This is a genomic window from Streptomyces flavidovirens DSM 40150, assembly GCF_000429085.1.
In the GTDB taxonomy this organism is placed as follows: domain Bacteria; phylum Actinomycetota; class Actinomycetes; order Streptomycetales; family Streptomycetaceae; genus Streptomyces; species Streptomyces flavidovirens.
This window is the reverse complement of record NZ_AUBE01000013.1, coordinates 1-57,671: the sequence shown is the minus strand read 5'-3', so window position 1 is coordinate 57,671 and position 57,671 is coordinate 1. Positions and strand designations below refer to the sequence as shown.

The window sequence follows — 57,671 nt, the reverse complement described above, 5'->3', positions numbered from 1 at the left end:
GCGCTCGCCCTCGACCACGAGGGCCACGACCGGACCGGACGCCATGAACTCGACCAGCGGCTCGTAGAAGGGGCGGCCCTTGTGCTCGCCGTAATGCTGCTCCAGCGTCTCGTGGTCGAGCCCGCGCATCTCCAGCGCTGTGATCTTCCAGCCGGCCTTGCGCTCGATGCGGCTGATGATCTCACCCACGAGTGCGCGTCGGACCGCGTCCGGCTTGAGAAGGACGAGAGTGCGCTGAGTCATGTACGGCTCCTTGCGGGCATAGCGGATGCGATGTCCAGAGGCTACAAGGGCACGCCGGCGGGGCAGCACCCGGCACTGGCGGACAGCGGCCCCTACTGCGCCGGGGCCTGCGCCTGCGCCGCCTCCGCCTGCGCCGCCCACCGTGCCTTCGCCTCGTCGATCTTGCGGCCGTAGTGGATCGACGCCCACCACAGGCCCGCGAAGACCGCGCCGAGGAAGAACATCACCGGGACCACGAAGCCGCTCGCGATCAGGCCGATCTGGAGCGCCCAGCCGAGCTGCACCCCGCCCGGCCGGCCGAGCATCCCGCAGAGCAGCACGGACAGCAGCATCGCGACGCCGCACACCGTCCAGACCGCGGTCATCGACAGGTCGTCCGACTTCATCGCGACGAGGCCCGCGAAGGCCACCACGAAGAACTCGCTGATCAGAGTGGACGCGCAGAGCATACGCACAGGAATCAGCCCCTCCCCAGGAGCAGCCGGGCCTCGCCGACCGTGATCACGGAACCGGTTACCAGGACGCCACCGCCGGCGAACTCGCCCTCTTCCTCGGCGAGCGTGATGGCGGCCTCCAGCGCGTCGTCGAGGCGCGGCTCGACCTGCACGCGGTCGTCACCGAAGACCTCGACGGCGATCGCCGCCAGCTCGTCGACGTCCATCGCGCGGGGCGTGGAGTTACGGGTGACGACGACCTCGGCGAAGACCGGCTCGAAGGCTTCGAGGACACCCCGCACGTCCTTGTCGCCGCTCGTGCCGACGACGCCGATCAGGCGGCTGAAGCTGAACGCCTCGGTGACGGCCTCCGCCGCCGCCCGCGCGCCCGCCGGGTTGTGCGCCGCGTCCAGCACGACGGTCGGGCTGCGGCGTACGACCTCCAGCCGGCCCGGCGACGTGACCGAGGCGAAAGCCTTGCGGACCGTGTCGAGGTCGAGCGTGCGCGCGTGCTCCGCGCCGATGCCGAAGAACGCCTCGACGGCCGCCAGGGCCACCGCCGCGTTGTGCGCCTGGTGCGCGCCGTGCAGCGGCAGGAAGATCTCCTCGTACTCGCCGCCGAGTCCGCGCAGCGCGATCAACTGGCCGCCGACCGCGATCTCGCGGGAGCCGACGCCGAACTCCATGCCCTCACGGGCGACCGTGGCATCGACCTCGACGGCCTTCTTCAGCATCACCTGGGCGGCGTCGACCGGCTGCTGCGCCAGGATGACCGTGGCGCCCTGCTTGATGATCCCGGCCTTCTCGACCGCGATCTCGCCGGGCGTGGAGCCGAGCCGGTCGGTATGGTCCAGATCGATCGGCGTGACGACGGCTACGGACGCGTCGATCACGTTCGTCGCGTCCCAGCTGCCGCCCATGCCGACCTCGACGACCGCCACGTCGACGGGCGCGTCGGCGAACGCGGCGTACGCCATGCCCGTCAGCGTCTCGAAGAACGACAGGCGGTGCTCCTGCGCGGAGTCGGTCATCTCGACGTACGGCTGGATGTCCTTGTACGTCTCGATGAAGCGCTCGGGGTCGATCGGGGCGCCGTCCAGGCTGATGCGCTCGGTGATCGACTGCACGTGCGGGCTGGTGTACCGCCCGGTACGCAGCTCGAAGGCACCGAACAGCGCCTCGATCATGCGGGCCGTGCTGGTCTTGCCGTTGGTGCCGGTGATGTGGACCGAGGGGTACGCGCGCTGGGGCTCGCCCAGGACGTCCATCAGCGCCGCCATCCGGACCAGCGACGGGTCCAGCCTGGTCTCCGGCCAGCGGGCCAGGAGCTCCTGCTCGACCGCGCGCAGCGCCTTGTCCACCTCCGGGTCCTGCGGGCGCCCGGCGGCGCCGTCACCCTGCTGCGGGGCACCTTGGGTGCGCAGCGTACGGCTGCCTGCCTCGATCACCGCCAGGTCGGGGTCGCGGCCTGTCTCGGCCGAGACGATCTCTTCGAAGGCGTCGGGGGTGTCGCTGTCATCGTGCGGGGGGAGCTGGCTCACGAGACCAGTCTACGGAGCACCACCGACAGTGCCCCGCCAGGACCTGCGTGCCGCCTTCGGCCGCTCTGCGGCGGCGGATCCGGCGATGTCGTGCCAGCCTGAGGAAACCACGATCGGAGGTTTCTCCAGATGGGTGACACGGCCAAGGACATCGGTATAGACCTGGGAACGGCGAACACCATCGTCTACGCCCGGGGCAAGGGCATCGTCCTCAATGAGCCTTCCGTGGTGGCGGTGCAGGCCAGATCCGGCACCGCTCTCGCGGTCGGCCGTGAGGCCAGGGACACCATCGGCCGGACGCCGGGTTCGATCACGGCGATCCGCCCGCTCAAGGGCGGCGCGATCAGCGACTACGCGGCCGCCGAGGCGATGATCCGGCACTTCGTGCGCAAGGCCGTGCCCGGCCGCAAGGCGCGCCCCCGAATGGTCCTGTGCGTACCGAGCGGCATTACGCCGGTCGAGCAGCGCGCGATCGTCCAGGCGGCCGAACGGGTGGGTGCCCGCACGCTGCATCTCGTCGACGAGCCGATGGCGGCGGCGATGGGGGCCGGGCTGCCGGTGTCGAAGGCGCACGGTTCGATGGTGGTCGACATCGGGGGCGGCACCACCGAGGTCGCCGTGATCTCGCTGGGCGGGATCGTCGCCGCCTGGTCGCTGCGGGTGGGCGGTGACGGGCTGGACGCGGCCATCGCCGACCATGTGCGCAAGGAGCACGGGCTGCTCATAGGGGAGCGGACAGCCGAGGCAGTGAAGCTGGCGATCGGTTCGGCCTGGCCGGTGCCGGAGGACCCTGAGCTGGAGAACCGCACGTTCGACGTCGGCGGGCGGGAGAAGATACCCGGCGGGCTGCCGCACACCCTGGAGCTGTCCGCGGTCGAGGTACGGGCGGCGCTCGACGAGGCGTGCGAAGCGGTCGTCTCGGCGGTGAAGTCGACGCTGGAGGAGTGCCCGCCGGAGCTCGCGGACGATGTGATGGAACACGGCATCGTGCTGACGGGCGGCGGGGCGCTGCTGCCGGGGCTGGACCTGCGGATAGCGGCGGGGGCGGGCATCCCGGTGTTCGTGGCGGACGACCCGCTGGAATGTGTGGCGCTCGGAGCGGGCAAGTGCGTCGAGAACTTCGACGTCCTGGAGGATTTCCTGGCGGACTGATGTCCCGGCGGACCAGGTGTCGTACGCCGAGGGCCCCCGCGCGGCTCGCGCGGGGGCCCTCGGCGTACGTCGTCGTACTCGCCCTACTTCTCCGGCAGCGTGGCGAGCTGCGCGGTGATGCGCTCGATGTCCGCCTCGGCCTTCGAGAGCCGCCCGCGGATCTTGTCGACCACGTTGTCCGGGGCCTTGGCCAGGAACGCCTCGTTCCCGAGCTTGCCGAGCGCCTGGGCCTTCTCCTTCTCGGCCGCCGCGAGGTCCTTCGCGAGGCGCTTGCGCTCCGCTTCGACGTCGATCGTGCCCGACAGGTCGAGGGCGACCCGCGCGCCCGCGACCGGCAGGGAGGCGGTGGCGTGGAAGTCCTCGCCGGCCGGCGTCAGACGCAGCACCTGGCGGATGGCCGCTTCGTGCGGCGCCAGCGCCGTGCCGTCCAGGGTCAGCTCAGCGGGGACCTTCTGGCCCGACTGGAGGCCCTGGTCGGAGCGGAAGCGGCGGACCTCGGTGACGACCTGCTGGACGAACCCGATCTCCTTCTCGGCGTCGGCGTCGCGGAAGCCAGAGTCCTTGGGCCAGTCCGCGATGACGAGCGACTCCTTGCCGGTGAGCGTGGTCCACAGCGTCTCGGTGACGAAGGGGACGACCGGGTGGAGGAGGCGCAGCATGACGTCGAGGACCTCGCCCAGGACGCGCGCGGAGACCTTGGCCGGCTCGCCGCCCGCGAAGAAGGTGGTCTTGGACAGCTCGACGTACCAGTCGAAGACCTCGTCCCACGCGAAGTGGAAGAGCGAGTCCGAGAGCTTCGCGAACTGGTAGTCCTCGTAGTACGCGTCGACCTCGGCCACCGTCGCGTTCAGCCGGGACAGGATCCACCGGTCGGTCGCCGACATCTGCTCGACCGGCGGCAGTTCACCTTCGACCGTCGCGCCGTTCATCAGCGCGAAGCGGGTGGCGTTCCAGATCTTGTTGGCGAAGTTGCGGGAACCCTGGACCCAGTCCTCACCGATCGGGACGTCGACACCCGGATTGGCGCCGCGCGCGAGCGTGAAACGGACCGCGTCGGAGCCGTACTCGTCCATCCAGTCCAGCGGGTTGACCGCGTTGCCGAAGGACTTCGACATCTTCTTGCCGAACTGGTCGCGGACCATGCCGTGCAGGGCGATGGTGTGGAACGGCGGAACACCGTCCATCGCGTACAGGCCGAACATCATCATCCGGGCGACCCAGAAGAAGAGGATGTCGTAACCGGTGACGAGGACCGAGTTCGGGTAGAACTTCTCGACGCTCGGAGTCTGTTCGGGCCAGCCGAGCGTGGAGAACGGCCACAGGCCGGAGGAGAACCAGGTGTCCAGGACATCCGTGTCCTGGTGCCAGCCCTCGCCGGTCGGCGCCTCGTCGTCGGGTCCGACGCAGACGACTTCACCATTCGGCCCGTACCAGACCGGAATCCGGTGACCCCACCACAACTGACGCGAGATGCACCAGTCGTGGAGGTTGTCGACCCAGCCGAAGTAGCGGGGCTCCATCTCCTTGGGGTGGATCTTGACCCGCCCCTCGCGGACCGCGTCGCCGGCCTCCTTCGCCAGCGGGCCGACCTTGACCCACCACTGGAGGGACAGCCGCGGCTCGATGGTCGTCTTGCAGCGCGAGCAGTGCCCGACGGAGTGGACGTACGGACGCTTCTCGGCGACGATCCGGCCCTCGGCGCGCAGGGCGGCGACGATGGCGCTGCGGGCCTCAAGACGGTCGAGTCCCTGGAACGGGCCGTGCACGGTGATGACCGCGCGCTCGTCCATCACGGCCAGATTGGGCAGCCCGTGCCGCTGCCCGATCTCGAAGTCGTTCGGGTCGTGGGCGGGCGTGACCTTCACGGCGCCCGTGCCGAACTCGGGGTCGACGTGCTCGTCGGCGACGACCGGGATACGGCGGCCGGTGAGCGGCAGCTCGATCTCGGTGCCGACGAGGTGCGCGTACCGCTGGTCGTCGGGGTGGACGGCGACGGCGGTGTCACCGAGCATCGTCTCGGCGCGGGTCGTCGCGACGACGATCTCACTGTCCCCGGAGCCGTACCGGATGGAGACGAGCTCGCCGTCGTCCTCCTGGTACTCGACCTCGATGTCGGAGATGGCGGTCAGACAGCGCGGGCACCAGTTGATGATGCGCTCGGCGCGGTAGATCAGCTCGTCGTCGTACAGCTTCTTGAAGATGGTCTGGACGGCCCTGGACAGCCCCTCGTCCATGGTGAAGCGCTCACGCGACCACGCGACACCGTCACCGAGGCGCTTCATCTGCCCCGAGATCTGGCCGCCGGACTCGGCCTTCCACTGCCAGACGCGCTCGACGAACGCCTCGCGCCCCAGGTCGTGGCGGGACTTGCCCTCCTTGGCGAGCTCGCGCTCGACGACGTTCTGGGTGGCGATGCCGGCGTGGTCCATGCCGGGCTGCCACAGCGTCTCGTAGCCCTGCATGCGCTTGCGGCGGGTGAGGGCGTCGATCAGCGTGTGCTCGAAGGCGTGCCCGAGGTGGAGCGAACCCGTGACGTTCGGCGGCGGGATGACGATGGTGTACGGCTCTTTGTCGCTTTTCTCGTCCGCCTCGAAGTAACCGCGTTCCACCCAGCGCTCGTACAGCTTCCCCTCTACCTCGGCCGGCGCGTACTGGGTCGGCAGTTCGGGGGCAGGGGCTGCTGGCTGCTGCGATGAGTTCTCGGTCACGGGCTCAGTTTACGGGCGTCACAGCCCCGTACCGAAACCGGATTCTTGGTAACGGTGAGGGCCCCGCCGCCCCGGTATGCCGGTGGTTCCGTCAGGATGTTCGTAACGCATAAGTATCTGGAGGGGAACCCAGTCCATGAGCTACAACCAGCCGGGCCCGTACGGCGGGCAGCAGCCCGGTCCTTACGGCCAGCAGCCGCCGCAGGGCCAGCCGAACCCGTACGGACAGCAGCCCCCGCAGGGCCAGCCCGGCTACGGCTACCCCCAGCAGGCCCCGCCGCCCCAGGGTTACGGCTACCCCCAGCAGGGCCAGCAGCCGCCCCCGTACGGGCAGCAGCCCCCGTACGGCCAGCCCCAGCAGCCGGGCCCCTACGGCCAGCAGCCCCAGTACCCCGGCGGCATGGTCCCGCCGCCCCCGGGCGCGCCGAAGAAGAAGACGGGCCTGATCGTGGGCGTGATGGTGGTGGCGCTGGCGGTCATCGGCGGCGGGATCTACTTCGCCGCTCTTCGCGGCGGCGGCAGTGACATCGCCGACGACGGCAAGCGGTACAAGCTGGAGGCACCGGAGTCGGTCTTCGGCGGCGAGTACAAGAAGTCGGCCGCCGCGCCCGGCAGCGCCGGAGGCGGCATGACCTCCAGCGACCTCAAGAGGCTCGAGGGGCAGGGAATCAACAACCCCACGGAAGCCGGCGGCCAGTACGAGGCGGGCCAGGACATGGCCAAGAAGGCCCTGAGTTTCTCCGGTGTGTACGGCGAGATCGACGACCCCGCGAAGGTCATCGACGACATGTTCGCCGAGCTGAAGAGGAACTCCGAGCAGAGCGCGGGCAAGGGCGTTCAGCTCCTCGGCGAGGCCAAGGAGTTCACGCCCGCGGGCTTCGAGGGCGGCGTCATGAAGTGCCAGGAGGCCGAGTTCAAGCTGGGCGCGACGGTCTCGTCCGACGCGAGTTCCTCCAAGGGCTTCAAGACGCCGATGTGCGTCTGGGGTGACCACAGCACCGTCGCGTCGGTCACGTACACCGACACCGGTGCCGTCCTCGCGGGCGGCGGCATCCCGCTGGACGAGGTGGCGGACATGGCCGCCAAGCTGCGCACGGAGGTCCGCGTCGAGATCAACTGACGCGGCAGGAACGTGAAAAGAGGGACGTGAAAAGGGCGCCCGGCGGGATTCGCCGGGCGCCCTTTCGCTGCCTGTGCCGCTACGCGGACTTCTCGTGGCGGCCGTCGTTCTTGACGATGCGGGGCTCGCGCGGCACCAGGGTCGGGTTGACGTTGCTGTGGACCACGTCCGCCGTGATGACGACGCGGGCCACGTCCTTGCGGGACGGGACCTCGTACATCACCGACATCAGGACCTCCTCCATGATGGCGCGCAGACCGCGCGCGCCCGTCTGGCGGAGGATCGCCTGGTCCGCGATCGCCTCCAGCGCCTCGCGCTCGAACTCCAGCTCCACGCCGTCGAGTTCGAAGAGCCGCTCGTACTGCTTCACCAGCGCGTTGCGCGGCTCCACCAGGATCTGGAGGAGCGCCTCACGGTCCAGGTTGTGGACGGAGGTCAGGACGGGCAGGCGGCCGATGAACTCCGGGATCATCCCGAACTTCACCAGGTCCTCCGGCATGACCTCCTGGAACTGGTCGCTCGCCTCGATCTCCCGCTTCGAGCGGATCGTCGCACCGAAGCCGATGCCCTTGGCGCCCGCCCGCGACTCGATGATCTTCTCCAGGCCGGCGAACGCGCCGCCCACGATGAACAGCACGTTCGTCGTGTCGATCTGGATGAACTCCTGGTGCGGGTGCTTGCGGCCGCCCTGCGGCGGGACCGAGGCCGTCGTGCCCTCAAGGATCTTGAGGAGGGCCTGCTGGACGCCCTCACCCGATACGTCGCGCGTGATCGACGGGTTCTCGCTCTTGCGGGCGACCTTGTCGATCTCGTCGATGTAGATGATCCCGGTTTCGGCCTTCTTGACGTCGTAGTCGGCCGCCTGGATCAGCTTGAGCAGGATGTTCTCGACGTCCTCGCCGACATACCCCGCCTCCGTCAGCGCCGTCGCGTCGGCGATGGCGAACGGCACGTTCAGCATGCGCGCGAGGGTCTGGGCCAGCAGCGTCTTGCCGGAACCCGTGGGGCCCAGCAGGAGGATGTTGGACTTGGCCAGTTCGATCGCGTCGTCGCGGCCCGATCCGGCGCCCGCGTTCTCGCCGGCCTGCACCCGCTTGTAGTGGTTGTAGACCGCCACTGAGAGCGCCTTCTTCGCGGGCTCCTGGCCGACTACGTAACCCTCGAGGAACTCGTAGATCTCCCGCGGCTTGGGGAGTTCCTCCCACCGCACCTCGGAGGTCTCGGCGAGCTCCTCCTCGATGATCTCGTTGCAGAGGTCGATGCACTCGTCGCAGATGTACACACCGGGACCTGCGATGAGCTTCTTCACCTGCTTCTGGCTCTTGCCACAGAACGAGCACTTGAGCAGGTCGCCGCCATCACCGATGCGTGCCACGAGGTGCTTCCCCTTCGCCTGGGAGACGCCACGTTCAGCGTCTCCTGGTGCCTCATATCCGACGGTACCTTGCCCGGCCCCTCGTTCGGGCCCCCCTTGGCGCGGTTCACATGGACGCGCGCCGCGCCAAGGGGTGGGCTGTCACACGTCAGGCGCCCACCGGCGCGTTCTTGCGGGTGGACACGATCTGGTCGATCAGGCCGTACGCGAGGGAGTCCTCGGCGGTCAGGATCTTGTCGCGCTCGATGTCGTCGCGGATCTTCTCGATCGGCGTGGTGGAGTGCTTCGCGAGCATCTCCTCGAGCTGCGAGCGCATCCGCAGGATCTCCTGCGCCGCGATCTCCAGGTCGGAGAGCTGCTCACGGCCCGTCTGCGAGGACGGCTGGTGGATCAGCACACGCGCGTTCGGCAGTGCCATGCGCTTGCCCGGCGTACCGGCGGCGAGCAGCACGGCCGCGGCGGAGGCCGCCTGGCCCATGCAGACCGTCTGGATGTCCGGCTTCACGAACTGCATCGTGTCGTAGATGGCCGTGAGGGCCGTGAACGAGCCGCCGGGGCTGTTGATGTAGATGGAGATGTCGCGGTCCGGGTCCATCGACTCCAGGCACAGCAGCTGCGCCATGACGTCGTTGGCCGAGGCGTCGTCGATCTGCACGCCGAGGAAGATCACGCGCTCCTCGAAGAGCTTCGCGTACGGGTCGTACTCACGCACGCCCTGCGAGGTGCGCTCGACGAAGCGCGGCACGATGTAGCGATTGTCCACCTGCGGGCCCGTGTAGAGGCCGCTCGCGGAGTAGTTGTTCATGTCGGTGTTCACCATCCTGGGGCGTTCGGTGGGCTGGGGAGACGCGGTGCGGGGATCAGGCCCCGGTACCGCCGCCGCCCGGAACGCCCGAAGCAGAGCTGATGATCTCGTCGATGAGGCCGTACTCCTTGGCCTCCTCCGCGGTGTACCAGCGGTCGCGGTCACCGTCACGGATGATCGTCTCGACGGTCTGGCCGGAGTGCCGGGCGGTGATCTCCGCCATGCGCTTCTTCGTACGCAGCAACTGCTCGGCCTGGATCTTGATGTCCGAGGCGGTGCCGCCGAGGCCGGCCGAGCCCTGGTGCATCAGGATGTCGGTGTTGGGGAGCGCGAAGCGCTTGCCCGCCGCGCCGCCGGTCAGCAGGAACTGGCCCATGGAGGCCGCGAGACCCATGCCGATCGTGACGACGTCGTTCGGGATGTACTGCATGGTGTCGTAGACCGCCATGCCCGCCGTCACCGAGCCACCGGGGCTGTTGATGTAGAGGTAGATGTCCTTGTCGGGGTCGGCGGCAAGGAGGAGCAACTGCGCTGTGATCTTGTTGGCGATGTCATCGTCGACCTGCTGGCCGAGGAAGATGATCCGCTCGCCGAGCAGCCGGTTGTAGACCTGGTCGCCGAGGCCTCCACCGATGGACGGCTCACCCGCGGCGTGCGGCATCAGATTCGTCACGTTTACACCTGCTCGTCTCTGACGGCATCGGCCGTCTCAGCGTCTTCGTACCGGAGGGCGGGGACTCCCCACTCTCCTCTTCATGGACCCTAACGCGCAGGTAGGGCAACGCCATCCCGCTTCCCGAACTGTTCGCTGGGAGCGCAAGGTACGGGCCCGCTCCCCCGTACGACGACGGGCCCGGACGCGCGATGCGTCCGGGCCCGTCCCCGCGGATCAGATCGGAGCGAACGAAGCTCAGGCCTCGGTCGTCTTCTTCTCGTCGGAAGCCTCGTCCGAAGCCTCGGCGGCCTCGTCGGCCGCAGGGGCCTCGGCGGTCTCGTCTTCCTCGTCCTCGAGCTCGACGGCCTCACCGTTGGTGTCGGTGACCTTGGCGGCCTCGACGACAACGGCGAGCGCCTTGCCGCGGGCGACCTCGCCGACGAGCATCGGCACCTGGCCACCCTCGACGACGGCCTGGGCGAACTGGTCGGGGCTCATGCCGGAGGACTGCGCACGCCGCATGAGGTGCTCGGTGAGCTCCTCCTGGTTGACGTTCAGCTTCTCCTTGTTGACGAGCTCGTCGAGGACGAACTGCGTCTTGATGCCCTTGACCGCCTGCTCGCGCAGCTCGGCGTCGAACTCCTCGGCCGTCTTGCCCTGGATCTCGAGGTACTTCTCGATGTCCAGGCCCATCTGGGCGAGCTGGTGGTTCTCCAGGTTGTGCTTGCGGGTCCTGACCTCGTCCTCGAGCAGCTTCTCGGGGATCGGGACCTCGACCAGCTCCAGCAGCTTCTCCAGGACGCGCTCCTGGGCCTGCGTGGCCTGCTCGTACTGCTTCATGTTCTCGAGGCGCTTGCGGCTGTCGGCCTTGAGCTCGTCAAGAGTGTCGAACTCGCTGGCCATCTGCGCGAAGTCGTCGTCCAGCTCGGGCAGCTCGCGGGCGGCGACCTGGGTGACCTTGACGGTGACCTCGGCCTCCTTGCCCTCGGCGCTGCCGCCCTTGAGCGAGGAGGTGAAGGTGGCCTCGCCACCGGCCTCCAGGCCGGTGGCGGCCTCGTCGATGCCGTCGAGGAGCTCGCCGGAACCGATGGTGTACGAGACACCCTCGGCGACGCCGTCCTCCAGGACCTCGCCGTCGACCTTGGCCTCGAGGTCGATCGTCACGACGTCACCTTCGGCGGCGGAGCGCTCGACCGGGTTGGTGGAGGCGAAGCGCGCGCGCAGCTCCTCCACGGCCTTGTCGACGTCCTCGTCGGTGACCTCGACCGCGTCGACCTCGACCTCGATGCCGGAGTAGTCCGGGATCTCGATCGTCGGGCGGATGTCGACCTCGGCGGTGAAGGAGAGCAGTTCGCCGTCCTTCAGCTCGGTGATGTCGACCTCGGGCTGGCCGAGAACGTTCAGCTCACCCTCGTTGACAGCCTCGGTGTAGAACTTCGGAAGGGCGTCGTTGACGGCCTCCTCCAGCACAGCACCACGGCCGAACCGCTGGTCGATGACTCGGTTCGGGATCTTGCCCTTACGGAAGCCCTTCACCGTGACCTGCTGGTTGATCTTCTTGTACGCCGCGTCGAGGCTGTCCTTGAGCTCCTCGAAGGGCACCTCGATGCTGAGCCGAACCCGGGTCGGGTTCAGGGTCTCCACGGCGCTCTTCACGGTTCGGTCTCCTTGGGGGCTGACTTCTGGGGTTCTGCTGGGCCGCGCGGGAGGCGGCTTCGCCGTTCGAGCCCGGCACATCAGACACACGGGCACGAGTTTGCATAGTAACGGCAAGCAGGAAGACTCCCACAACGCGATCTTGGTCGAGATCGCGCCGGGATCATGTCTGGTGATGGTCGGGGTGGCCGGATTCGAACCGACGACCTTCCGCTCCCAAAGCGGACGCGCTACCAAGCTGCGCCACACCCCGTCGGTGCGACACGTAGGGTACATGCCCACGAGCTGTACGGCCGCCGTTTATACGTGGGGCGTATCGGGTGTGCGCCGACCGCCGGGAACCCGCTACGATGCTCTTCGTGCCGCGGTCACGTGACCTGCGGTGCTCTGTGCGGGCGTAGCTCAATGGTAGAGCCCTAGTCTTCCAAACTAGCTACGCGGGTTCGATTCCCGTCGCCCGCTCCACGGCCCCGGCCCGGCTCGGTGATACGTCACCGGCCGGGCCGGTGGCGTTTGCGGAGCCGCGCCGCCCTCCTGCCGGTGCCCCTCAGAAGCTGATCTGGTTGATGGTCTCCGCTATCGAATTCAGGAAGCGGTTGATCGACGGCGCCATGCCGGTGGACGCGAGGAAGAAGCCGAAGAGAACGGCCACCACCGCCGGTCCCGCCTTGATCGAGCCCCCGCGGATCAACACCACCAGGACGATCGCCAACAGAAGCACCACAGACAGTGAAATGGCCACAACTGATCACACCCTCGGTCGGTCCGCCTTGCCGGCCCGGGAGCGCACGGCCCAGCGCACTCCCGCAGGCACCATCGTGCCACCAACTCACCACTGGTGGTTGACGGGTGACGGAACGTTGGTGGCCGGTTCACGCCGCCGGGAGGACCGGCGTACACCCCGGGGCGCGGGCGCCGCATATGCGCGCCGCTGAATTGAACTGCCCCGCGCGGGGGTTAGTAGACGTGATCATTTCGCCATCCACACATCATGTTCGCAGGAAATTCGAATTGCCTGGACGCCCACACATCGGCGGTCGACAAACGCGCAATGAACAGGACATATCACCAGAGTCACCCGCTGGCGGTATGCACCATTTAATCGGGATGAAGTAGCCCATACGGGCGCGAAGATGTGAGCCGCGCCATAAAGTTCCATCACCATGTCGACTTCTTTGTCCACGGGGTACTCACACCCATAGAAGAGAGCCGGGACCGAGGTTTTACGGAACCATTCGGCGGCGCTAGGGTGCCTCAGATGTTTCACGCTCCGCACGGATATCAGAGGGCCCCGCTCCCCCCGGCCCGGGAGCAGGAGCCCGAAACACCCCTCCAACGGACCGCCGCGACCACCACCCTCCGGTCCGGGGCCGCCGCAGTCCCCTCGCCCGCCGCCCCCGCCCGCGCCGCCACCCCGGCCCCCGCTGCCGCTCCCGCCACCAAGCAGCGCGACGCGTTCTTCGACAACGCGAAGTACCTGGCGATCGTCTTCGTCGCGGTGGCGCACATGTGGGAACCGGTGATGGACGGCAGCCGCGCCACGCGCGCGCTGTACCTCGTCGTCTACAGCTTTCACATGCCGGCGTTCATCATCATCTCCGGTTACTTCTCGCGCGGTTTCGACCTGAGCCGCAAGAAGATCCAGCGCCTGATCACGGGCGTCGCCGTACCGTATGTGATCTTCGAGACCGCCTATACGTTCTTCAAGCGGTGGGCGGACGATCCCGACCAGTCCATCAGTCTGCTCGACCCCTGGTACCTGACCTGGTTCCTGATCGCCCTGTTCGTCTGGCGGCTGACCACCCCCGTCTGGCAGTCGCTGCGTCATCCCCTGCCGGTCGCGCTGGCCATCGCCGTGCTCGCCTCCGCGACCCCCAACATCGGTGACGACCTCAACCTCCAGCGCGTGCTGCAGTTCCTGCCGTACTTCGTGCTGGGTCTGCTGCTGAAGCCGGAGCACTTCCGGATGGTGCGGCGCCGCGAGGTCCGGTTGCTGGCCCTTCCCGTCGTGCTGTGCACGCTGGTCTTCGCGTACTGGGTCGCCCCCCGCATCGAGCTCGGGTGGTTCTACCACAGCAGCGCGGCCCAGCAGATCGGCGCTCCGTGGTGGGCCGGGGTCGTCATGACCTTCGCCCTCTTCGGCTGCTCGCTGGTCCTGACGGCCTGCTTCCTGGCCTGGGTTCCGGGCCGCACGATGTGGTTCACGGTGCTCGGCGCCGGCACGCTGGGCGGCTACCTGCTGCACGGCTTCCTGGTGAAGGGCGCGGGCTACGCGGACCTGTTCGAGACGTACCCCTGGCTCTCCACCCCGCTCGGCGAGATCTTCGTGACCGTCGTGATCGCCGTCGCGGTCACGCTGCTCTGCACCCCGTTCGTGCGGCGGATGTTCCGCTGGGCGATGGAGCCCGAGATGAACTGGGCGTTCCGCCGCGACCCGCTCGGCAACGCCGCCCGGCGGCGGGAGCGCCGCCTCGCGGGCAAGGCCTCCTAGGAGGCAGCGGTTCCGGGCCCGGGTTCCAGCCCCAGGAGACGGTGTACCTCCGCGTATTTGAGCGTGAGCCGGACCCTGGTCGCCTCGTCGAGTACGGCGAGACGGCCGGGGTCCGCGTTGTGTGCGAGGTCCGCCTCCTTGACCAGGCGCGCGCCGGGGGTCGCCAGGATGCGGCGCGTGTACGTGCGGAGGTCCTCCCCCGGCCGCTTGGTCACCGCGAGCACCATGTCCTTGGCCGACTGCGGCAGTTCGGCCGCCGCCAGCCAGTCCGCCGACAGCACGCCGTCCTCCACCGCGTCGTGCAGCCAGGCGGCGGCGATCTGCTCCTCGGAGCCACCCCGCGCGCGTACGCCCTCGGCAACGGCGGCGAGGTGCTCGGCGTACGGCCGGCCCGCCTTGTCGGTCTGCGTGGCGTGCGCGGTCCGGGCGATCGCTTCCACCTCGGCGAGAGTCAGGTTCGGCATGGTCCGACTGTACGGAGGGACGTGGGGAACGCGTACGGACACCTTCGGATGTTTGCAGCGTAAAATCTTCGGTAAACTAATTACTGACGCATCCTTGACACTCCCTTGACCAACAGGAGGACGGGCCCATCGGACACGCAGACACCCTCATAGCCATGGGCGGCGCCTTTCTCGCCGCCGCCGTGCTCGCCCGCGTGGGCGGACGCATCGGCCTTCCGACCATTCCGCTGTTCATCCTGGCCGGGATCCTCCTCGGCCCCCACACTCCCGGTTTCGTACTCGTCGAAGACCCGCACGACCTGGAGATGCTCTCCGCGCTGGGGCTCGTACTGCTGCTCTTCTACCTCGGCCTCGAATTCCACCTCGACGACCTGAAGGCGGGCGGCCGCAAGATGGCCCTCGCGGGCGCGACGTACCTCGCGCTGAACGTCGGGGCGGGGCTCGGTTTCGGGCTCGCGCTCGGCTGGGGGACGTCCGAGGCGCTCGTACTGGCCGGAGTCCTCGGCATCTCGTCGTCCGCGATCGTGACGAAGGTCCTGGTCGATCTGGGCCGTATCGGCAACGACGAAACCAAGCCGATCCTCGGCATCATCGTCGTCGAGGACATCTTCCTGGCCCTCTACCTCGCGGCTCTGCAGCCGATCCTGTCCGGCGCGGACAGCCTCGCGGCGGCGGCCGTGGACGCCGGCAAGGCGTTCGGCTTCCTGCTGTTGCTGGCGCTCGCGGCCCGGTTCGGCACGAAGGCCGTCGGCCGGCTGATCGGGACGAAGGACGACGAGCTGCTCGTCATCTCCTTCCTGGGCGCCGCCGTCTTCGTCGCCGGGGTCTCGGAGTGGTTCGGGGTCGCGGACGCGATCGGCGCGTTCATGGTCGGCCTGATGCTCGGCAGTACGGGTTCGGGCGAGCGGATCATGAAGCTCGTCCACCCGCTGCGAGACGCGTTCGGCGCGATCTTCTTCTTCGCCTTCGGTCTTTCGATCGACCCCGGCGACCTGCCTGCCGTGCTCTGGCCCGTCCTGATCGCCGTCGCGGTGGCGCTGGCGATGAACGTGGTGGCGGGGCTGGCGGCTGCCCGTATCCACGGCTTCGGGGCGGGACCCGCGGCGAACATCTCGACGACGCTGCTGGCACGCGGCGAGTTCGCGCTGATCCTCGCCACGATGGCGGCGGGCGCGGGCCTCGACGAACGGCTGTCGCCCTTCATCGCCGGGTACGTACTGCTGCTCGCGGTACTGGGGCCACTGGCGGCGGGCCGGTCGCACTGGCTGGCGAAGGCGCTGCCGGGCGGGCGGCGCGCTCCGGCCGGGGAGCGGGAGAAAGTGGCCGCGTGAACCGTGGCTCGGCGTGCTGCCCGTTCCACGCGGCAGCGGCGAGCAACCGCGCACCGCCCGGACCGGGTCCGGGACTTCGGCCCGGCTGAGCCGCGGCCTTCGCCACGCGTTACGCGTTATGCGTCGTGGCAGATCAGGAGGAGCGCACGGTCGTCGTTGACGTCCTTCGCCACCGCTTCGATCAGGTGCCACGCCGCGCCCTGGAAACCGCAGGACACGTAGCGGTCGGCCTCGCCCGTCAGGCGGTCGATGCCCTCCGCGATGTCCCGGCCCGACGCCTCCACCAGGCCGTCCGTGAACAGCATCAGTACGTCGCCGGGCCCCAGCGAGCCCTTGCACGAGTCGAACTGGGCGCCGTCGTACACGCCGAGCAGCGGGCCCTCCCCGGACTTCTCCTCCCAGCGGCCGCTCCCCGCGTGCAGTTGGAGCGCGGGGAGGTGGCCCGCCGACAGGAGTTCGTAGTCGCCGGAGTCCAGGTCCAGGACCAGGTGGATGGAGGTCGCGAAGCCCTCGTCCCAGTCCTGGCGCAGGAGGTAGCCGTTGGCGGCGGGCAGGAAGCCATGGGGCGGGAGCGAGCCCAGCAGGCCACCGAACGCCCCGGACAGGAGCAGCGCACGCGACGCCGCGTCCATGCCCTTGCCCGATACGTCGGTGAGGACGACCTCCAGGGTGCGGCCGCCGTTCGTACGGGCCGCGACCACGAAGTCGCCGGAGAACGACTGGCCGCCCGCCGGCCGCAGCGCCATCTCGCTGTGCCAGTTCTTCGGCAGGCGGGGCAGCGCGCTCTGCACCCGGATCCGTTCGCGCAGGTCGAAGAGCATCGTGCCGCCGCGGCGCCAGGGGACGCCGACCCGGGCCCGGAACTGGGCGATGATCAGGCCGAAGAAGCCGCAGGCGGCGACCGTGAGGACCGTGCCGGGCGTGACCGTCGCCGCGCCCTGCGTATAGGGGCCGAGCGCGATCGACTCGACGATCAGACCGGTGGCCGCCGCGGCGTACAGACCGAGCAGGCTGGCCGGGCGCAGCAGCAGGCCGCCGGCCACGATCGGGAGGACCAGCATGGCCGGCGCGCACCAGACCGGCGACGCGATCGTGCCGCCGACGATCGCCGGAACGGTCAGCAGGAGGCCCGCCAGGGCGATCCAGTCCGAACCGTCGCCCCGGAAGTAGTCGACGCCGGATTTGCGCAGCGCGATCCGGGCCCGGAGCACGCTCTTGCGCGTCCGTGCCGAGAACGATTCGGTTCCCACTCCACCTGCCATTGCGGTGGACCCTATCCACCCCGACCCGTGCTCCGCAGGGGGACCCCTGTGACATTGTGTTCGAAATTGGGTCGCCCACATGCCGGAGGCCTGGTAGGCATGGCATATGACCACCGAATTACGCGTGTTGCGGGCAAGTGAGTGGAACGACTGGCTCGAGGCGTTCGAACTTGCCTTCGGGGGTGTCGCCCAGAGCGCGGAGGGACGGGAGCTCGACCGCGCGGTGACCGAGCCGGCCCGGAGCCTCGGTGTCTGGGACGGGGACCAGTGCGTCGGCACGGCGAGCGCGTTCTCCTTCCGGCTGGCCGTTCCGGGCGGCGCCCTGGTGCCGGCCGCCGGCGTGAGCCTGGTGAGCGTCGCCACGACGCACCGGCGGCGCGGGGTTCTGACCGGAATGATGCGGCGCCAGCTCCACGACGTGCGGGAATGGGGCGAACCGCTCGCCCTGCTCACCGCGTCGGAGCCCGCGATCTACGGCCGCTTCGGGTACGGCGCCGCGACGCAGCAGCTGTCGGCGGAGATCGACACGGCGCGGGTACGGCTGGACGTACCGGCGGGCACGGATGACGTACGGCTCCGGTTCGCGAAGCCCGCTGATGCGCGGGACGCGTGCGAGGCGGTGTACGCGCGGAACGTGCCGGGCCGGCCCGGAATGCTCGCGCGCAGACCGCACTGGGAGCGGATGCCGCTGATCGACCCGGAGAGCGATCGCGACGGCGCGTCACCGCTGCGGTGCGTGCTGGCGGAGCGGGGCGGGCAGGACGGGGAGCCGGCTGATGTCGTCGGGTACGCCCGGTTCCGGTTCAAACCGGAGTGGAAATGGGCCGGCTCCGACGGCACGGTCGTACTGCGTGACCTTGAGGCGCTCGACCCTGCGGCGTACGCGGCCCTGTGGCGCTTCTTCTTCGACATGGACCTGACGTCGAAGATCCGGATGCGCAACCGGCCCGTGGACGACGCCTGGCAGCACCTTGTCTCCGACATCCGGCGGTGCGACGTACGGCTGCGGGATTCGCTGTACGTGCGGCTGGTGGAGGTGGGAGCGGCGCTGGAGGCGCGTGCGTATCAGGCGCCGGTGGATGTGGTCTTCGAGGTGACGGACGCGTTCTGCCCCTGGAACGAGGGGCGTTGGCGGCTGACGGGCGACGCGAAGGGGGGTGCGTCGTGCAAGCGTACGGACGAGGCGGCGGAGCTCGCCCTGTCCGTACGGGAATTGGGCGCGGCGTACCTCGGCGGCGTCAGCCTGGCCTCGCTCGCTGCGGCGGGACGCGTGCGGGAGCTGCGGCCGGGGGCGCTGGCGGAGGCGTCGGTGGCGTTCGGAGCCGGGGCCGCGCCTTGGCTTCCACACGGGTTCTGATCACCGCGGGTCTCGCTTGAACGCGGGGCGGGCGCCCGACGACACGCCCGGCGCCGGTCAGGGGCTGCGGTGCGGTGGGGCGTTGGGGCACGCCCCGGCCCCGGCTCGCAATCCACGGTGCGTGAGGATGCCTTCCGGACGCGATGGACGCCGCCCAGCGCACCGCAGCGCGGGAGGGGCGTCTGGGCATGCCCGGTCCCGGCTCGCCTGCAACGCCGCCGGGGAGGGGACGTGTCGGGGCGCTCCCCGCAGGGCGTTGAACGCAACCACCGCGAACGGAACAACGCCGTGCCCGAACGTTCGACGCCCGAGGAGACGCCCCGGCGCGGCACCGACCCCGAAGCACGGGGTCTCTCGCGACCCCGGCCTCGGCCCGGCCCCGGCTGCGTACCGGAGCCCCGCCGACGCCTCCCCTAGAAGCGACGCCGGGTCAGCTTTGGCAGGGTGGGCACCAGAAGAGGTTGCGGGCGGCGAGACCGGCGGTGCGGATCTCGCCGCCACAGATGTGGCAGGGCAGGTTCGCCCGGCGGTAGACGTAGACCTCGCCGCCGTGGTCGTCGACGCGCGGCGGGCGGCCCATCGCTTCGGGCATGTGCTCAGGGCGGACCGTATCGATGCGGTTGTTCCGTACGCCCTCGCGCATGAGCACGGCCAGGTCGGCCCAGATCGCGTCCCACTCGCCGCGGGTGAGGTCCTTGCCCGCACGGTACGGGTCGATGCCGTGCCGGAAGAGGACTTCGGCGCGGTAGACGTTGCCGACGCCCGCTACGACCTTCTGGTCCATGAGAAGCGCGGCGATGGTCGTGCGGCTGCGGGAGATCCGCTGCCAGGCCCTGTCGGGGGCGGCGTCGGGACGCAGCGGGTCCGGGCCCAGGCGGTCGTGTATCGCCTGCTTCTCGCCGTCGGTGATCAGGGCGCAGGTGGTGGGGCCGCGGAGGTCGGCGTAGTGGTCGTCGTTGACGAGGCGCAGGCGGACCGTGTCGGTGGGGGGCGGCGGGGCGGGCGTCGCGGTGCCGAAGCCGAGCTTGCCGAAGAGGCCTAGGTGGATGTGGACCCAGCCGGTGTGCTCGAAGCCGAGGAAGAGGTGCTTGCCGTGGGCGTCGGCGGTGGTGAGGGGCGTGCCGTCCAGGAGGGACGCGCTGTCCGCGAACTTGCCTTGCGGGCTGGTGACGCGCACCGGGCCGCCGACGAAGCGGGCGCGGTGGTCGTCCGCGAGGCGGTGGATGGTGTGCCCCTCGGGCATGGTTTTGCGTCTCCTGGCGGGGTGGGGGCTGCTGGGGCGTTGCGGGCCCCGGGCTTCGGGCTCGGTGCCGGGGTGTGGGGAGGCCCCGCGCTTTGGGGGCGGTGCCGCCGGGCGCGGTTGCGGGGGCGTTGGGGTCGGTGCCGCGCCGGGGCGTCTCCTCGGGCGTCGAACGTTCGGGTACTGCGTTGGTTCGTTCGCGGTGGTTGCGTTCAACGCCCTGCGGGGAGCGCCCCGACACGTCCCCTCCCCGCGGCGTTGCAGGTGAGCCGGGGTCGGTGTGGCCCGGTGTGCCCCCCGGCAGCGTGTGGCATGCGAGGGCGGGGTGGGTTTAGGCCGGTGTATCCCCTCCCGGCACCGTGGGGTGCGAGGCCGTGGTGGGTAGGGCCGGTGTCTCTCCTCCCGCACTGGGGTGTGCCAGCCGGGGTGGGGCTAGGGGTGTTGGGGGTGGTGCGGGGGGATCGGGGGGAGGGCGCCGGTCTGCTCGTACTCCGCCAGCATGTCGATCCGGCGCTGGTGGCGCTCTTCGTTGGAGTACGGGGTGGAGAGGAAGATCTCCACGAACTTCGTGGCCTCCGCCTGGGTGTGCATGCGGCCGCCGATCGAGATGACGTTGGCGTCGTTGTGCTCGCGGCCGAGCGCCGCCGTCTGCTCGCTCCAGGCCAGCGCGGCGCGTACGCCCTTGACCTTGTTCGCGGCGATCTGCTCGCCGTTGCCGGAGCCGCCGATCACGATGCCCAGGCTCTCCGGGTCCGCGGCGGTCTTCTCCGCGGCACGCAGGCAGAACGGCGGGTAGTCGTCCAGGGCGTCGTAGATGTGGGGGCCGCAGTCGACGGGCTCGTGCCCATGGGCCTTCAGCCACTCGACGAGATGGTTCTTGAGTTCGTATCCGGCATGGTCGGAACCGAGGTACACGCGCATGGGACGAGTGTGGCACGGGTGACGCCGGGCAGGCTTCGCCGGGGGTGGAGTGGGACCTTGCCTCGGATTTCGTACAACGATACGGAATCGGGTCTTCCGTCCCGCGTAACTTCCGGTTTGAATGCGGGGGCTCGTAACCCGAGTGACCCGAGAAGCTAAGGATTGTGCATGAGCGCGCAGCCGACCCTTGCGAAGGCAGGCGGAAACCCCGTAGAACCAGGGAATCCGCAGCCTTCCGACGGTCTCCAGGCCGGTCTGAAAAACCGCCATTTGTCCATGATCGCCATTGGCGGCGTCATCGGCGCCGGTCTCTTCGTGGGATCGAGCGGCGGCATCGCTGCCGCCGGCCCGGCGATTCTTCTGTCGTACACACTCGTCGGCGCCCTCGTCGTCTTCGTCATGCGGATGCTCGGTGAGATGGCCGCGGCGAACCCGACATCCGGGTCCTTCTCGGCGTACGCGGACCGCGCGCTCGGGCGCTGGGCGGGCTTCTCCATCGGGTGGCTGTACTGGTTCTTCTGGGTGGTGGTGCTGGCGGTCGAGGCGACCGCGGGCGCGAAGATCCTCGAAGGGTGGATACCGGCCGTACCGCAGTGGGGCTGGGCGCTGATCGTGATGGTCGTGCTGACCGCCACGAACTTGGTCTCGGTGTCGTCGTACGGCGAGTTTGAATTCTGGTTCGCCGGGATCAAGGTCGTCGCGATCGGCGGGTTCGTTGTCATCGGTCTGCTGGCCGTCTTCGGCGTGCTGCCGGGGTCCGACAACCCGGGGGCCGGGTTCGCGCATCTCACGGACAGTGGCGGGTTCTTCCCGAACGGGCCCGGTGCGATTCTGACCGGTGTGCTGATGGTCGTCTTCTCGTTCATGGGCAGCGAGATCGTGACCCTGGCGGCCGGCGAGTCGGCCGATCCGCAGCGGGCCGTGACGAAGGCCACGAACAGCGTGATCTGGCGTATCGGCGTCTTCTACCTCGGTTCGATCTTTGTGGTGCTGACGCTGCTGCCGTGGAACGACAAGTCGATCCTCAAGGACGGGTCGTACGTGGCTGCTCTTAATTCCATCGGGATTCCGCACGCCGGGCAGATCATGAACGTCATCGTGCTGACGGCCGTGCTGTCGTGCCTGAACTCCGGGCTGTACACGGCCTCGCGGATGGCGTTCTCGCTCGGCCAGCGCGGTGACGCGCCGAAGTCGTTCGCCCGTACGAACAAGAAGGGCGTACCGACGGCGGCGATCCTGTCGTCCGTCGCCTTTGGGTTCGTCGCCGTCTTCTTCAACTACGAGTGGCCCCACACGGTATTCGCGTTCCTGCTGAACTCCTCGGGCGCGGTGGCGCTGTTCGTGTGGCTGGTCATCTGCTTCACGCAGTTGCGGATGCGCGGCATCATCCTGCGCGAGGCGCCGGAGAAGCTGATCGTGAAGATGTGGCTCTTCCCGTATCTGACGTGGGCGACCGCGGCGATGATCACGTTCGTCATTGTCTACATGGCGTTCGACGACGCGGCGCGCGTGCAGGTGCTGCTGTCGCTGCTGGTGGCGGCCGTCGTTGTCGGTATCGCGTTCATACTCGAGAAGCTGCGGCGTGGTCGCGGTGAGGCCGAGGAGCCGGTCGGCCAGGCGTAGTACGTACGGACAGGACACGTGGAAGGGCCCGCGCCTCGGGTACGAGGTGCGGGCCCTTCCACGTGTGGGTACGGGGAATCAGCCTCGGTCGCCCATCAGCTTCCACGCGGTGGGCAGGGCGCCCATCGCCAGCGCCGCCTTCAGCGCGTCGCCGAGCAGGAACGGGACCAGGCCCGCCGCCACGGCCGCGCCCAGCGACATGCCGGTGGAGAGGGCGAGGTACGGGACACCGATCGCGTAGATCACTGCCGAGCCCAGGACCATCGTGCCCGCCATGCGCAGCACCGAGCGGTCGCCGCCCCGGCGGGCCAGCGCGCCGACCACGGTGGCGGCCAGCAGCATGCCGAGTACGTAGCCGAAGGACGCGCCGCCCGCGCCCGAGGTGCCGCCCGCGAACCACGGCACGCCGGCCATGCCGACCAGGGCGTACAGGGCGAGGGAGAGGAAGCCGCGCCGGGCACCGACGGCCGTGCCGACGAGCAGCGCGGCGAAGGTCTGGCCGGTGACGGGGACCGGGGAGCCGGGGACCGGGACGGCTATCTGGGCCGCGATACCGGTGAGCGCGGCGCCGCCGAGCACCAGGGCCGCGTCGCGGGCGAAGGCCCGGACGGCGGTGGTGGTGGACGGCAGCAGGTCGGCGAGGACCGCTCCGGAACGGGCGGGGGCGGCAGCAGTGCTCATCGGGACTCCGCGAAGGGATAAGGGGTTGGGCAGAAAAGGACATCGTGACCGTAGCCCAGGGGTTAACGAGCGATCACCATCAGCCGCTGACAAAGGGGAGGTTGGTGGCTTGGTGGACTTCGTACAAAGAGTGGGCGGTAATCACTTGATTGCGTGATGCTCGTCACTGAGGTCGGGGGACCGGGGAAGCTTTTGCGGGGAACGGGCGGGCTTGGGGAGACTGTAGGTTCTTGCTAAACGACCGTTGAATGTTTTCTAGAGCTGCGAGCAACATGCACGACGATCAGGCCGAGCCGCTGGCACATGGGCTCAAACAGCGCCACTTGACCATGCTCGGCCTCGGCGGGGTGATCGGCGCCGGGCTGTTCGTGGGTTCGGGCGCCGGGATCGCCGTCGCCGGTCCTGGAATCGTCGTTTCGTATCTGATCGCCGGGGCGCTCGCGATGCTGGTCATGCGGATGCTCGGTGAGATGTCGGCGGCGATGCCCGCTTCCGGTTCGTTCTCGGTGCACGCCGAGCGGGCGCTGGGCCGCTGGGCCGGGTTCAGCGTGGGTTGGCTGTACTGGTTCCTGCTGGTCGTGGTGCTGGCGGTGGAGGCGACGGCCGCGGCGCAGATCGCGCACGGCTGGGTGCCGGGCATCGCGCAGTGGGCGTGGGTGCTGATCTTCATGGTGGTGTTCACCTGCGCGAACCTGACGGCCGTGAAGAACTTCGGCGAGTTCGAGTTCTGGTTCGCCGGGCTCAAGGTCGCCGCGATTGTGCTCTTCCTCGGGCTGGGGCTGCTCGCCGTCTTCGGAGTGCTGCCCGAGACCGAGCCGGTCGGATTCACGAATCTGACCGGTGCGGGCGGGTTCCTGCCGAATGGGTGGGAAGGTGTTGTCGCCGGGGTGCTGACCGTTGTCTTCGCCTTCGGTGGCCTTGAGGTCGTCACGATCGCCGCCGCCGAGACCGAGGACCCGGCCCGCAATGTCGCCCGCGCTGTGCGCGCCGCCGTGTGGCGGATTCTTTTCTTCTATGTCGGGTCGATGGTCGTCATCGTGACGGTCCTGCCCTGGACCGCGCAGAAGGCCGGGCTCAGCCCGTACGTCACCGTGCTCGACGCGATCGGGGTTCCGGCCGCCGGGCAGATCATGAACATCGTGGTCTTCGTCGCTCTGCTGTCCGCGCTCAACGCCAATCTGTACGGGTCCTCGCGGATGGTGTTCTCGCTCGCGGAGCGCGGTGAGGCGCCGAAGGCGCTGCTGAAGGTTGCGGGTGGTGAAGGTGAGAGTGGTGGGGTTCCTCGGCGGGCCGTACTCGCCTCGGTCGCCTTCGGGTTCGTCTCTGTGGTGCTCAATTTGTTGTGGCCCGACACCGTCTTCCTCTACATGCTCAACGCGGTGGGCGCGGTGCTGTTGTTCGTCTGGGGGCTCATCGCCGCGTCGCAACTGCGCCTGCGCCGGCGCATCGAGCGCGAGGCGCCGGAGACGCTGACGCTGAAGATGTGGGGCTTCCCCTGGCTCACCTGGGTCACACTGGCTGGGCTCGGCGGCGTACTGCTGCTGATGCTCACCGATGACGCGGCGCGGCCGCAGTTGCTGTGGTCGGCCGCCGCGACCGGGGTGGTGCTGGTGGTGGCGATGGTGAGGGAGTTGCGCGCACGGCGTGCATAATCGTTCACAAAGTGTGAGCGTGGTGTCCGTATAGCGGTCAAGTGTTCCCTGTGGACGGTGCGCGTACTCACACTGTGGCGTCTGTTCCCCCCGGTCTCAGCTACTGAACAGGGCACACCCATGTCTCGGACTTCCGCGCCGGCGCCCGTCGAGGATGTCGGCGCTGTCGACATCGGCAACAAGGTCGACTCGCCGCTCACGCACGGACTCAAGCAACGCCATTTGTCGATGATCGCCCTCGGTGGCGTCATCGGTGCGGGACTCTTCGTCGGGTCGGGTGCGGGCATCGCCGCCGCCGGCCCTTCGATCATCGTCGCTTATGCGATATCCGGGCTGCTGGTGATGCTCGTGATGCGCATGCTCGGTGAGATGTCGGCCGCCAACCCGGCCTCCGGCTCCTTCTCCGTGCACGCCGAGCGCGCCATCGGCCCGTGGGCCGGCTTCACGGCGGGCTGGGCGTTCTGGTTCCTGCTCTGTGTCGCGGTCGGCCTTGAGGGCATCGGCGCCGCGAAGATCATGGTCGGCTGGTTCCCTGACACCCCGGAGTGGGCGTGGGTCGCCCTCTTCATGCTGGTGTTCTGCTGCACGAACCTGGCGGCCGTGAAGAACTTCGGCGAGTTCGAGTTCTGGTTCGCCGCGCTCAAGGTCGGCGCGATCGTCGTGTTTCTCGGTATCGGCGTGCTCGCGATCGTGGGCTTCCTGCCGGGCTCCGACGCGACTGCGCCGGGCTCGGGAAATCTCACGGGCATCGGCGGCTTCATGCCGAACGGGTCCGAGGGGCTGATCGTCGGCCTGCTGGCGTCGGTGTTCGCGTACGGCGGCCTGGAGACGGTCACCATCGCCGCGGCCGAGTCGGAGCGTCCCATCGAGGGCGTCGCGAAGGCCGTGCGTACGGCGATGTGGCGCATCGCGATCTTCTACATCGGCTCGATGGCGGTCATCGTCACGCTGGTGCCGTGGAACGACAAGGCTGTTGTGGAGAAGGGGCCGTACGTCGCGACCCTCGACCACCTGGGTATCCCCGCCGCCGGTCAGATCATGAACGTGGTCGTGCTGGTCGCCTTGTTGTCGGCGATGAACGCCAACATCTACGGCGCCTCGCGCATGGCGTGCTCGCTGGTTTCGCGCCGTCAGGGGCCGAAGGCGCTCGGGGCGGTCTACGGCGGTGTGCCGCGTACGGCCGTGCTGGTGTCTTCCGTGTTCGGCTTCGTGTGCGTGCTGCTCAGCTACTGGCGGCCGAACGACATCTTCCAGTGGCTGCTCAACATGATCGGCGCGCTGATCCTGGTCGTGTGGATCTTCATCGCCGTCTCGCAACTGGTGCTGCGCCGGCGGACCGAGCGCGAGGCGCCGGAGAAGCTTGTCGTGAAGATGTGGCTCTACCCGGTGCTGACCTGGGTGGCGCTCGCGGGCATGGCGGCGGTGTTCGTGCTGATGGCCCGTGAGGAGGGCACTCGGCTGCAGCTGTACTGGAGCGGTGGTCTGACGCTGTTCCTGGCTGTGGCGGGGTTTGTGCTGCAGATGGTGCGGACGCCGGTGGGTGAGTCCGGGGTGGTGGCCGCGGGTGAGGGGGCTGCGGCCGCTGTCCCGGCTGGTGTCCCGGCCGCTGTCCCGGCCGGGTCTGCTGGTGAGTCGGCTGCGGTGGTTGTCGCCGAGGCCGACGCGGTCGCCCTCGCGAAGGCCGGCGGCGAGCCCGCCGTGGAGGCCACTGGTGAGGCCGAATCGGTGGCCGTTGCCGAGGCTGCCGCGGTAGCGGTCCCGGAGGCCGGCGCCGGCGAGGCTGCCGTCGAGGCCGTTACGGAGGCTGTCACGAAGGCCGTGGCCGAAGCCGTGACGAAGACCACCGCGGCCGTCACGAAGGCCGTCTCGGAAGCTGTCTCCGAGGCCGTCGCTGAGGCTGTGGCCAAGGCCGTGGCCGATGTCGTGGCCGAGGCCGAGGCGAAGGCCGACGCGAAGGCCGAATCTGCGTCGGACGCTGCCGCGACCAAGGAAGACTGAGCGAGGCGTCGCAGTTCAAGGGACCCCCTGGCCGCTGTGGCCGGGGGGTCCCGCGCGTGCTCACGATGCGATTTCCCCTACCCGCCCCTTCCCGAAAGTCCTCAAACGCCGGACGGGCTGGGGCGGTGAGCCGGGGGCCGGTCGGCGGTTTCGTCCTCGAGCGGTGGACGGCTGGGGTGGTGGGTCAGGGGCTCGGTCGGCGGGTGCTGTGGCGCTGGTGGGTTCGTCGGGCCGTACACGATCCTGCCGCGCGTATCGGCGCCGTGTGTGAAGTTCTCACTGTGCACCGAGATTTTCCGTTGCGCGGGGGATTGACGCCCAACTACCGCTGTCCGAAGCTCTGTTAACCAATCGACTGCACGTGGTGGCGGAGGTCGGGGATGGACATGCGCGTACATGACCGGCGGCGGTTCCTCGCGCTCACGGCGGCCGCTTCCGCCACCCCCCTGCTGAGCGCCTGCGGCGCCGGCTTCGGCGGCGGCGAGAGCAAGAAGGGCGGCGGGTCGGCCGCCGACGACGTCACCGGCTCCTTCGACTGGAAGAAGGCGAAGGGGAAGACGGTCAAGGCGCTGCTCAACAAGCACCCGTACACCGATGCGCTGATCGCCGACCTCAAGTCCTTCACCGAGAAGACCGGCATCAAGGTCGAGTACGACGTCTTCCCCGAGGACAACTACTTCGACAAGCTCACCGTCGATCTGTCCAGCGGGCGCGCCTCGTACGACATCTTCATGCTCGGCGCCTACATGGTCTGGCAGTACGGGCCTCCGGGGTGGCTGGAGGATCTGGGGCCCTGGATGAGCAACTCCTCGGCGACGGGAAGTGAGTGGGACCAGGGCGACTTCTTTCCCAACCTGCTGCAGGCCGATCAGTGGTCGCTCGAAGCGGGCGCGCCGCTCGGGCAGGGCGGGCAGTACGCGCTGCCGTGGGGCTGGGAGACGAACGTCGTCGCGTACAACACCGAGGTCTTCAAGAAGCTGGGACTGAAGCCGGCCGAGACCTTCGACGAGCTGCGCGAGATCTCGGGTGTCATCAAGCGCAAGGCGCCGGGCGCCGGTTTCGACGGGATGTACGGCGTCGCGGTGCGCGGGTCGCGGAGCTGGGCGACGATCCACCCCGGCTTCATGACGATGTACTCGCGGTTCGGGCTGAAGGACTTCACGGTTGAGGGCGGGAAGGTCAAGCCCGCCATGAATACGCCCGAAGCCGTCGCCTTCACCCAGGACTGGGCCGAGATGGTGAAGAAGGGCGGGCCGCCGTCCTGGACCTCGTACACCTGGTACCAGTGCTCCAGCGACCTCGGCGCGAAGAAGGCCGGGATGCTCTTCGACGCCGATACGGCCGCGTACTTCCAGGCGGTGAAAGGCGCGTCGCCGGCCGCCGGGAAGATCGCCTTCCATCCGGGGCCGAAGGGGCCCGGCGGATCGCTCGCCACGAACATGTGGATCTGGTCGCTCGGCATGAACGCCAAGAGCAAGAACAAGCACGCGGCGTGGCTGTTCCTGCAGTGGGCCACCGGCAAGGAGCATCTGCGCAAAGCGGCGATCGAGGGCAACCACATCGACCCGGTGAGAAAGTCGATCAGCCAGGACGCGGCTTACAAGGACAAGATGAAGGGGCTGGAAGGCTTCATCGAGACCTTCGAGACGGTCGTCGACCAGACGAAAATCCAGTTCACACCGCAGGAGCAGTTCTTCGACGCGACGACGAGCTGGGCGGCCTCGCTCCAGGAAATATACGGCGGCAAGAACGCCAAGTCGGTTCTGAACGGGCTGGCGGGCGACCTGGCTTCCAAGGTCGGGTGACGGCTTTCATGTCGTCGTCCCTCAGCGAGACCGGCCACGGGGCGGCCTCACGCGAGGGAAGCGGGCCGCCGGCGCGCGTCGTACCGCGCTGGCGGCGTTCGCTGCGGCCGTATCTGCTGATCGTGCCCGCCTTGCTCCTCACCGGCGGGATTCTGTATCCCTTCGGGCTCGGGCTGTACTACACGCTCTTCGACTTCGCGGCGAGCAAGCCGCAGCCGGACATGGTCGGCCTTGAGAACTACCGGCGGATCTTCAGTGAGTCGTCGTTCTGGGACTCGGCCCGGGTGACGGTGCTGTACGCGGTGGGAGCGGCAGCCGTGGAGACGGTGCTGGGGGTGGGAGTGGCGCTGCTGCTGCATCGCTCCACGCTCGTCGGGCGCGTACTGGAGAAGATCCTCATCCTGCCGCTGATGATCGCGCCCGTGATCGCCGCGATCATGTGGAAGCTGATGCTCCAGCCGAGCGTGGGGGTCGTGAACCACCTGCTGAAACCCTTCGGGATGGGGGGTGTTCAGTGGACGGACACCCCGGCGGGCGCGCTGCTGTCGTCGATCGCGGTGGACGTGTGGGTCTACACGCCCTTCGTGGCGATCCTGGCCCTGGCGGGGCTGCGGTCGCTGCCCACGTCGCCGTTCGAAGCGGCGGCGGTGGACGGGGCCGGCTGGTGGTTCACGTTCCGGAAGCTGACGCTGCCGATGCTGTGGCCGTACGTCCTGGTCGCGGTGATCTTCCGGTTCATGGACTCGCTGAAGGTCTTCGACATCATCTACGCCCTGACGGAGGGCGGGCCCGGTGACTCGACCGTGGTGCTCCAGATCCGGGCGTACCTGGAGGCGATCCGCTTCCAGCGGTACTCGTTCGGGATCAGCTACATGATCGTGCTGTGGGCGGTGGTGTACCTGGTGACGATGGTGCTGGTGCGCTATCTCGGGAAGATCCAGAACCGGGCGGCGGAGGTGCCCAAGTGAAGCGCGGGGTGAGGGGCAAACTGATCGCTGTCGCCGCGGACGGGGCGCTGATTCTGTACTTCGTCTTCGCGCTCTTTCCGATCGCCTGGATGATCATTCTTTCGCTGAAGCCGGCGAACGAGCTGTTCAGTACGTATTTCTCGTTCACGCCCACCCTCGACTCGTACCAGACCGTGCTCGGGGCCGGGAGCGATGAGGGCGTGCCGTTCCTGCGGTTCTTCGTCAACAGCCTGGTGGTGTCGCTGGGGGCTGTGGGGCTGTCCCTGGTGATCGGGCTGCCCGCCGCGTACGCCGCCGCCCGATGGAGGTTCCGTGGCTCGGAGAACCTCATGTTCACCCTGCTGTCCTTCCGGTTCGCGCCCGAACTCACCGTGATCATCCCGCTGTTCGTGCTCTACCAGCAGCTCGGGCTCTTCGACACGTACCTCGGCATGATCTGGGTGCTCCAGCTCGTCACGCTCCCGCTGATCGTCTGGATCATGCGCTCGTACTTCTCCGACCTCTCCCCCGAGCTGGAACAGGCCGCGCTGCTCGACGGCTACACAAGGAAACAGGCCTTCTTCAAAGTCGCCCTGCCGCTGGTCAAGCCGGGCATCGCCGCGGTCTCGCTGCTCGCCTTCATCTTCGCCTGGAACAACTTCGTCTTCCCGCTCATCCTGACGTCGTCGGAAGCCCAGACGGTCACGGTCGGCGCGCTCTCGTTCCTTGGCGGCGACCGGCCCAAATACAACCTGACGGCCGCGGCGGCGCTGGTGTCGGTGATCCCGCCGCTGCTGCTGGCGCTCACCATCCAGAGGTACCTGGTGCGCGGGCTGTCTTTCGGGGCGGTGAAGTCCTGATGCGGACCGCTCCGACCGCTGCCATCTCGCTGCGCGGGATTCATAAGTCGTACGGCAAGAACATCGCGCTCGACGGACTCGATCTTGACGTCGCGGAAGGGGAGTTCTTCTGCCTGCTCGGGCCGTCCGGCGCGGGCAAGACCACGACGCTCAAGACCGTCGCGGGGCTGGAGGAGCCCCGGGCGGGGACGGTCTCGCTCGACGGCACCGACATGACGGGAGTCGAGCCGTACGACCGGGGCGTCGCGATGTGCTTCGAGTCGTACGCCCTCTACCCGCACCGCAGCGCGTACGACAATCTCGCCTCCCCCCTGCGCTCCCCCCGCTACAAGCTGCCCGCCGCCGAGGCCCGCGAGCGCGTCGGCGCCGTCGCGGACCTCCTGGGCATCGGCGCGCTCCTGGAGCGCCCCGTCGGCCGGCTGTCCAACGGGCAGCGCCAGCGCGTCGCTCTCGGCCGCGTCCTGGTGCGCCCCGCCCGCGCGTTCCTCCTCGACGAGCCGCTGTCCCACCTCGACGCGAAGCTCCGCCAGGCGATGCGCGCCGAGCTGAAGGCCATCGGCGCCGTCCGGCGCACCACGACCCTGTACGTCACGCACGACTCGGTGGAGGCGCTGGCGCTCGGCGACCGTATCGGGGTGATCAGGGAAGGCCGGATCGTCCAGACCGGCACCCGCGAGGAGATCTGGCACCAGCCGTACGACACCTTCGTCGCCCGTTCCTTCGGCAGGCCCCGCATCAACCTGCTGCCGGGGACCGTCACGGCTGACGGCGCCTTCATGTCCGCCGACCGGTTCTTCGAGATTCCGCTGACGTCGCCGGCCGCGCCGCCGGTACGGTCCGTCGCACCCGGCACAGCCGTGCAGATCGGGGTCAGGCCGCGCGATCTGTCCCTGGGTTCCCCGGCCCTCGGGCCGGGCGCCATCGAGCTGGTGGGCAGCGTCTACATCACCGAAGTCCTGGGCCGCGCCACCGAGGTCACCGTACGGCTCGGCGGACAGCACCTGTCGCTGGTCGTGCCGCGCGCGGACGCCGCCGGGCTGCGGCCCGACACGCCGGTGAGGCTGACCGTACGGCCGGAGAGCCTGCTGCTGTTCGCGGCGGACGACGCCGAGGGGCGGCCGGGGCGAAGGATCACCGAGTGAGCGGCGACCAGCGGGAGCGCGGGCCCGGGCCCCGCCAGGCGGCCATCGCGGAGCGGGTCCTCGCAGCGGGTTCGGCGACCGCCGCCGAGCTGGCGGAGCGCTTCGACGTCAGCCTGATGACCATCCACCGGGACCTCGACGAGCTCGAACGGCAGGGGCTGGTCAGGAAGTTCAGGGGCGGGGTGACGGCCCAGCCGTCCGGCGTGTTCGAGTCGAACGTCGCGTACCGGCTCAAGACGATGCGCGCGCAGAAGGCCGCCGTCGCCGAGCACGCGCTGGGGCTCATCGAGCCCGGCATGGCGGTGATGCTCGACGACTCGACGTCCACGCTGGAGATCGCGCGCCGGCTCGGCTCCGCCTCCATCACTCCGCTGACCGTGGTCACCAACTTCCTCGAAGCGCTGACGCTGCTGTCGAGCGAGCGCGGCATCCACCTGATGGCGCTCGGCGGCGACTACGATCCGCTGCACTCGTCGTTCCTGGGCGTCTCGTGCATGGAAGCCGTCCAGCTCCTCCAGGTGGACATCTGCTTCACGTCGACGTCCGCCGTCTCCGGCGGCTTCGCCTACCACCAGGAGCAGCACATCGTCTCCGTCAAGCGGGCCATGCTCGACTCCGCCGCGAAGAACGTGCTGCTGCTCGACCACTCCAAGCTCGGCCGCGTCGCCCTGCACCGGCTCGCCCCGCTCTCCCGCTTCGATCTGGTGCTGGTCGACGACGGGGCGTCGGCGGAGCTGCTGCGCGACCTCGACGACCACAAGGTTCCGTACGAGGTGTGCCCCACGGTGACGGCGACGAGGACGGGGACGGGGACTGTGGCGGCGACCGGGGTGGCCGCTGCCGTGACGGGAGGCCCGGACCGTGACTGAGCTGGCACTGTGCGCCTTGCGCAAAACCTACGCGGCGCGGGGCCGCCCCCAGGTGGAGGCCGTACGCGGCATCGACCTGGAGCTGCGCTCCGGGGAGCTGCTCGGCCTGCTCGGCCCTTCCGGCTGCGGCAAGTCCACCACGTTGCGGATGATCGCGGGCCTGGAGGAGGTGACCGGCGGGGACATCCTCGTAGGCGGCGAATCGGTGGTGAAGGTCCCCGCCCAGCAGCGCAATATCGGGGTCGCCTTCGAGAACTACGCGCTGTACCCGCCGCTCACCGTCGCCGGCAACCTCGGGTTCGGGCTCGCGGCGCGCGGCACGCCACGCGGGGAAGTGGCGTCGCGCGTACGGGACATGGCCGAGCGGATCGGTCTGACGAAGCTGCTCGACGCGAGGCCGGGCGGGCTGTCCAGCGGCCAGAAGCAGCGGGTGGCGCTGGCGCGGGCGCTGATCCGCGAGCCGGACGTACTGCTGCTCGACGAGCCGCTCTCCCACCTGGACGCGGCGCAGCGCGACACCACACGCCGCGAACTCAAGCGCATCCAGCAGGACTTGGGCCACACCACCATTCTGGTCACGCACGACCAGGAGGAGGCGCTGTCGCTCGCCGACCGCATCGCCGTCATGAAGGACGGCGTCATCCAGCAGCTCGGCACGCCGTACGAGATCTACGACAGTCCGGCGAATCTCTTCGTGGCCGACTTCGTCGGGGAGCCCGCGATCAATCTGCTGCCTGGGGTCGCCGAGGCGGGAGGGTTCGTACGGCTCTCGGACACGGTGCGGCTGGCTGTTCCGGTGCGGCTCACGGTGGGGCGGGAGGTGGTGCTGGGGATCAGGCCCGAGGATCTGCGGCTCGGCGGCGACCGGCAGGAGGATCTGCGGCTCAGCGGCGACCGGCGGGGGGATTTGCGGCTCGGCGGTGACCGGCTGTCCGGCGGTGGGGACGGTGTGGCCGCCGTACCGGCCGAGGTCAGCGCGCACGAACCGCTCCTGGAGTCGGGCATCGCCACGCTCACCCTCGCCGGAGTGGCCGAGCCCCTCGTCGTACAGACCGGTCCGGAAGTGTTCCTGGACCGGGGCGACACCGTGCGGGTGACCGCGGACCCGCGGCTCACACATGTCTTCGACGCCGAGACAGGAGAAGCCCTGCGATGAAAATCCTGGCAGCCGGTGATCACTTCGTCCTCAACGCACTCATCGGGGAGGCCCTGGAGTCGGCCGTCACCGCGTCCCCCTTCGAACTGACCGAGCTCACCCTCCCCTGGCCGCTCGAACCCTTCGGCAAGGTCGCCGAGGTCGACGAGGCCAGCGACTGCGAGGACGCGCTGATCGAGGCGCTGCGGGACGTCGAGGTGTGCGTGACCCAGATGGCGCCGTTCACGGAGCGGGTACTGGAGGCCTCCCCCGCGCTGCGGCTCGTCGTCGTCTGCCGCGGCGGCCCCGTCAACGTCAACGTGGAGGCGGCGCGGGCGCGCGGCGTGCGGGTCTGCTTCGCGCCGGGCCGCAACGCCGCAGCCACCGCCGAGTTCACGGTCGGGATGATGCTGGCCGCGATGCGACGCATCCCGCAGACCCACGACTCGCTGGCGCGGCGGGGGACGTGGGACGGCTCGTACTACACGTACGAGCGGTGCGGGCCCGAGCTGGAGGACACGCGCGTGGGCCTGATCGGTTACGGCGCGGTCGGCAGCCGGGTCGCGCGAGTGCTGTGCGCCTTCGGTGCGGAGGTGGAGGTGTACGACCCGTACCTGCGCGGAGATGTGCACGGCGTACGGGTCGCCTCGCTCGACGCGCTGCTGACCCGGTCGCGGATCGTCACCCTGCACGCCCGCCTGACCGACGAGACGCGCGGCCTGATCGGCGCCCGCGAACTGGGCCTGCTGCCGCGCTCGTCGGTGCTGGTCAATGTGGCGCGGGGTCCGCTCGTCGACACCGAGGCGCTGTGCGACGCGCTGGAGAGCGGCCAGTTGGCGGCGGCGGCCCTCGACACGTACGAGCAGGAGCCGCTGCCCGCCGACGCGCGGCTGCGGGGCGTACCCGGGGTCGTGATGACGCCGCACCTGGGCGGGGCGAGCCGGCAGGTGGCCGAGAAGGCGGCCCGGATCGCGGCGGCGGAGGTGGCGAGGTACGCGGAGGGGACACCGCTGGCGCACTGCCTGACCTGAGGAGGTCGTCGGAAACATGTACGTCGGAATCGATGTGGGCACGTCCATGGTCAAGGCGGCGGCCTTCGACGCGTCCGGGCGGGAGCTCGCGGTCGAGTCACGCCCAATCGCCCTCGACATCCGCGGCGGGTTCGTCGAGCAGGACATGGACGAGGTGTACGCGGCGGTCGTCGACGTCCTGGCGACGCTGGCGGCTCTGACGTCGGGGCCGGACGGGGCCGTTCCGGTGGAACTGGCCGGGCTCACCGGGCAGGGCGACGGGGTGTGGCTGGTCGACGCGCAGGGCCGCCCGGTGCGGTCCGCGATCTCCTGGATGGACGGCCGGGCGCACGAACTCCTCGACGCGTGGATGGCCTCGGGCGTCTTCGCTTCCGTCTTCCGGCGTACGGGCAGTGCGATGTTTCCGGGGTGTCCGGGGCCGGTACTGGGGTGGCTCGACCGGCACGAGCCGAAGGTTCTGGACGGCGCCGCGACCGCCCTGTACTGCAAGGACATGGTCTTCCAGCGCCTGACGGGGGTCCGGGCGACGGACGTCTCGGACGCGTCCATGCCGTTCCTCGACCCACGGACGCGGACGTACGACGACGAGTCGCTGGCCCTGCTGGGCCTGACCCACCGGCGTGGCCTGCTGGCCCCGGTCAGCGATCCGGTCGCGGTCGGCCGGACGCGTGGCCCCGGCCTGCCGCCCGGCACGCGGATCGCGAACGGCCCGTACGACCTGCCCGCGTGCGCGCTCGGCGCGGGGGTGACGCGGCCGGGGGACGGGCTGCTCATCATCGGCACGTGCCTGGCGTCGCTGGTCGCGACGGACACCCTCGACCTGGAGGCCGGCGAGCCGGCCGGGCTGTACATCTCGACCGACTGGCACGGGCAGTGGCTGCGCGCGATGCCGGCGATGGTGGGCACGGCGGCGCTGGACTGGGTGCTGCGGACGACGGGCGTACGGCACGCGGAGGTCGACGCGCTCCTGGACGCGACGCCGGCGGGGGCGAACGGGGTGCGGGTGCTGCCCTACTTCGCGCCGTCGGGGGAACGGGCGCCGTTCGTGGAGCCGCGGCTGCGGGCGGAGCTGACGGGGGTTTCGCTGGAGACGACGAAGGGCGACCTGGTACGGGCGACGTGCGAAGGCATCGCCTTCGCCGCCCGGCACTGCCTGGAAGCGGCGGGCCTCACGGGCGAGCTGGCGGTGTGCGGGGGCGGGACGCGTTCGCCGGCGTGGATGCGGCTGTTCGCCGACGCACTGGGGCGCCCGCTGCGCGTGGTCGAGGGGGAGGTGGGGGCGCGGGGGGCGGTGCTGGCGGCGGCGGAGCGGTACGGGGTGGAGCTGGACGCGGCGTCGTGGACGCGGCCGGCGGCGGTGGTGGAGCCGGATGCGGGGCGGGTGGAGTGGTACGGGGTGGAGTACGCGAGGCACTTGGCACGCTTGGGGGAGGCGCGGAGGCGGGCGCGGGGCCGTGCCGGGGGGTGAGCTGCGGGGGGTTGGCGGTGGCCCGGTGCGTTGGGGGCGGTGCCGCGCCGGGGCGTCTCCTCGGGCGTCGAACGTTCGGGTAGGTGTTGGTTCGTTCGCGGTGGTTGCGTTCAACGCCCTGCGGGGAGCGCCCCGACACGTCCCCTCCCCAGTGGCGTTGCAGGTGAGGCGGGGTCGGGACGGCCCGCATGCGGCGGCGGGTTTGCGGGGAGCGCCCCGGCGCGTCCCCTCCTGGCACCGAGTGAAGTGCGCGTGGCCTTCGGTCGGCCACTGCGTGAAAGGGGGGATTACGCCGCCCCGAATGGGTGCCGGGCTGCCTATCGTGCACTCGCCACCCCCCGAGACACCTTCCCAGGGAGACTTCCATGCCCGCACCGAGACGCCGTTCCGTACTCCTCGCCGCCGGGGTTGCCACCGCCGCCGTCGCCGCAACCTCTGGCGCTGCCGCCGAGCCACGGCGGCGCAAGGGGCCAGTGGTTATCGGACACCGGGGCGCGGCCGGGTGGCGGCCCGAGCACACCGTCGCCTCGTACACCCATGCCGTCCAGGCCGGCGCCGACTGGATCGAGCCCGATCTCGTACCGACCAAGGACCATGTCCTCGTCGTGCGGCACGAGAACGAGATCTCCGGGACGACGGACGTCGGGAAGCATCCGGAATTCGTGTCTCGGCGTACGACTAAGACCGTGGACGGCCGGTCCGTGAGCGGGTGGTTCACGGAGGACTTCACGCTCGCCGAGCTGAAGACGCTGCGCGCCGTCGAGCGGCTGCCGCTGGTCCGGAACAGGAACACCGTCTTCGACGGCCGTCTGGAGGTCATGACGTTCCAGGAAGTCGTGGACCTGGCACTGAAGCTGTCCAAGCGGTACGGGCGCACGATCACCGTGTTCCCGGAGACGAAGCATCCGACCTACTTCCGTTCGATCGGCCTGCCCCTCGAACCGGCGCTCGTCGAAGTCGTCCGGCGCAACCGGCTCCGGCCGGACGAGTGCGTCGTTCAGTCCTTCGAGCCGTCGAGCCTGACCGGGTTCGCGGAGGCGCGGCTGCGGCTGCCGCTGTGGCAGGCGCTGGGGACCAAGGGCGGGCCGTACGGCCACCCGGTGACGTACAAGGAGATGATGACGCCGGCCGGCCTGGCCCGGATCGCGGAGTACGCCGACTGGATCGGACCGGACAAGTCGTCGGTCGTGGCGCCCTCTTCGCTGCTCGGGGACGCGCACGCGGCGGGGCTGAAGGTCGGGGCGTACACCTTCCGCTGCGAGAACCAGTTCCTGCCCGCGCAGTTCCGGCGCGGCACCGCGCCCAACGACTTCGGTGACGCGTTCGCGGAGTACTCCCTGCACTACGGGATGGGTGTCGACGCGGTGGTGACCGACTTCCCCGATCTGGCGGTCATGGCGAGGGACGCGGCCGAGTCCTAGGACCAGCGGACGACCGAGGGCTGATCAACTCCGGACCCTCCTGCTGCTAATCTGCACTTGCATATCGGTCGCAATAAGCAGTCGGAGGGCTCGGACATGGCCATTTACACACTTCCTGAACTTCCGTACGACTACGCGGCGCTCGAGCCTGTCATCAACCCGCAGATCATCGAGCTGCACCACGACAAGCACCACGCGGCCTACGTGAAGGGCGCGAACGACACTCTTGAGCAGCTCGAAGAGGCGCGCGACAAGGAGTCGTGGGGAGCGATCAACGGGCTGGAGAAGAACCTCGCGTTCCATCTCTCCGGTCACATCCTGCACTCCATTTACTGGCACAACATGTCCGGCGACGGCGGCGGCGAGCCGCTGGCCGCGGACGGCGTCGGCGAGCTCGCGGACGCGATCGCCGAGTCCTTCGGCTCCTTCGCCAAGTTCAAGGCCCAGCTGACCAAGGCGTCCGCGACGACCCAGGGTTCGGGCTGGGGCGTTCTGGCGTACGAGCCGCTCAGCGGGCGTCTGATCGTCGAGCAGGTCTACGACCACCAGGGCAATGTCGGCCAGGGCTCGGTCCCGATCCTGGTCTTCGACGCCTGGGAGCACGCCTTCTACCTTCAGTACAAGAACCAGAAGGTGGACTTCATCGAGGCGATGTGGAAGGTCGTCAACTGGCAGGACGTGTCGAAGCGTTACGCCGCCGCGAAGGACCGTGCGAACAACCTGCTGCTGGCGCCGTAAACAGGCACTCCATGACGTCCTGCTCGTGATCGTCTTCTCAACCTTCACTTGCAGGCGGAAAAACGGCCGGCCCCCGCGAGGACGTGACTCGCGGGGGCCGGCTGCGTGCTGAATCAGTCGAAAATCGGGCCCTGTGTGCGTGTGCGCTTGATTTCGTAGAAGCCGGGGATCGACGCCACCATCAGCGTGCCGTCCCACAGGCGTGCCGCCTCTTCGCCCTTCGGGGCCGGGGTGACCACCGGGCCGAAGAAGGCGATCTCCTCGCCGTTCGCGCCGGGGACGGAGATCACCGGAGTGCCCACCTCCTGGCCGACCTTGTCGATGCCCACCTTGTGCGACGCGCGCACCTCGGCGTCGTACGTGTCCTTGTCGGCGTACTCGATCAGGTCCGCCGGAAGGCCGGCGTCCGCCAGTGCGCCCTCTATGGCCTCCAGGGTCGGGCCCTCGCCCTTGTTGTGGAAGCGCGTGCCGAGCGCCGTGTACAGCTTGCCGACCACCTCGTCGCCATGCAGCTGCTGGGCCGCCGTGACCACACGCACGGGACGCCAGCCCTTGGGGCCGAGCAGCTCGCGGTACTGCTCCGGCAGCTCGTCGAGCTTGTCCTCGTTCAGTACGGCCAGGCTCATGACGTGCCAGCGGACCTCGACATCACGGACCTTCTGCACCTCCAGCATCCAGCGGGACGTCATCCAGGCCCACGGGCACAGCGGGTCGAACCAGAAATCCGCCGTGGTCCTGCCGTTCTCGGCGTTCTCGGGCATGTCTCTCCTCACATAGCAAAATGCCAATGGCGCGCAACCTGACCGTGGCAACACCACCGGCCGCCGGAGGCATTCCCACGCTCCCCCGGTCAGCGCCGCGTGCGAGGATCGGGAGGTTGTGACGAGACACGAAGGAGTGCCCGTGCCCGGTGAGAATCTGTCCCGCGACGAGGCCCGCGAGCGGGCCGAGCTGCTGTCCGTCGAGGGGTACGAAGTGGCCCTCGACCTGCGATCAGCGGTCGGCGAGGCCGGGGACAGCAGCGGGGAGAGCTCCCCGGACAGCGGGCCGCGTACGTTCCGTTCGGTGACCACCATTCGGTTCCGGTGCGCCCGGCCCGGCGCCGGTACCTTCGCCGACCTGCTCGCGCCCTCCGTGACGACCGTCACCCTCAACGGTGAGGCGCTGGACCCCGGCGTCGTCTTCGACGGCAAGCGGGTCGCGCTGGCCGGGCTGCGCGAGGAGAACGTCCTGGTCGTGGACGCGCAGTGCGCGTACAGCCGCACCGGCGAAGGCATGCACCGCTTCGTCGATCCGGAGGACGGCGAGGTCTATCTCTACACGCAGTACGAGCCCGCCGACGCGCGCCGCGTCTTCGCCAACTTCGAGCAGCCGGATCTCAAAGCGCCCTTCCGGTTCGAGGTGATGGCTCCCGACGGGTGGACCGTGTGGAGCAACGGCGTGGGGGAGGTGACGGACGAGGGTGTGTGGCGGTTCGCGGAGACCAAGCCGATCTCGACCTACATCACCGCCTTCGTCGCCGGTCCGTATCACTACGAGAGCGATCTCTACCGGCGGACGCTCAGCGACGGTACGGAGATCGAGATCCCGCTCGGCGCCATGTGCCGCAAGGGCCTCGCCCGGCACTTCGACGCGGACGACATCTTCACCGTCACCAAGCAGGGCCTCGACTTCTTCCACGACAACTTCGACTTCCCGTACCCCTTCGGGAAGTACGACCAGGCCTTCGTGCCCGAGTACAACATCGGCGCCATGGAGAACCCCGGCTGTGTGACCTTCCGCGAGGAGTACGTCTTCCGCGGGAAGGTGACTCGGGCGTCGTACGAGCGGCGGGCGAACGTCATCCTGCACGAGATGGCGCACATGTGGTTCGGGGATCTCGTCACCATGCGGTGGTGGGACGAGCTGTGGCTCAAGGAGTCCTTCGCCGACTTCATGGGGTCGTACTCGATGGTGGAGGCCACCCGCTTCAGCAACGGCTGGATCACCTTCGCCAACAACCGGAAGTCGTGGGCGTACCGCGCCGACCAGCTTCCCTCGACGCACCCGATCACGGCCGACATCCATGACCTGGAGGACGCGAAGCTCAACTTCGACGGGATCACGTACGCCAAGGGCGCGTCCGTGCTGAAGCAGCTCGTCGCGTACGTCGGCAAGGACGCCTTCATGGAAGGCGCCCGGCGGTACTTCAAGCGCCACGCGTACGGGAACACCCGGCTGGAGGACCTGCTCGCCGTGCTGGAGGAGACCTCGGGGCGCGATCTGGCGTCCTGGACGCGGGCGTGGCTGCAGACGGCGGGGGTCAACACCCTCACGCCGCAGGTGGTTTACGACGCCGCCGGCCGGATCACCGAGCTGGCGGTGTTCCAGGAGAGCGCCGCATCGCATCCTGAGCTGCTGCGGCCGCACCGGGTGGCTGTCGGGCTGTACCGGCGCGAGGAGGCGGGCGGCTCGCTCGTGCGGTACGCGCGGGCGGAGGTGGACGTCGACGGGCCGCGTACGGTCGTGGCGGAGCTCGCGGGCAGCGAGAGGCCGGATCTGGTGCTCGTCAATGACGACGACCTGACGTACTGCAAGATCCGTTTCGACGCGGAGTCGCTGGGGACCCTGCGTGCTCACCTCGGCGATGTGAGTGACCCGCTGGCGCGGGCGCTGTGCTGGTCCGCGCTGTGGAACCTGACGCGCGACGCCCTGATGCCGGCGCGGGACTTCGTGGATCTGGTGCTGAGGTTCGCGGGGCGTGAGAGCGACATCGGCGTGCTCCAGATGCTCCACGCGTGGACGCGGTCCGCGCTCACGCACTACGCGGCTCCCGAGTGGCGCGAGGAGGGCGGGTGGGCGCTCGCGGAGGGTGCGCTGCGGGAACTGCGGATCGCGGATCCGGGCAGTGAGCACCAGCTCACGTGGGCGCGGTTCTTCGCGGCTACGGCCTGCCGGGAGGCGGACTTCCAGTTGTTGGAAGGGCTGCTGGAGGGCACCGCCAAGATCGACGGACTTGAGGTGGACCAGGAGCTGCGCTGGGCGTTCCTCGGGCCGCTCGCTTCACACGGCGTCGCGGACGAGAAGGTGATCAACGCGGAGCTGGCGCGGGACGACACGGCGTCCGGGAAGCGGCACCAGGTGCGGTGCCTCGCGTCGCGGCCTTCGGCTGCGGTCAAGGCGCAGGCGTGGGCGGCTGTCGTGGAGTCCGACTCGCTGTCGAACGCGCTCGTCGTGGCCACGATTGATGGGTTTGTGCAGCCCGGTCAGCGGGAGTTGCTCGCTCCTTACGCGGAGAAGTACTTCGCCGCGATCGAGCGGGTGTGGGCCGAGCGGTCCATCCAGATCGGGATGGACGTGGTGTCGGGGCTGTTCCCCGGCCTCCAGGACAGCCAGGGCACGCTGGACGCCACGGACGCGTGGCTGGCCGCTCACGCGGACGCGGCGCCGGCGCTGCGGCGGCTGGTGCTCGAGGCGCGGGACGACCTGGCGCGGGCGCTGCGGGGCCAGGCGTGCGACCGGGGCGCGGTGGGGTGACTGGCTGAGGGGCCGTGGCCTGGAGTGTTCGTCCGTTCGGCGGGTGGGGTTTCGGCAATCGAACGGCCGTACTTTAGTGCAGGGTTGTCCTGAATTGTCGACGGATGTGTAACAGCGGTTAGGGAGTGGGGGGTCGGCGGGAAGCTCCTGGGACATGACCCACAACACCCCGGTTTCCCCCCGCCCCCTCAGCCACCTCACCGACGCCCAGTGGCGCGTGCTGTCCGCAGCGCAGTTGCGCGAGCACGGCGTGTCCGCCGCCCGGGCCGCCGCGCAGTGCCGCCCCGGCGGGCCCTGGCAGCAGATCCTGCCCGGCGTCTACGTGCTGCACCCGGGCCCGCCCACCAGCGAGGAGCGGCTGCACGCCGCCCTGCTGTACGCGGGGCGGCCCATCGGGTCCGTCGCGAGCCCGGTGGTTCCTGCGCAGGTCAGGGCGGAGGGGCAAGCAGGCTCGTACGGTGACGTCGTGATCACCGGGCTGGCCGCGCTCGCCCTGCACCGCCTCTCCTCCGCTCCCCCGCTGATCTCCCTCGACCGGATCGATGTGCTCGTGCCGCGCACCAGACGGCTGCGGTCCACCGGGTGCGCGCGGCTGATCCGGGTGCATGCCATGCCCCAGCTCCAGGAGATCGGCGGCCTGCCCGTCGCCCCGGTCGCCCGCGCCCTCGCCGACGCCGTCGCTCACCTCAGCGACGCCGATGCCGTACGCCGGCTGCTCACCGAGGCGGTGCGCGGTTCGCACTGCGAGCCGGCCGCCGTGGTGCGTGAGTTGACGCTCGCGCGGCTGCTGTCGCGGCCGCACGTCGTCGACGCCGTCGACTCACTGCTCGCCGAGGGGCGCGCCATCGCGGAGAACCGGCTGTACGAGATGGTGCGGCAGTACGGGCTGCCCGACCCGCTCTGGAACGTCGATCTGCGGCTGCCCGGCGGGCCCCACCTCGGCGGCGTCGACGTCTACTGGCCCGAGCAGGCCGTGGCCGTGGAGCTGGACACCAGGGCGCCACGGCAGGACGAGGACGCCACGGGGTCTGCCCTGCCCGAGCGAAGCCGAGAGCTTGGGGAATGGTCGGAGTACGCCCGCAAGCGCGAACACCTGGAGCGGCTGGGGATCACCGTCGTACACATCACGCCGAAGAAGCTGCGGGAAGCGATGGAGCAGCAGGCGACCGTCGTACGGACCGCTCTGATGGCGTCCTCGGACCGGGAGCCGGCCGCCTATGTGGTGGTGCTGCCGCGTTAGGGCCGTCAGCGCTTCTTCACCAGGAGCTCCGTGTTCCGGGCGTCCGCCGGGCCCGCCAGGGTCTGCCGGGCGCCCGGCGTGTTGAGGGACAGTTCGCGGTAGAGCGCTGCCAGGCCCGTCTGGGAGAGGTCGGTGTAGTCCGTGCTGTGCGGGGCGGCGGACTCGATCAGCGTGGTGAAGAGGGAGAGCGTGCCGTCGTGGTTGTCGGTGAGCTCGATGATGCGGGCGAGCTGGGGGAACTCGACGTGCGAGGCGGTGGAGATCTCCCAGAAGGTGCCGTGCGCGAGGATTACGTTGCGGTGGCTGTGTCCGTTGATCCAGGCGATGACGTTGCGGTTGCGCTTGAGGAGTGCGACGAGCTTGTCGCCGCCGCCGTCGTCGAACGTCCAGCTGTTGTGGTGGCTGAAAACGATGACGTGGTCGTCCCGGTGGGCGAGCAGCGTGCGGGTCAGCCAGTCCAGTTGGGCCTTGTCGATCGAGCCCGCGAAGTGGCCGCCCCGGTCGGTCGTGTCGAGGCTGATGCCGAGTACGCCGTCGGAGACGCGGAAGGAGTAGTAGAGGTTCCCGGTGTCGGCGTTCTCGCGGGTGTAGCCGTGGCCCGCCGGGCCCGCGCCCGCGTACGCGGGGTCGAGGTGTGCTTCGACGTACTCGCGCGGCGTGAAGGGGGCGCGGGTGGGGTCCGGCGTGACGCGGCGCATGCGGCGGGTCTCGCGGCGCAGGAGATCGGTGAAGTAGGTGCCGCGCGGGTCGTTGCCCTTCTTGAGTACGGCTTCGAGCGCGCTTGCCTCGCTCACCGGGAGCGACATCAGTTTCCGGCCGCCGACCGCGAAGTCGGCGAGGAAACCGGACGCGTTGCCGTTGGCGAAGCAGCCGCTGGGCAGGTCGTCGTGGTTGCCGACGGTGGAGTACCAGGGGAGGCTCAGGCCCGGACTGGTCACCGGGCGCCGCGCGGCGGCGAGGTAACCCTCCAGGCGGGGGTAGCCGCGCTTCTTGTCGGCGTCGCGCAGGGCGCCGTCCGGGTGCCAGTACAGGGGCAGGCCGGAGTCCTGGACGCCTTCGTAGCGGGCGGGGTCGCCGGTGTTGGGCGTGATACGGCCGCCGCTCATGGTGCGCAGGAACCAGTCGAGTTCGGCCTTGCAGTTGTTGTCCGTGTTGTCACCGGTCGTCATCACGAAGCCGAGGTCCGCCCCGGTGACCGGCCCGGCGCGCAGCGCGTTGACGCGCTCGACGAGCGAGATCGCCCCGTGCACGGTGAGGGCCTCCTGCGGGCGCCAGGCGCCGACCGCCTGGGCGCGCAGGTATTCGGTACGGACGGGGTGCTGTACGTCGGTGAGGTGCATGTCGGTGAGCTGCACGAAGGAGGCGAGGGCGGTACGCCGCTCCTCGCGCCCGGAGCGGGCGGCGGCGAGCTGGGTGCGTACGACGCGCTTCCAGCCGGGGCCGGTGCCCAGGCGGCGGTAGCCGGAGAGGGAGCCGCGCGGGGTGGCGACCGTACGGAGCGTCGTGGCGGTCCAGGGCGCGATGCGGACCGGGGCCTTGGCGGCGGAGGGTGACGCTCCGGGGGCGGCGAGGCCGGCGGGGGCGGGCGGGACGGCGGCGGCCCGGGCGCCGTGCTGGGCCGCGTGGTCCGGGCGGAGCGCGAGCCCGACGCCGGCGGAGATGCCGACCGCTCCGGTCGCGGCGAGGAAGGAACGTCGGTCGAGGGCGGCTTCGGCTGCGGAGCGTAGGCGTGACATGGCGCGGTCTCCCCGGTGTGCGGTCGCATCTGCCGGGCAGGGGGTGGACCGCCGGCGTGACCCAGTGGAACCCCTTGCCCCACTGGATCGTTGACACCGGGAATGGCCTGCGCGTTAACGGCTCCGCAACGCGCAACGCCGATCAACGAACAGGGATCACTGCCGGGTGCGGCTGGGCGTGTGCGGGTGACGCTGTTCCGACCCCCCTCACGTTCCCGGAACCGCCACGCGCCCCGTCGCCGGCTTTGTCCGCCACAGCTCTATTCCCGTGTCCACCAGTTCGACGTGGTCGAGGCGGGGCACGTCGTCCAGGGGGTGCCAGGCCGCCAGGTCGGTGGAGCCCGTGGTCTCGTGGCGGAGTTCGCCCCCGGTGATCTCGCCCTCGTACACGAGCCGCAGGCCCTGGAAGTCGGCGAACGCGCCGAGCCGGCGCGGGTAGCGCCGGGTGATGGAGTGGACGCCGAGCAGCCGGACCGGCTCGACGGCGTAACCCGTCTCCTCCGCCACCTCGCGGATCACCGTGTCGTACGGGTCCTCGCCGTGGTCCATGCCGCCGCCCGGCAGCGTCCACCGCTTCGCGCCGCCGGGCGCCACCCAGCGGGCCAGGAGCACCCGGCCGTCCCGCACGCACACGGCGTAGGCCGCCACCCTGAGCTCTCGGTTCATTGGGCGAGGTTACGGGGCGGGGCCGACAAGGCGCCCGGTATCTGGTGATTCGGCCCCGGTGGCGCATACCGCGCGGTGGCGGATGTGTGCCATGGCCGTATTACGACAGGGGCAACTCTCCCCAAACAACCCTCACTTAGGCGAGGCTGAGCGGTCATCCGGCACCGTATTCCGGACGACCTACCGGACGACTCCTTCTTTCACATACAGGGAAGCCCATGACCCTCGAATCATCCGGCTCCATACCCGGCGCGAGACCCGCGGCCCGCATAGCGCTCGCCGCCGGTCTGGTCGCCGCGCTGTGTGCGGCGGCACCCGTCCCCGCCCTGGCGGCCGGCGCCGACGACCCCCGGTCCACGGCGCCCGCGCCCAAGTCCGCCGCCGCGAAGCTCGGTTCCGCCGATGCGGAGCTGCTCGCGGAGGCGCAGGCCGAGGGCGCGAAGAGCGTCACGCTGATGGTCGCCACCGCGCCCGGCGCCACCGAGCAGGTCGCGCAGCAGCTCGACTCCGTACAGGGCGGCGTGGTCGGCCGTACGGACGACAAGCTCGGTTACGTACGGGCCACCCTGCCCACCGGCAAGGCGGACGCGGCCATCAAGGCCGCCACGAAGCTTTCCTCCGTCCACGGCATCGACCTCAAGCAGGAGATCCTGCTGGACGACCCGACGCCGGGAGCCGACCGCGGCAAGGGTGCGGACGCCACCGCCGAGGGCACGTACTCCGGCCCCGGAAAGCGGACGCCCGCGAAGAACCCGTACAACCCGTCCTTCGAGACGGGCGCCGTGGAGTTCGTGGAGGACCACCCCAGGGCCGACGGCCGGGGGGTCACCATCGGCATCCTCGACTCGGGTGTGGACCTCGGCCACCCCGCGCTCCAGAAGACCACCACCGGCGAGCGCAAGATCGTGGACTGGGTGACGGCCACCGACCCGGTCGCGGACGGCGACGGCACCTGGCTGCGGATGAACGGCGCCGTGACCGGCCCGGTGTTCACCGCCGGCAGCCGTACGTACTCGGCGCCCGCGGGCTCGTACATGTTCCGCAACTTCGCCGAAGCCGCCACCAAGGGTGGCGACATGAACGGCGACCTCAACCGCGACGGTGACACCACCGACGTCTGGGGCGTGCTGTACGACGCCGCCTCCGGCACGATCCGCGTCGACCTCGACGACGACGCCGACTTCGGCGACGAGGAGGCGATGAAGCCGTACAAGGACAAGCACCAGATCCGGTACTTCGGCAAGGACGACCCGGCAACCGAGGTCGTCGAGCAGATCCCGTTCGTCGCCGAGGTCCGCAAGGACGTCGTCCACAACGCAGCCGGCGCGAAGTCCGACTACGTCAACATCGGCGTCATCGAGGGCTCGCACGGCACGCACGTCGCCGGCATCACCGCCGCCAACAGCCTCTTCGGCGGCCGGATGAACGGCGCCGCCCCCGGCGCCAAGCTGGTCTCCTCGCGCGCCTGCACCTGGAGCGGCGGCTGCACCAACGTCGCGCTCACGGAGGGCATGATCGACCTCGTCACCAAGCGCGGTGTCGACATCGTCAACATGTCGATCGGCGGCCTGCCCGCGCTGAACGACGGCAACAACGCGCGCGCCCAGCTCTACACGCGCCTCATCGACACGTACGGCGTCCAGCTGGTCGTCTCGGCCGGCAACAGCGGTCCGGGCACGAACACCATCGGTGACCCGGCCCTGGCCGACAAGGTCATCTCGGTCGGCGCGTCCATTTCCAAGGAGACCTGGGCCGCCAACTACGGCTCGTCCGTGAAGAAGCGGTACGCCATGTTGCCGTTCTCCTCCCGAGGCCCGCGCGAGGACGGCGGCTTCGCGCCGACCATCTCCGCGCCCGGCGCGTCCATCAACACCACCCAGACCTGGGCGCCCGGCGGCCCGGTCGCCGAGGCCGGCTACCAGCTCCCGGCCGGCTACTCGATGCTGCAGGGCACCTCGATGGCCTCACCGCAGGCGGCGGGCGCGAGCGCGCTGCTGCTCTCGGCCGCCAAGCAGAAGAAGATCGACCTGACGCCGGTCGAGCTGCGCACCGCGCTGACGAGCACCGCCAAGCGCATCAGCGGCACGCAGGCGCACGAGCAGGGCTCCGGTCTGATCGACATCGTGGAGGCCTGGGACGCGATCAGGGACGGCGCGACCGCGCACGACTACGCGGTGAAGGCCCCGGTCGACACCGCGATCGACTACGCGCTCAAGACGCCGGGCTTCGGCACGGGCCTCTACGACCGCGAAGGCGGCCTCAAGGCCGGGCAGAAGAAGACGTACGACGTGACCATCACGCGTACCAGCGGCCCGGACCGTGCGATCGAGCACGAGCTGGACTGGAAGTACAACGACGGCACGTTCCGCCTCCTCGGTGACGACGAGGTCGACCTGCCGCTGAACCAGCCGGTCACCGTCAAGGTGCAGGCCAGGCCCGGTTCCGCCGGTGTCCACAGCGCCGCCCTCGAGGTGGACGACGAGCGCACCGAGGGCGTCGACAAGCAGATCCTCGCGACCGTGGTCGTGTCCAAGGACCTGGTGAAGCCCGCGTACACGTTCTCGGACTCCGGTTCGGTGCAGCGCAACAGCACCAAGTCGTACTTCATCAACGTCCCTGAGGGCGCGAAGTCCCTGGAGGTCGCGCTCGGCGGGCTGGGCAAGGGCAGCCAGACCCGCTTCATCGGCATCCACCCGTACGGGCTCCCGGTCGACTCCACCTCGTCGATCGTCTGCTACCCGAACTACACGAACCCGGCCAACACCTGCCGCCCCGACCTGCGTTCGTACCCGAACCCGCAGGCCGGTGTCTGGGAGGTCGAGGTCGAGTCGCGCCGTACGTCGCCGCTCCTCGACAACCCGTACACGCTGGACGTCGCGGTGCTCGGCGCCACCTTCGCCCCGGCCGTGCAGACCATCCCCGAGGCCAAGGTCGGCTCTCCGGCCGCGGTGGACTGGAAGGTCACCAACGGCTTCGCCACGCTGGACGGCAAGCTGAAGGCCGGCTCGCTCGGCTCGTCGAAGGACGCCCGTCCGTCGATCAAGGACGGGGAGCAGCAGGAGTCCACGCTCACCATCGGTGAGGGCGTGGAGCGTCTCGACATCGTGATCGGCAAGGTCTCCGACACCTCCGCCGACCTGGACCTGTCGGTCTACCGGGGCAACACGCTGGTCGGCCAGGCCGCCGACGGCGACTCGGAGGAGGCCGTCAGTCTCGTCAAGCCCGCCGCCGGTACGTACAGGATCGTTGTCGACGGCTACTCGGTCCCGGCCGGGACCACGGCGTACGACTACCGCGATGTGTACTTCGCGCCGTCGCTCGGCCGGGTCACGGTCGACGAATCGCAGGTCGTGAAGCTGGCCAACGGTGCTTCGGCGCAGGTCAAGGCCGATGTGGTGGTGGCGGGCGCGGCTCCCGAGGGGCGGAAGTTCTTCGGCGAGGTGCAGCTGGTGAACGCGCGCGGTACGGTCGCGGGCTCCGGCAGCGCGCAGATCGAGAAGGTCACGCCGTAACACCGTTCGCAGGGAAGTGAGTTACGGAGGAGGGGCGGGCGCCCGCACAGGCGCCCGCCCCTTCGCGTGATGCGGCCCGCGCATCGACAACGCCGTCGGCTGGTGCCTGCGGCTGGGCCCTGCGGCTGGGCCCTGCGGCTGCTCCCCACGGCTGCTGCCGCGGACCAGGCTCCGGCGCTCGGCGGGACCGTCCGCTGCGGCGGATCTCCAGCCCCCGCGCCGCACCCGTTCCCAGGCGGCTTTCCGCAGATCAGGACGGGTGGCGAGCGGGGTCTGGAGATCCGGTGACGGCCCGGACGGCGGTGACGATGGTCACGCCGTCCAGAGACCGGACAATGGATTGGACAAGGCGGCCGGGGACAGACGCATTATGGACAGCACCAGGTCAAGCCCGCAGCAGCACGTTCGCACGCACCAAGGAGTCCTCGTGAGGGTCGGAATCGTCGGAGCCACAGGTCAGGTCGGCACAGTCATGCGCAGGATTCTGGCCGAGCGCGAGTTCCCGGCCGACGAGCTGCGCCTCTTCGCCTCCGCCCGTTCCGCGGGCTCCACGATCGAGTGGCAGGGCAAGGACATCACCGTCGAGGACGCGTCGACGGCCGACTACTCCGGCCTGGACATCGTGCTCTTCTCCGCCGGTGGCGCGACCTCCAAGGCGCTGGCCGAGAAGGTCGCCTCGCAGGGCGCCGTCGTGATCGACAACTCCTCCGCCTGGCGCCGCGACCCCGAGGTGCCGCTGGTGGTCTCCGAGGTCAACCCGCACGCGGTGGCCAACCGCCCCAAGGGCATCATCGCCAACCCGAACTGCACCACGATGGCCGCGATGCCCGTCCTCAAGCCGCTGCACGCCGAGGCCGGCCTCACCGCGATGGTCGCCACCACCTACCAGGCCGTGTCCGGCTCGGGTCTGGCCGGTGTCGCCGAGCTCGACGGCCAGGTCAAGAAGGTCGTGGACCACGCCGCCGACCTCACCCACAGCGGGGACGCCGTGGACTTCCCCGAGCCCGGCGTCTACAAGCGCCCCATCGCCTTCAACGTGCTGCCGCTGGCCGGCTCCATCGTCGACGACGGCTCCTTCGAGACCGACGAGGAGCAGAAGCTCCGCAACGAGTCCCGCAAGATCCTGGAGACCCCCGAGCTCAAGGTCTCCGGCACCTGCGTGCGCGTCCCGGTGTTCTCCGGCCACTCGCTCCAGGTCAACGTCCGTTTCGAGCGTCCGCTGAGCGTGGAGCGCGCCACCGAGCTGCTCGCCGGGGCGCCGGGCGTCGCCCTGTCCGAGATCCCGACGCCGCTCCAGGCCGCCGGCCAGGACGTGTCGTACGTCGGCCGCATCCGCCGGGACGAGACCGCCGAGAACGGCCTGTCGCTGTTCCTGTCCGGCGACAACCTCCGCAAGGGCGCGGCGCTCAACGCCGTGCAGATCGCGGAGCTGGTGGCGGCCGAGCTCAAGGCCTGACCTTTTCAGCACTTTCAGCACTTTCAGCACATTCGGTGCTTTCGGCACTTTCGGTGCTTTCGGCGGGGCGGGGCTCTTCGGAGCTCCGCCCCGCTGTCGTACGCGTACGCGTACGCCCCGTCACGACCGCCACTGTCCCCACCAGCGCCAGCGCGCCGCCGAGCCACAGCGGCCCCGGAACGCCGTAGCGGTCGGCGGCCCGGCCGCCGAGCAGCGCCCCGAGCGCGATGGCGGCGTTGAAGACCCCGGCGAAGAGCGCCGAGGCCGCCTCCTGCCGCGCCGGTGCGGCTGCCATGAGCCAGTTCTGCGCGCTGACCGACACCCCGCCGTACGCCAGGCCCCACACCACGAGCAGCGCCGCCGCGGCCACGGCCGAGGCGCCGCCCACCCCGCCCGTCAGCAGGACCGTGGCACCGAGCACCGCCGAGATCACCAGGAGTGTGCGGCGCGGATCGCGGGCGGCGGCCGCGCCGCCGAGGAAGTTCCCGGCGATGCCCGCGGTCCCGTACACCAGCAGCAGCCCGCTCACCAGGCCCGCGCCGATGTCCGGCACGCGCTCCAGGGCCGGACGTACATACGTGTACGCCGCGAAGTGCCCGGTCACCAGGGCCAGCACCACCAGCAGTCCGGCCCGCACCTGCGGCACCCGCAGCAGTCCCGCCACTTCCCGGAGCCCGACGGCGCCCCGCGCGGGCAGGGGCGGCAGCAGCACGCCGAGCAGGACCGCCACCAGCAGCGAGAAGAGGCCCATGGCGGCGAACGCCCAGCGCCACCCCGCCAGTTCGCCCATCAGCGTCCCGGCGGGTACCCCGGCCACGGACGCCACCGCGATGCCGCTGAAGATCACCGCGGTGGCCCGACCGACACCCTCCTCGCGCACCAGCCGCACGGCGAGACCCGCCGCGACGGCCCACACCCCGCCGATGCACACCCCGACCAGCGCCCGTGCGCCCAGCAGCACCCCGAAACCGGGCGCGAGCGCGGACAGCGTGTTCGCGGCGGCGAGCAGCACCATCAGCCCGCACAGCACGAGCCGCCGGTCCGCACGCCGCACGCCGACGGGCAGCAGGGGCGCGGCGAGCGCCGCGACCAGGCCGGGCAGGGTGACGGTCAGCCCGGCCGTGCCGTCGGACGTACCGAGGCCGGCGCCGAGGGAGGTGAGGAGGCCGACCGGCAGCATCTCGGTCGTGACGACGGCGAAGGTCGCGGCGGCAACGGCGAACACGGCGGGCGGCAACGCGGCCCGTTCGCGGGCCCGTTCGCGGGGCAGTTCGCGGGGCAGTTCGCGGGGCAGTTCATGGGGTAGGCCATGGGGCAGTTCACGGTTCCTGTGCATGCCGTCCAGCCTCTTGCGCGCCCCGGCCGGGAACAACGGTGGAGTTCTCATCCTTCTATGAGCCGGACTCATCGATCAGGGGGCGTGTGTGGCGGGGCTGGAGATCCGTGAACTCGAAAGCTTTCTGGCGCTCGCCGAGGAGCTGCATTTCGGCCGCGCGGGCGAGCGGCTGTACGTGTCGCAGAGCCGCGTCAGCCAGCTCCTGCGCGCCCTGGAGAGCCGCATCGGCGCCCGCCTCGTCGATCGCACGAGCCGCCGGGTGCGCCTGACCCCGGCGGGTGAACGGTTCCTGGCCGACCTGCGCCCGGCGTACGAGACCCTCCGTACGGCCGTCGAGGTCGCCCGCTCCGAGGCGCGCGGCGTCGACGGCCGTCTGCGCCTGGGCTTCCAGGGCACGGCGGACGCCCCTGTGATGGGGGCGATCACCGCCTTTCAGGACCGGCATCCCGGTTGCGTGACGGAGATCGCGGAGATCCCCCTCTCCGATCCCTTCGGGGCGGTACAGCGCGGTGAGGTGGACGCGGCGATCGTGCTGCTGCCAGTGGCGGAGCCGGATCTGACCCTGGGCCCGGTCTTCTCCAGGCAGCGGCAGACGGTCGCCTTCTCGGTACGTCACCCCTACGCCGCCAGCGCCTCCCTCACGGCCGCCGAGGTCGCCACCGTCCCGCTCATCACGGCATCACCCCCCGCCCCCGCCTACTGGCGCGAGGCGCACGCCCCTTCTTCCGCTCCCGCCCCGTCGGTCACGACGCTCCAGGAGGGCCTGACCCTGGTCGCGGCCGGGCGCGGCGCGATGCTGCTGTGCCGGCCGACGGCGGAGTATCACGGCCGCAAGGACGTCGTCTTCGTACCGGTGGACGGTCTGCCGGACTCCGTACTCGGCATGGTGTGGCACCGCGACGGCGAGACGGAGCGGGTACGGGCGTTCGCGAGAGCGGTCTCGGACGCGGACGCGGACGCCCAGTGAGGCCGGCCGTCAGAGCGCCAGGTGCCGACGCAAGGCCGCGTCGAGCTCAGCCACACGCTGAGCAGGCACCGTACCGATACGGTGCAGCACCCGTTCCACGGCGACCGCGCGGACCTGTTCGCACTGAGCCTTCGAGTCCTTTGCGAGATGGCACTCGTCGGCGGGCAGGAAAACTTGAAAGGGGAAAACGCGGGAGGTGTTCGACGTCAACGGCACGACGGTGATCACACCTCTCCCCGTGCGCTGGACGGACTGGTTGGCTGCATCGTTCGACACGATCACCGAGGGGCGAGCCTTGTTCACCTCGCTGCCGCGCACCGGCTCGTAGTCAATCAGGTAGATGTCACCTCTGCGCATCGGTCAGCCCGTCCCCGGTCGTCCGGTCCCAGAAGGCCGCGTCCTCGCTCGCGTCCCACTCTTGGAACGCAGCCCCGTAGTCCTCCTCCAGCTGGGAGGCGCGCAGCATCTCGATCGCAGCGTGTATCACCGCGGAGCGGGACTCCGCCTCCGTTTTGGCTGCGTACGCGTCAACGAAGGTCACATCCTCCTGCGGCAGACTCACACTAATCTTCATACCCGCAATGCTACCGAGGTATGACTACCCCTGCCACCCGAACCCTGTCGCGCTCGGCGCTCGGCGCTCTGCGGCGGCAGTGCCCTGATCGATTACTGCGGGCGGCCGGCACGGGTGACATGGAAGGATGACGGAAAACGACACATACCGAGGAGATGACCGGGTGCCTGGCACGAACCTGACCCGCGAAGAGGCCCAGCAGCGGGCGAGCCTGCTCACTGTTGACGCGTATGAGATCGAGCTCGACCTGAGCGGCGCGCAGGAGGGCGGCACCTACAGGTCCGTGACCACCGTGCGTTTCGAGTGCGCCGAGGCCGGGGCGCAGACGTTCATCGACCTGGTGGCGCCCGCCGTGCACCAGGTCGTACTGAACGGGAAGTCGCTCGACGTCGCAGCGGTCTTCCGCGATTCACGTATCACCCTCAAGCACCTCGAAGCCGGTCAGAACAACCTGAAGGTCGTCGCCGACTGCGCGTACACGAACACGGGTGAGGGCCTGCACCGCTTCGTCGACCCGGTCGACCAGCAGGCGTACCTCTACACCCAGTTCGAGGTGCCGGACGCGCGGCGCGTCTTCGCGTCGTTCGAGCAGCCGGACCTGAAGGCGACCTTCCAGTTCACGGTGAAGGCGCCGTCCGGCTGGACGGTGATCTCGAACTCCCCGACTCCGTCCCCGGCGCCGAAGGACGACATCTGGGTCTTCGAGCCGACGCCGCGCATCTCGACGTACATCACCGCGCTGATCGTCGGCCCGTACCACTCGGTCCACAGCTCGTACGAGAACGCGAACGGGCAGAGTGTGCCGCTCGGCATCTACTGCCGCCCGTCGCTGGCCGAGTTCCTGGACGCGGACGCGATCTTCGACGTGACGCGGCAGGGCTTCGACTGGTTCCAGGAGAAGTTCGACTACGCGTACCCCTTCGCGAAGTACGACCAGCTCTTCGTGCCGGAGTTCAACGCGGGCGCGATGGAGAACGCGGGCGCGGTCACCATCCGCGACCAGTACATCTTCCGCTCCAGGACCACGGACGCGGCGTACGAGCGGCGTGCCGAGACCATCCTGCACGAGCTGGCGCACATGTGGTTCGGCGACCTGGTCACCATGGAGTGGTGGAACGACCTGTGGCTGAACGAGTCGTTCGCGACGTACACGTCGGTCGCCTGCCAGGCGCACGCGCCGGGCTCGAAGTGGCCGCACTCGTGGACGACGTTCGCGAACTCGGAGAAGACCTGGGCGTACCGCCAGGACCAGCTCCCCTCCACGCACCCGATCATGGCGGACATCCGTGACCTGGACGACGTGCTGGTCAACTTCGACGGCATCACGTACGCCAAGGGTGCGTCGGTGCTCAAGCAGCTCGTCGCGTACGTCGGCCAGGACGAGTTCTTCCGGGGCGTGCAGGCGTACTTCAAGGCGCACGCGTTCGGGAACACGCGCCTGTCCGACCTGCTCGGCGCGCTGGAGAAGACGTCCGGCCGCGACCTGAAGACGTGGTCGAAGGCGTGGCTGGAGACGGCCGGCATCAACATCCTGCGCCCGGAGATCGAGACGGACGCGGACGGCAACGTCACGTCGTTCGCGGTGCGGCAGGAGGCCCCGGCGCTGCCGGCCGGCGCGAAGGGCACCTCCACCCTTCGTCCGCACCGGATCGCGGTCGGCTGCTACGACCTGGACGGCGCGGGCAAGCTGGTCCGTACGAACCGGATCGAGATGGACGTGGACGCGGCCGAGCTGACGGAGGTCCCCTTCCCGGCGAACACGCGCCGCCCGGCCGTGATCCTGTTGAACGACGACGACCTGTCGTACGCGAAGGTGCGCCTGGACGCGCAGTCGCTGGCGGTGGTCACCGCGCACATCGGTGACTTCACCGAGTCGCTGCCGCGCGCGCTGTGCTGGTCGGCCGCGTGGGACATGACGCGCGACGGTGAACTCGCCACCCGCGACTACCTCGCGCTGGTCCTGTCGGGCATCGCGAAGGAGTCGGACATCGGCGTCGTCCAGTCCCTCCACCGCCAGGTGAAGCTGGCCCTGGAGCTGTACGCGGCGCCGGACTGGCGCGAGACGGGCCTCGCACGGTGGACGGAGGCGACGCTGGAGCACCTGCGCGCCGCCGAGCCGGGCAGCGACCACCAGGTGGCGTGGGCGCGGGCGTTCGCGGCGACGGCCCGTACCGACGCCCAACTGGACGTGCTTCAGGGTCTGCTGGACGGCACGGAGACGGTGGAGGGGCTGGCCGTCGACACCGAGATGCGCTGGGCGTTCGTCGAGCGTCTCACGGCCACCGGGCGCGCGGACGAGAAGGTGATCGCGGCGGAGCTGGAGCGCGACAAGACGTCGGCGGGCGAGCTGCACGCGGCGTCGGCGCGGGCGGCGCGGCCGACGGCCGGGGCGAAGGCGGAGGCGTGGGCGTCGGTGATCGAGTCCGACAAGCTCCCGAACTCCACCCAGGAGGCGGTGATCAGCGGCTTCGTCCAGACCGACCCCGCTCAGCGTGAGCTGCTGGCGCCGTACACGGAGAAGTACTTCGCGGCGGTCAAGGGCGTGTGGGAGTCGCGCAGCCACGAGATGGCCCAGCAGATCGCCGTCGGCCTGTACCCGGCGGTCCAGGTCTCGCAGGCAACGCTGGACGCGACGGACGCGTGGCTGGAATCGGCGTCCCCGAACGCGGCGCTGCGCCGCCTGGTCCTGGAGTCCCGCGCGGGCATCGAGCGGGCACTGAGGGCACAGGCGGCGGATGCGGGGGCGGGGATGGCGGCGGGGCTGGCGGGGACGGCGGGCGCCTAGGCGCACCGCGGGGGGCTTGTGCCAGGGGGCCAAGTGCCAAGGCTCCCTGGCACAAGCCCCTGGCATCTTCCAGCCCCTCCGGCGTTTGAGGAGCGGGGTTTGAGGAGCGGGGTTTGGGGCAACGCCGCAGGCACCTTGTGTCGCATACGAGAGGGCGCCCCTGCGTACGCATACGCAGAGGCGCCCTGTCGCCCCCCCGGTTGAGCCCCCCGTTGAAGCCGCCCGACGGCCGGGGCGCTGTGCCGCTGCCGTCCGCCGGGCGGGGGTCTGTGGGCCGGGACCGCCGGCCAGGCCCTACGGGTGGCCGGAACTACTGACCGGCCGTGTCCTCGTAACGCCTGCGCAGTTCGGCCGCGCCCTGCTCCGTGAGCGCCCCGTGCAACCTCATCCGGGCGACGCCGCCGTCGGGGAAGGCGTCGAGGCGTACGTGGGTGGCGACAGCCTGGGCGGGGAGCTTGAAGCGGTGCAGCGTGTCGGGCTGGAGCTTGGTGCGCGGGAGGATCTCGAACCACTCGCCGGTCTCGCCGTTGCGCCCGCTCAGCGCGATCCAGCCGGCCGAGTTCCCCTTGAGGTACGCCGTGTCGATCTCGACGGCGCGGATGGCGCCCTGCGCGACGAGCCGGAAGCGCACCCAGTCGTTGGTGTCGCGGAAACGGCGGCGGCGGTTCTCCCATCCGTCGTCCATTTTGCGCGAGGTTCCCGGCAGGATGATCTGCGTCGGCGATGAGTAGAACTTGTCGGAAGCGTCTTCGTACACCCCTCCGTTGAGTACGGAGACGAGGTCGACGGTGCCAAGGAGGCCGAGCCACTCGGGGTCGGGCACGACTTCGCCGTGCACGCGGAGGCGGGCGACGCCGCCGTCGGGGTGCTGGCAGAGCCGGAGGTGGGTGAAGCGGCGCGCGCTGGTGATGTGGAACCCGTTGGCGGCGTGTCCGCGTACGGGGGTGGGCGGCACGAGTTCTTCCCACTTCACGTCGGCGTCGAGGAGTTGCTCGGCGCTCGGCGAACCCTCCACCGCGGCGGCCTGGATGCTCACACGCTGGGGGTAATTGCCGCGGAAGTGGGCGGTGTCGACGACGATGCCGCGGATGACGCCGGGGGCGCCGAGGCGGACGATGGCCCAGTCGTGGTCGTCGGGCGCCGGGAAGGGCTGCGACCCGTCGGCGCCGCGTCGGCGGCGGGTCTCCCAGCCGTCCATGATCTTGCCCTTGTGCCCGAAGTGCTCCGGGTCGAAGACCGCGCGCTCGCGGATGAGGAGATTCTCGCGCTCGGCGAAGAACTCGTCATTGGCCGCGATGACCCCGGCCCCGAGACGCCGGTCGGCCAGGTCGACGAGCTCGGTGAAGGGGAAGTCCCCACCCCGGTAATCGGCGTACGGGTCGCCTCCCCCGTAGGGGGCGGCGTCGTTGGCGTGCGGGTCTTCCGGGTGCGCTGCGGTCGTCGTCATGCACCGACTGTCACATCACGGGAATGGTCAGGTCCATCGAAAGTTTCTGGACAAGCTTTGAAGTGGATCTGAATGGTGGGAGGGGAGTGGGCGGGGGTGCGGGGTGCGGGGCTTCGACGGGCGCGGGGTGTTGGGGGCGGGGCGTTGACGACCCTGGGGCGGTGGTTGCGTCTGGGGTGGGGGCCGCCTGGAGTAAGTGTGGCGGCGGAGGCCCGGCCCTCAAGGGCGCTCCTACGTCGCGTCGCCTACGGCGATTCCGCTCCGCTCCACCCTTGACCGCCGAACCTCCGCCGCAATGCTTCTGGGGGGCG

Annotated in this window: 44 protein-coding genes, 2 tRNA genes and 1 pseudogene (1 of these 47 running past the window's edge); 25 read left to right on the top strand and 22 right to left on the bottom strand. The window is 69.8% G+C overall.

Annotated features, from left to right (window positions below):
- The 3 genes from ndk to folC all read right to left on the bottom strand — a co-directional run.
- Positions 1–243, bottom strand: the 5' portion of a protein-coding gene (gene ndk / locus G412_RS0118990; protein WP_028813451.1) for a nucleoside-diphosphate kinase. Its footprint begins 171 nt before the window's first position; only the first 243 of its 414 coding nucleotides appear in the window; the start codon lies at positions 241–243; its stop codon lies beyond the left edge, outside the window.
- Positions 244–335: 92 nt separating this feature from the next.
- On the bottom strand, positions 336–698 hold the full coding sequence (locus tag G412_RS0118985) for a DUF4233 domain-containing protein (RefSeq protein ID WP_028813450.1): 363 nt from the start codon (positions 696–698) through the stop codon (positions 336–338).
- A gap of 5 nt (positions 699–703) precedes the next feature.
- A complete protein-coding gene (folC, locus tag G412_RS0118980; protein ID WP_028813449.1) occupies positions 704–2,218 on the bottom strand; it encodes a bifunctional tetrahydrofolate synthase/dihydrofolate synthase in 1,515 nt (504 codons plus the stop codon).
- 129 nt (positions 2,219–2,347) lie between these two features.
- On the opposite strand from folC, the gene G412_RS0118975 reads away from it, so the two are divergent.
- Positions 2,348–3,370, top strand: coding sequence for a rod shape-determining protein (locus G412_RS0118975; protein ID WP_028813448.1), 1,023 nt, complete (start codon positions 2,348–2,350; stop codon positions 3,368–3,370).
- Between the two features lie 83 nt (positions 3,371–3,453).
- Here the strand turns inward: G412_RS0118975 and G412_RS0118970 are convergent, their stop codons facing one another.
- Positions 3,454–6,078: a valine--tRNA ligase gene (locus G412_RS0118970; protein ID WP_028813447.1), complete on the bottom strand. Its 2,625-nt coding sequence runs from the start codon at positions 6,076–6,078 to the stop codon at positions 3,454–3,456.
- Between the two features lie 136 nt (positions 6,079–6,214).
- Here G412_RS0118970 and G412_RS0118965 point away from each other — a divergent pair, with 136 nt between their 5' ends.
- Positions 6,215–7,198 carry a hypothetical protein gene (locus tag G412_RS0118965; RefSeq protein ID WP_028813446.1) on the top strand — a complete coding sequence of 328 codons (984 nt, stop codon included), beginning with the start codon at positions 6,215–6,217 and terminating at the stop codon, positions 7,196–7,198.
- Between the two features lie 79 nt (positions 7,199–7,277).
- On the opposite strand, the gene clpX is transcribed toward G412_RS0118965, so the two are convergent.
- From clpX to G412_RS0118940, 5 genes are all read right to left on the bottom strand, one after another.
- Entirely contained in the window at positions 7,278–8,573 is a 1,296-nt protein-coding gene (clpX, locus tag G412_RS0118960) for an ATP-dependent Clp protease ATP-binding subunit ClpX (protein WP_028813445.1), read from the bottom strand.
- 148 nt (positions 8,574–8,721) lie between these two features.
- Positions 8,722–9,393, bottom strand: a complete 672-nt coding sequence (locus G412_RS0118955) for an ATP-dependent Clp protease proteolytic subunit (protein ID WP_028813444.1) — start codon at positions 9,391–9,393, stop codon at positions 8,722–8,724.
- A gap of 40 nt (positions 9,394–9,433) precedes the next feature.
- Positions 9,434–10,039, bottom strand: coding sequence for an ATP-dependent Clp protease proteolytic subunit (locus G412_RS0118950; RefSeq protein WP_051338480.1), 606 nt, complete (start codon positions 10,037–10,039; stop codon positions 9,434–9,436).
- A 249-nt stretch (positions 10,040–10,288) separates the two neighbouring features.
- Complete coding sequence (tig, locus tag G412_RS0118945) at positions 10,289–11,689, bottom strand: trigger factor (protein ID WP_028813442.1); 1,401 nt, start codon at positions 11,687–11,689, stop codon at positions 10,289–10,291.
- A gap of 176 nt (positions 11,690–11,865) precedes the next feature.
- Positions 11,866–11,942: transfer RNA gene (locus G412_RS0118940), tRNA-Pro, on the bottom strand.
- A 138-nt stretch (positions 11,943–12,080) separates the two neighbouring features.
- Between G412_RS0118940 and G412_RS0118935 the strand changes: the two genes are divergently transcribed.
- Positions 12,081–12,154: transfer RNA gene (locus G412_RS0118935), tRNA-Gly, on the top strand.
- An 82-nt stretch (positions 12,155–12,236) separates the two neighbouring features.
- Here the strand turns inward: G412_RS0118935 and G412_RS0118930 are convergent.
- Positions 12,237–12,431 carry a hypothetical protein gene (locus G412_RS0118930; RefSeq protein ID WP_037649254.1) on the bottom strand — a complete coding sequence of 65 codons (195 nt, stop codon included), beginning with the start codon at positions 12,429–12,431 and terminating at the stop codon, positions 12,237–12,239.
- Positions 12,432–12,947: 516 nt separating this feature from the next.
- On the opposite strand from G412_RS0118930, the gene G412_RS0118925 reads away from it, so the two are divergent.
- Complete coding sequence (locus tag G412_RS0118925; protein ID WP_028813440.1) at positions 12,948–14,180, top strand: acyltransferase family protein; 1,233 nt, start codon at positions 12,948–12,950, stop codon at positions 14,178–14,180.
- Here G412_RS0118925 and G412_RS0118920 read toward each other — a convergent pair.
- Positions 14,177–14,644 (bottom strand): HD domain-containing protein, encoded by a 468-nt coding sequence (locus G412_RS0118920; protein WP_028813439.1) that lies wholly within the window; start codon positions 14,642–14,644, stop codon positions 14,177–14,179. The two genes, G412_RS0118925 and G412_RS0118920, sit on opposite strands and share 4 nt — an antisense overlap.
- A 155-nt stretch (positions 14,645–14,799) precedes the next feature.
- Between G412_RS0118920 and G412_RS0118915 the strand changes: the two genes are divergently transcribed.
- Positions 14,800–15,975: a cation:proton antiporter gene (locus G412_RS0118915; RefSeq protein WP_028813438.1), complete on the top strand. Its 1,176-nt coding sequence runs from the start codon at positions 14,800–14,802 to the stop codon at positions 15,973–15,975.
- Between the two features lie 116 nt (positions 15,976–16,091).
- On the opposite strand, the gene G412_RS0118910 is transcribed toward G412_RS0118915, so the two are convergent.
- A complete protein-coding gene (locus tag G412_RS0118910; protein WP_028813437.1) occupies positions 16,092–17,237 on the bottom strand; it encodes a PP2C family protein-serine/threonine phosphatase in 1,146 nt (381 codons plus the stop codon).
- Between the two features lie 106 nt (positions 17,238–17,343).
- Here G412_RS0118910 and G412_RS0118905 point away from each other — a divergent pair, with 106 nt between their 5' ends.
- On the top strand, positions 17,344–18,594 hold the full coding sequence (locus G412_RS0118905; protein WP_028813436.1) for a GNAT family N-acetyltransferase: 1,251 nt from the start codon (positions 17,344–17,346) through the stop codon (positions 18,592–18,594).
- Between the two features lie 430 nt (positions 18,595–19,024).
- Here the strand turns inward: G412_RS0118905 and G412_RS0118900 are convergent, their stop codons facing one another.
- Positions 19,025–19,837: an Fpg/Nei family DNA glycosylase gene (locus G412_RS0118900; protein ID WP_028813435.1), complete on the bottom strand. Its 813-nt coding sequence runs from the start codon at positions 19,835–19,837 to the stop codon at positions 19,025–19,027.
- A gap of 429 nt (positions 19,838–20,266) precedes the next feature.
- On the bottom strand, positions 20,267–20,755 hold the full coding sequence (locus tag G412_RS0118895; RefSeq protein ID WP_028813434.1) for a ribose-5-phosphate isomerase: 489 nt from the start codon (positions 20,753–20,755) through the stop codon (positions 20,267–20,269).
- A gap of 168 nt (positions 20,756–20,923) precedes the next feature.
- On the opposite strand from G412_RS0118895, the gene G412_RS0118890 reads away from it, so the two are divergent.
- On the top strand, positions 20,924–22,378 hold the full coding sequence (locus G412_RS0118890) for an amino acid permease (protein ID WP_028813433.1): 1,455 nt from the start codon (positions 20,924–20,926) through the stop codon (positions 22,376–22,378).
- Positions 22,379–22,456: 78 nt separating this feature from the next.
- On the opposite strand, the gene G412_RS0118885 is transcribed toward G412_RS0118890, so the two are convergent.
- Positions 22,457–23,059 carry a biotin transporter BioY gene (locus tag G412_RS0118885; RefSeq protein ID WP_028813432.1) on the bottom strand — a complete coding sequence of 201 codons (603 nt, stop codon included), beginning with the start codon at positions 23,057–23,059 and terminating at the stop codon, positions 22,457–22,459.
- Positions 23,060–23,331: 272 nt separating this feature from the next.
- Between G412_RS0118885 and G412_RS0118880 the strand changes: the two genes are divergently transcribed.
- The 12 genes and pseudogenes from G412_RS0118880 to G412_RS0118825 all read left to right on the top strand — a co-directional run bounded on the left by G412_RS0118880 (position 23,332) and on the right by G412_RS0118825 (position 38,125).
- Positions 23,332–24,711 (top strand): amino acid permease, encoded by a 1,380-nt coding sequence (locus G412_RS0118880; RefSeq protein ID WP_028813431.1) that lies wholly within the window; start codon positions 23,332–23,334, stop codon positions 24,709–24,711.
- A gap of 120 nt (positions 24,712–24,831) precedes the next feature.
- Positions 24,832–26,232: pseudogene (locus G412_RS35180) on the top strand (amino acid permease); the annotation flags it as partial.
- Positions 26,233–27,095: 863 nt separating this feature from the next.
- On the top strand, positions 27,096–28,514 hold the full coding sequence (locus G412_RS0118870) for an ABC transporter substrate-binding protein (protein WP_244283121.1): 1,419 nt from the start codon (positions 27,096–27,098) through the stop codon (positions 28,512–28,514).
- Positions 28,515–28,522: 8 nt separating this feature from the next.
- Positions 28,523–29,482 carry a carbohydrate ABC transporter permease gene (locus tag G412_RS0118865; protein WP_028813429.1) on the top strand — a complete coding sequence of 320 codons (960 nt, stop codon included), beginning with the start codon at positions 28,523–28,525 and terminating at the stop codon, positions 29,480–29,482.
- The gene (locus G412_RS0118860; RefSeq protein WP_037649252.1) at positions 29,479–30,321 is read left to right on the top strand and encodes a carbohydrate ABC transporter permease; all 843 of its coding nucleotides are present in this window, start codon (positions 29,479–29,481) and stop codon (positions 30,319–30,321) included. The genes G412_RS0118865 and G412_RS0118860 overlap by 4 nt, the downstream gene beginning before the upstream one ends.
- Entirely contained in the window at positions 30,321–31,463 is a 1,143-nt protein-coding gene (locus G412_RS0118855; RefSeq protein ID WP_037649251.1) for an ABC transporter ATP-binding protein, read from the top strand. The genes G412_RS0118860 and G412_RS0118855 overlap by 1 nt, the downstream gene beginning before the upstream one ends.
- On the top strand, positions 31,460–32,332 hold the full coding sequence (locus G412_RS35175) for a DeoR/GlpR family DNA-binding transcription regulator (RefSeq protein WP_244283119.1): 873 nt from the start codon (positions 31,460–31,462) through the stop codon (positions 32,330–32,332). The genes G412_RS0118855 and G412_RS35175 overlap by 4 nt, the downstream gene beginning before the upstream one ends.
- Positions 32,325–33,488: an ABC transporter ATP-binding protein gene (locus tag G412_RS0118845; protein WP_028813427.1), complete on the top strand. Its 1,164-nt coding sequence runs from the start codon at positions 32,325–32,327 to the stop codon at positions 33,486–33,488. Before G412_RS35175 ends, G412_RS0118845 begins: the two co-directional genes overlap by 8 nt.
- Positions 33,485–34,498 (top strand): 2-hydroxyacid dehydrogenase, encoded by a 1,014-nt coding sequence (locus G412_RS0118840; protein ID WP_028813426.1) that lies wholly within the window; start codon positions 33,485–33,487, stop codon positions 34,496–34,498. Before G412_RS0118845 ends, G412_RS0118840 begins: the two co-directional genes overlap by 4 nt.
- Positions 34,499–34,514: 16 nt before the next feature.
- A complete protein-coding gene (locus tag G412_RS0118835; RefSeq protein ID WP_028813425.1) occupies positions 34,515–35,966 on the top strand; it encodes an FGGY-family carbohydrate kinase in 1,452 nt (483 codons plus the stop codon).
- A 365-nt stretch (positions 35,967–36,331) separates the two neighbouring features.
- Positions 36,332–37,387, top strand: a complete 1,056-nt coding sequence (locus G412_RS0118830; protein WP_028813424.1) for a glycerophosphodiester phosphodiesterase family protein — start codon at positions 36,332–36,334, stop codon at positions 37,385–37,387.
- Between the two features lie 96 nt (positions 37,388–37,483).
- Positions 37,484–38,125, top strand: a complete 642-nt coding sequence (locus G412_RS0118825; RefSeq protein WP_028813423.1) for a superoxide dismutase — start codon at positions 37,484–37,486, stop codon at positions 38,123–38,125.
- Positions 38,126–38,238: 113 nt separating this feature from the next.
- Here the strand turns inward: G412_RS0118825 and G412_RS0118820 are convergent, their stop codons facing one another.
- Positions 38,239–38,886, bottom strand: a complete 648-nt coding sequence (locus G412_RS0118820; protein WP_028813422.1) for a DsbA family protein — start codon at positions 38,884–38,886, stop codon at positions 38,239–38,241.
- Positions 38,887–39,028: 142 nt separating this feature from the next.
- Between G412_RS0118820 and pepN (G412_RS0118815) the strand changes: the two genes are divergently transcribed.
- Positions 39,029–41,641, top strand: a complete 2,613-nt coding sequence (gene pepN, locus G412_RS0118815) for an aminopeptidase N (RefSeq protein WP_028813421.1) — start codon at positions 39,029–39,031, stop codon at positions 41,639–41,641.
- Between the two features lie 154 nt (positions 41,642–41,795).
- Positions 41,796–42,881 carry a hypothetical protein gene (locus tag G412_RS0118810; RefSeq protein WP_028813420.1) on the top strand — a complete coding sequence of 362 codons (1,086 nt, stop codon included), beginning with the start codon at positions 41,796–41,798 and terminating at the stop codon, positions 42,879–42,881.
- A 5-nt stretch (positions 42,882–42,886) separates the two neighbouring features.
- Here the strand turns inward: G412_RS0118810 and G412_RS0118805 are convergent, their stop codons facing one another.
- Together G412_RS0118805 and G412_RS0118800 are read right to left on the bottom strand one after the other, a co-directional pair.
- Positions 42,887–44,617 (bottom strand): TIGR03767 family metallophosphoesterase, encoded by a 1,731-nt coding sequence (locus tag G412_RS0118805; RefSeq protein WP_028813419.1) that lies wholly within the window; start codon positions 44,615–44,617, stop codon positions 42,887–42,889.
- Between the two features lie 207 nt (positions 44,618–44,824).
- Entirely contained in the window at positions 44,825–45,283 is a 459-nt protein-coding gene (locus G412_RS0118800; RefSeq protein WP_028813418.1) for an NUDIX hydrolase, read from the bottom strand.
- A gap of 218 nt (positions 45,284–45,501) precedes the next feature.
- Here G412_RS0118800 and G412_RS0118795 point away from each other — a divergent pair, with 218 nt between their 5' ends.
- The gene (locus G412_RS0118795) at positions 45,502–48,795 is read left to right on the top strand and encodes a S8 family serine peptidase (RefSeq protein WP_028813417.1); all 3,294 of its coding nucleotides are present in this window, start codon (positions 45,502–45,504) and stop codon (positions 48,793–48,795) included.
- Between the two features lie 427 nt (positions 48,796–49,222).
- Positions 49,223–50,251 carry an aspartate-semialdehyde dehydrogenase gene (locus G412_RS0118790; RefSeq protein ID WP_028813416.1) on the top strand — a complete coding sequence of 343 codons (1,029 nt, stop codon included), beginning with the start codon at positions 49,223–49,225 and terminating at the stop codon, positions 50,249–50,251.
- Here G412_RS0118790 and G412_RS35170 read toward each other — a convergent pair.
- Complete coding sequence (locus G412_RS35170; RefSeq protein ID WP_078607161.1) at positions 50,241–51,587, bottom strand: MFS transporter; 1,347 nt, start codon at positions 51,585–51,587, stop codon at positions 50,241–50,243. The genes G412_RS0118790 and G412_RS35170 overlap by 11 nt on opposite strands.
- Positions 51,588–51,675: 88 nt before the next feature.
- Between G412_RS35170 and G412_RS0118780 the strand changes: the two genes are divergently transcribed.
- Positions 51,676–52,554: a LysR family transcriptional regulator gene (locus G412_RS0118780; protein WP_037649250.1), complete on the top strand. Its 879-nt coding sequence runs from the start codon at positions 51,676–51,678 to the stop codon at positions 52,552–52,554.
- Positions 52,555–52,563: 9 nt separating this feature from the next.
- On the opposite strand, the gene G412_RS0118775 is transcribed toward G412_RS0118780, so the two are convergent.
- Both G412_RS0118775 and G412_RS0118770 read right to left on the bottom strand, forming a co-directional pair.
- Complete coding sequence (locus G412_RS0118775) at positions 52,564–52,911, bottom strand: type II toxin-antitoxin system PemK/MazF family toxin (protein ID WP_028813414.1); 348 nt, start codon at positions 52,909–52,911, stop codon at positions 52,564–52,566.
- The gene (locus tag G412_RS0118770) at positions 52,898–53,128 is read right to left on the bottom strand and encodes a ribbon-helix-helix domain-containing protein (protein WP_028813413.1); all 231 of its coding nucleotides are present in this window, start codon (positions 53,126–53,128) and stop codon (positions 52,898–52,900) included. Before G412_RS0118770 ends, G412_RS0118775 begins: the two co-directional genes overlap by 14 nt.
- A 163-nt stretch (positions 53,129–53,291) precedes the next feature.
- Between G412_RS0118770 and pepN (G412_RS35165) the strand changes: the two genes are divergently transcribed.
- Positions 53,292–55,913 (top strand): aminopeptidase N, encoded by a 2,622-nt coding sequence (gene pepN / locus G412_RS35165; RefSeq protein ID WP_051338474.1) that lies wholly within the window; start codon positions 53,292–53,294, stop codon positions 55,911–55,913.
- 310 nt (positions 55,914–56,223) lie between these two features.
- Here pepN (G412_RS35165) and alc read toward each other — a convergent pair whose 3' ends face one another.
- Entirely contained in the window at positions 56,224–57,360 is a 1,137-nt protein-coding gene (gene alc / locus G412_RS0118760) for an allantoicase (RefSeq protein ID WP_028813412.1), read from the bottom strand.
- Positions 57,361–57,671: the final 311 nt, after the last annotated feature.

Bases quoted from the DNA above. Each gene is read 5' to 3' on its own strand.
- G412_RS0118975 (WP_028813448.1), top strand. From the start codon at position 2,348: ATGGGTGACACGGCCAAGGACATCGGTATAGACCTGGGAACGGCGAAC.
- G412_RS0118965 (WP_028813446.1), top strand. From the start codon at position 6,215: ATGAGCTACAACCAGCCGGGCCCGTACGGCGGGCAGCAGCCCGGTCCT.
- G412_RS0118955 (WP_028813444.1), bottom strand. From the start codon at position 9,393: ATGGTGAACACCGACATGAACAACTACTCCGCGAGCGGCCTCTACACG.
- G412_RS0118950 (WP_051338480.1), bottom strand. From the start codon at position 10,039: ATGCCGCACGCCGCGGGTGAGCCGTCCATCGGTGGAGGCCTCGGCGAC.
- G412_RS0118925 (WP_028813440.1), top strand. From the start codon at position 12,948: ATGTTTCACGCTCCGCACGGATATCAGAGGGCCCCGCTCCCCCCGGCC.
- G412_RS0118920 (WP_028813439.1), bottom strand. From the start codon at position 14,644: ATGCCGAACCTGACTCTCGCCGAGGTGGAAGCGATCGCCCGGACCGCG.
- G412_RS0118915 (WP_028813438.1), top strand. From the start codon at position 14,800: ATGGGCGGCGCCTTTCTCGCCGCCGCCGTGCTCGCCCGCGTGGGCGGA.
- G412_RS0118910 (WP_028813437.1), bottom strand. From the start codon at position 17,237: ATGGCAGGTGGAGTGGGAACCGAATCGTTCTCGGCACGGACGCGCAAG.
- G412_RS0118905 (WP_028813436.1), top strand. From the start codon at position 17,344: ATGACCACCGAATTACGCGTGTTGCGGGCAAGTGAGTGGAACGACTGG.
- G412_RS0118900 (WP_028813435.1), bottom strand. From the start codon at position 19,837: ATGCCCGAGGGGCACACCATCCACCGCCTCGCGGACGACCACCGCGCC.
- G412_RS0118895 (WP_028813434.1), bottom strand. From the start codon at position 20,755: ATGCGCGTGTACCTCGGTTCCGACCATGCCGGATACGAACTCAAGAAC.
- G412_RS0118890 (WP_028813433.1), top strand. From the start codon at position 20,924: ATGAGCGCGCAGCCGACCCTTGCGAAGGCAGGCGGAAACCCCGTAGAA.
- G412_RS0118885 (WP_028813432.1), bottom strand. From the start codon at position 23,059: ATGAGCACTGCTGCCGCCCCCGCCCGTTCCGGAGCGGTCCTCGCCGAC.
- G412_RS0118880 (WP_028813431.1), top strand. From the start codon at position 23,332: ATGCACGACGATCAGGCCGAGCCGCTGGCACATGGGCTCAAACAGCGC.
- G412_RS0118870 (WP_244283121.1), top strand. From the start codon at position 27,096: ATGCGCGTACATGACCGGCGGCGGTTCCTCGCGCTCACGGCGGCCGCT.
- G412_RS0118865 (WP_028813429.1), top strand. From the start codon at position 28,523: ATGTCGTCGTCCCTCAGCGAGACCGGCCACGGGGCGGCCTCACGCGAG.
- G412_RS0118855 (WP_037649251.1), top strand. From the start codon at position 30,321: ATGCGGACCGCTCCGACCGCTGCCATCTCGCTGCGCGGGATTCATAAG.
- G412_RS0118840 (WP_028813426.1), top strand. From the start codon at position 33,485: ATGAAAATCCTGGCAGCCGGTGATCACTTCGTCCTCAACGCACTCATC.
- G412_RS0118835 (WP_028813425.1), top strand. From the start codon at position 34,515: ATGTACGTCGGAATCGATGTGGGCACGTCCATGGTCAAGGCGGCGGCC.
- G412_RS0118830 (WP_028813424.1), top strand. From the start codon at position 36,332: ATGCCCGCACCGAGACGCCGTTCCGTACTCCTCGCCGCCGGGGTTGCC.
- G412_RS0118825 (WP_028813423.1), top strand. From the start codon at position 37,484: ATGGCCATTTACACACTTCCTGAACTTCCGTACGACTACGCGGCGCTC.
- G412_RS0118820 (WP_028813422.1), bottom strand. From the start codon at position 38,886: ATGCCCGAGAACGCCGAGAACGGCAGGACCACGGCGGATTTCTGGTTC.
- G412_RS0118810 (WP_028813420.1), top strand. From the start codon at position 41,796: ATGACCCACAACACCCCGGTTTCCCCCCGCCCCCTCAGCCACCTCACC.
- G412_RS0118805 (WP_028813419.1), bottom strand. From the start codon at position 44,617: ATGTCACGCCTACGCTCCGCAGCCGAAGCCGCCCTCGACCGACGTTCC.
- G412_RS0118800 (WP_028813418.1), bottom strand. From the start codon at position 45,283: ATGAACCGAGAGCTCAGGGTGGCGGCCTACGCCGTGTGCGTGCGGGAC.
- G412_RS0118795 (WP_028813417.1), top strand. From the start codon at position 45,502: ATGACCCTCGAATCATCCGGCTCCATACCCGGCGCGAGACCCGCGGCC.
- G412_RS35170 (WP_078607161.1), bottom strand. From the start codon at position 51,587: ATGCACAGGAACCGTGAACTGCCCCATGGCCTACCCCATGAACTGCCC.
- G412_RS0118775 (WP_028813414.1), bottom strand. From the start codon at position 52,911: ATGCGCAGAGGTGACATCTACCTGATTGACTACGAGCCGGTGCGCGGC.
- G412_RS0118770 (WP_028813413.1), bottom strand. From the start codon at position 53,128: ATGAAGATTAGTGTGAGTCTGCCGCAGGAGGATGTGACCTTCGTTGAC.
- alc (WP_028813412.1), bottom strand. From the start codon at position 57,360: ATGACGACGACCGCAGCGCACCCGGAAGACCCGCACGCCAACGACGCC.